Annotated in this window: 42 protein-coding genes; 24 read left to right on the top strand and 18 right to left on the bottom strand. The window is 45.9% G+C overall.

Annotated features, from left to right (window positions below):
- Positions 1–147: 147 nt before the first annotated feature.
- The 3 genes from xseB to F7D47_RS11870 all read left to right on the top strand — a co-directional run bounded on the left by xseB (position 148) and on the right by F7D47_RS11870 (position 2,474).
- On the top strand, positions 148–342 hold the full coding sequence (gene xseB, locus F7D47_RS11880) for an exodeoxyribonuclease VII small subunit (protein WP_118081266.1): 195 nt from the start codon (positions 148–150) through the stop codon (positions 340–342).
- A gap of 1,360 nt (positions 343–1,702) precedes the next feature.
- The gene (locus F7D47_RS11875; protein WP_117588040.1) at positions 1,703–1,897 is read left to right on the top strand and encodes a hypothetical protein; all 195 of its coding nucleotides are present in this window, start codon (positions 1,703–1,705) and stop codon (positions 1,895–1,897) included.
- Entirely contained in the window at positions 1,869–2,474 is a 606-nt protein-coding gene (locus F7D47_RS11870; RefSeq protein WP_153086264.1) for a GNAT family N-acetyltransferase, read from the top strand. The genes F7D47_RS11875 and F7D47_RS11870 overlap by 29 nt, the downstream gene beginning before the upstream one ends.
- 357 nt (positions 2,475–2,831) lie before the next feature.
- On the opposite strand, the gene F7D47_RS11865 is transcribed toward F7D47_RS11870, so the two are convergent.
- The 13 genes from F7D47_RS11865 to F7D47_RS11805 all read right to left on the bottom strand — a co-directional run bounded on the left by F7D47_RS11865 (position 2,832) and on the right by F7D47_RS11805 (position 23,404).
- A complete protein-coding gene (locus F7D47_RS11865) occupies positions 2,832–3,575 on the bottom strand; it encodes a hypothetical protein (RefSeq protein ID WP_022120806.1) in 744 nt (247 codons plus the stop codon).
- Between the two features lie 46 nt (positions 3,576–3,621).
- Positions 3,622–4,233, bottom strand: a complete 612-nt coding sequence (locus F7D47_RS11860; RefSeq protein WP_006847742.1) for a polysaccharide deacetylase family protein — start codon at positions 4,231–4,233, stop codon at positions 3,622–3,624.
- 73 nt (positions 4,234–4,306) lie between these two features.
- Positions 4,307–7,741, bottom strand: coding sequence for a glycosyltransferase family 117 protein (locus F7D47_RS11855; protein ID WP_153086265.1), 3,435 nt, complete (start codon positions 7,739–7,741; stop codon positions 4,307–4,309).
- A 166-nt stretch (positions 7,742–7,907) separates the two neighbouring features.
- A complete protein-coding gene (locus F7D47_RS11850) occupies positions 7,908–8,609 on the bottom strand; it encodes a metal ABC transporter ATP-binding protein (RefSeq protein ID WP_153086266.1) in 702 nt (233 codons plus the stop codon).
- A 13-nt stretch (positions 8,610–8,622) separates the two neighbouring features.
- Complete coding sequence (locus tag F7D47_RS11845) at positions 8,623–9,528, bottom strand: metal ABC transporter solute-binding protein, Zn/Mn family (protein ID WP_153086267.1); 906 nt, start codon at positions 9,526–9,528, stop codon at positions 8,623–8,625.
- 53 nt (positions 9,529–9,581) lie between these two features.
- On the bottom strand, positions 9,582–10,034 hold the full coding sequence (locus F7D47_RS11840; RefSeq protein WP_118080959.1) for a YqaA family protein: 453 nt from the start codon (positions 10,032–10,034) through the stop codon (positions 9,582–9,584).
- Positions 10,031–10,978 carry a hypothetical protein gene (locus F7D47_RS11835; protein ID WP_153086268.1) on the bottom strand — a complete coding sequence of 316 codons (948 nt, stop codon included), beginning with the start codon at positions 10,976–10,978 and terminating at the stop codon, positions 10,031–10,033. The genes F7D47_RS11840 and F7D47_RS11835 overlap by 4 nt, the downstream gene beginning before the upstream one ends.
- A 123-nt stretch (positions 10,979–11,101) precedes the next feature.
- Positions 11,102–12,370 (bottom strand): phosphoribosylamine--glycine ligase, encoded by a 1,269-nt coding sequence (gene purD / locus F7D47_RS11830; RefSeq protein WP_153082968.1) that lies wholly within the window; start codon positions 12,368–12,370, stop codon positions 11,102–11,104.
- Positions 12,371–12,445: 75 nt separating this feature from the next.
- Positions 12,446–14,689: a S9 family peptidase gene (locus F7D47_RS11825; protein ID WP_228113378.1), complete on the bottom strand. Its 2,244-nt coding sequence runs from the start codon at positions 14,687–14,689 to the stop codon at positions 12,446–12,448.
- Positions 14,690–14,814: 125 nt separating this feature from the next.
- The gene (locus F7D47_RS11820) at positions 14,815–16,413 is read right to left on the bottom strand and encodes a THUMP domain-containing class I SAM-dependent RNA methyltransferase (RefSeq protein ID WP_153086270.1); all 1,599 of its coding nucleotides are present in this window, start codon (positions 16,411–16,413) and stop codon (positions 14,815–14,817) included.
- Positions 16,397–17,338, bottom strand: coding sequence for a serine O-acetyltransferase (locus F7D47_RS11815; protein WP_117694464.1), 942 nt, complete (start codon positions 17,336–17,338; stop codon positions 16,397–16,399). The genes F7D47_RS11820 and F7D47_RS11815 overlap by 17 nt, the downstream gene beginning before the upstream one ends.
- Positions 17,339–17,500: 162 nt before the next feature.
- The gene (locus F7D47_RS11810; RefSeq protein ID WP_153086271.1) at positions 17,501–21,988 is read right to left on the bottom strand and encodes an acyl-CoA dehydratase activase-related protein; all 4,488 of its coding nucleotides are present in this window, start codon (positions 21,986–21,988) and stop codon (positions 17,501–17,503) included.
- Between the two features lie 48 nt (positions 21,989–22,036).
- A complete protein-coding gene (locus F7D47_RS11805; RefSeq protein ID WP_153086272.1) occupies positions 22,037–23,404 on the bottom strand; it encodes an MATE family efflux transporter in 1,368 nt (455 codons plus the stop codon).
- A gap of 173 nt (positions 23,405–23,577) precedes the next feature.
- On the opposite strand from F7D47_RS11805, the gene F7D47_RS11800 reads away from it, so the two are divergent.
- On the top strand, positions 23,578–24,729 hold the full coding sequence (locus F7D47_RS11800; RefSeq protein WP_153086273.1) for an N-acetyltransferase: 1,152 nt from the start codon (positions 23,578–23,580) through the stop codon (positions 24,727–24,729).
- Positions 24,730–25,314: 585 nt separating this feature from the next.
- On the opposite strand, the gene F7D47_RS11795 is transcribed toward F7D47_RS11800, so the two are convergent.
- Both F7D47_RS11795 and F7D47_RS11790 read right to left on the bottom strand, forming a co-directional pair.
- Entirely contained in the window at positions 25,315–25,953 is a 639-nt protein-coding gene (locus F7D47_RS11795) for a helix-turn-helix transcriptional regulator (RefSeq protein ID WP_006847727.1), read from the bottom strand.
- A gap of 86 nt (positions 25,954–26,039) precedes the next feature.
- A complete protein-coding gene (locus F7D47_RS11790) occupies positions 26,040–28,643 on the bottom strand; it encodes a DUF5686 and carboxypeptidase-like regulatory domain-containing protein (protein WP_228113377.1) in 2,604 nt (867 codons plus the stop codon).
- A gap of 363 nt (positions 28,644–29,006) precedes the next feature.
- On the opposite strand from F7D47_RS11790, the gene F7D47_RS11785 reads away from it, so the two are divergent.
- The 9 genes from F7D47_RS11785 to F7D47_RS11745 all read left to right on the top strand — a co-directional run bounded on the left by F7D47_RS11785 (position 29,007) and on the right by F7D47_RS11745 (position 44,066).
- The gene (locus tag F7D47_RS11785; protein WP_006847723.1) at positions 29,007–29,549 is read left to right on the top strand and encodes a phosphatidylglycerophosphatase A family protein; all 543 of its coding nucleotides are present in this window, start codon (positions 29,007–29,009) and stop codon (positions 29,547–29,549) included.
- 89 nt (positions 29,550–29,638) lie between these two features.
- Positions 29,639–30,307 carry a CDP-alcohol phosphatidyltransferase family protein gene (locus tag F7D47_RS11780; protein WP_153086274.1) on the top strand — a complete coding sequence of 223 codons (669 nt, stop codon included), beginning with the start codon at positions 29,639–29,641 and terminating at the stop codon, positions 30,305–30,307.
- Between the two features lie 35 nt (positions 30,308–30,342).
- Positions 30,343–31,179, top strand: a complete 837-nt coding sequence (locus F7D47_RS11775; protein ID WP_228113376.1) for a phosphatase PAP2 family protein — start codon at positions 30,343–30,345, stop codon at positions 31,177–31,179.
- Positions 31,152–31,568, top strand: a complete 417-nt coding sequence (locus tag F7D47_RS11770) for a GtrA family protein (RefSeq protein ID WP_119226880.1) — start codon at positions 31,152–31,154, stop codon at positions 31,566–31,568. The genes F7D47_RS11775 and F7D47_RS11770 overlap by 28 nt, the downstream gene beginning before the upstream one ends.
- Before the next feature lie 367 nt (positions 31,569–31,935).
- Positions 31,936–32,958: a LacI family DNA-binding transcriptional regulator gene (locus F7D47_RS11765; protein WP_118416365.1), complete on the top strand. Its 1,023-nt coding sequence runs from the start codon at positions 31,936–31,938 to the stop codon at positions 32,956–32,958.
- A 53-nt stretch (positions 32,959–33,011) separates the two neighbouring features.
- Positions 33,012–37,148: a hybrid sensor histidine kinase/response regulator transcription factor gene (locus F7D47_RS11760; RefSeq protein WP_153086275.1), complete on the top strand. Its 4,137-nt coding sequence runs from the start codon at positions 33,012–33,014 to the stop codon at positions 37,146–37,148.
- Between the two features lie 114 nt (positions 37,149–37,262).
- Entirely contained in the window at positions 37,263–40,217 is a 2,955-nt protein-coding gene (locus F7D47_RS11755; RefSeq protein WP_153095733.1) for a TIM-barrel domain-containing protein, read from the top strand.
- 107 nt (positions 40,218–40,324) lie between these two features.
- Positions 40,325–42,835 carry a glycoside hydrolase family 2 TIM barrel-domain containing protein gene (locus tag F7D47_RS11750; protein WP_153086277.1) on the top strand — a complete coding sequence of 837 codons (2,511 nt, stop codon included), beginning with the start codon at positions 40,325–40,327 and terminating at the stop codon, positions 42,833–42,835.
- A 655-nt stretch (positions 42,836–43,490) separates the two neighbouring features.
- Positions 43,491–44,066 (top strand): GNAT family N-acetyltransferase, encoded by a 576-nt coding sequence (locus F7D47_RS11745; protein WP_022120562.1) that lies wholly within the window; start codon positions 43,491–43,493, stop codon positions 44,064–44,066.
- 246 nt (positions 44,067–44,312) lie between these two features.
- On the opposite strand, the gene F7D47_RS11740 is transcribed toward F7D47_RS11745, so the two are convergent.
- The 3 genes from F7D47_RS11740 to F7D47_RS11730 all read right to left on the bottom strand — a co-directional run bounded on the left by F7D47_RS11740 (position 44,313) and on the right by F7D47_RS11730 (position 47,029).
- Positions 44,313–45,689, bottom strand: coding sequence for an alanine/glycine:cation symporter family protein (locus F7D47_RS11740; RefSeq protein WP_153086278.1), 1,377 nt, complete (start codon positions 45,687–45,689; stop codon positions 44,313–44,315).
- A 78-nt stretch (positions 45,690–45,767) separates the two neighbouring features.
- A complete protein-coding gene (locus tag F7D47_RS11735; protein WP_119230204.1) occupies positions 45,768–46,340 on the bottom strand; it encodes a DUF4230 domain-containing protein in 573 nt (190 codons plus the stop codon).
- 17 nt (positions 46,341–46,357) lie between these two features.
- Complete coding sequence (locus F7D47_RS11730) at positions 46,358–47,029, bottom strand: DUF4230 domain-containing protein (protein ID WP_153086279.1); 672 nt, start codon at positions 47,027–47,029, stop codon at positions 46,358–46,360.
- 371 nt (positions 47,030–47,400) lie between these two features.
- Between F7D47_RS11730 and F7D47_RS11725 the strand changes: the two genes are divergently transcribed.
- The 11 genes from F7D47_RS11725 (at position 47,401) to F7D47_RS11675 (ending at position 56,165) form a co-directional block, all read left to right on the top strand.
- Entirely contained in the window at positions 47,401–47,979 is a 579-nt protein-coding gene (locus F7D47_RS11725; protein ID WP_153083611.1) for a DUF4738 domain-containing protein, read from the top strand.
- 328 nt (positions 47,980–48,307) lie between these two features.
- Positions 48,308–48,463, top strand: coding sequence for a hypothetical protein (locus F7D47_RS11720; protein ID WP_153086280.1), 156 nt, complete (start codon positions 48,308–48,310; stop codon positions 48,461–48,463).
- A gap of 108 nt (positions 48,464–48,571) precedes the next feature.
- A complete protein-coding gene (locus F7D47_RS11715) occupies positions 48,572–48,910 on the top strand; it encodes a GNAT family N-acetyltransferase (RefSeq protein ID WP_153086281.1) in 339 nt (112 codons plus the stop codon).
- A 385-nt stretch (positions 48,911–49,295) separates the two neighbouring features.
- Positions 49,296–50,066, top strand: a complete 771-nt coding sequence (locus F7D47_RS11710; RefSeq protein WP_153108152.1) for a hypothetical protein — start codon at positions 49,296–49,298, stop codon at positions 50,064–50,066.
- A gap of 20 nt (positions 50,067–50,086) precedes the next feature.
- A complete protein-coding gene (locus F7D47_RS11705; RefSeq protein WP_153086283.1) occupies positions 50,087–50,980 on the top strand; it encodes a FimB/Mfa2 family fimbrial subunit in 894 nt (297 codons plus the stop codon).
- 28 nt (positions 50,981–51,008) lie between these two features.
- Positions 51,009–51,902: a fimbrillin family protein gene (locus F7D47_RS11700; protein ID WP_153086284.1), complete on the top strand. Its 894-nt coding sequence runs from the start codon at positions 51,009–51,011 to the stop codon at positions 51,900–51,902.
- A 22-nt stretch (positions 51,903–51,924) separates the two neighbouring features.
- Positions 51,925–52,860, top strand: a complete 936-nt coding sequence (locus F7D47_RS11695) for a fimbrillin family protein (RefSeq protein WP_153086285.1) — start codon at positions 51,925–51,927, stop codon at positions 52,858–52,860.
- Between the two features lie 86 nt (positions 52,861–52,946).
- Positions 52,947–53,840 (top strand): fimbrillin family protein, encoded by an 894-nt coding sequence (locus F7D47_RS11690; RefSeq protein ID WP_153086286.1) that lies wholly within the window; start codon positions 52,947–52,949, stop codon positions 53,838–53,840.
- A gap of 14 nt (positions 53,841–53,854) precedes the next feature.
- Complete coding sequence (locus F7D47_RS11685; RefSeq protein ID WP_153086287.1) at positions 53,855–55,243, top strand: leucine-rich repeat protein; 1,389 nt, start codon at positions 53,855–53,857, stop codon at positions 55,241–55,243.
- Between the two features lie 294 nt (positions 55,244–55,537).
- On the top strand, positions 55,538–55,681 hold the full coding sequence (locus F7D47_RS11680; protein WP_153082491.1) for a hypothetical protein: 144 nt from the start codon (positions 55,538–55,540) through the stop codon (positions 55,679–55,681).
- Entirely contained in the window at positions 55,668–56,165 is a 498-nt protein-coding gene (locus tag F7D47_RS11675; protein ID WP_118117046.1) for a DUF6169 family protein, read from the top strand. The genes F7D47_RS11680 and F7D47_RS11675 overlap by 14 nt, the downstream gene beginning before the upstream one ends.
- The last annotated feature ends 85 nt before the right edge of the window (positions 56,166–56,250 follow it).

The following is a 56,250-nucleotide window of genomic DNA, read 5'->3' as shown; positions in this document are numbered from 1 at the left end:
AAAACAAGCTATGCAACTTAAAATTGGGTACCTTTTTCAGTGCCCTCCCAGGGCATCGCCCTGGGTAATAAAGGACGCAATCTTGTCACCCTGTAAGGGCAAAAGCTTTAAAATATCCACTGTTACTCCAAAACAAAAATAAAAAATATGGAAAAAGAAGAAATGAAATACGAACAAGCCGTAAGAGAGCTTGAAGAAATCGTTGACAGAATGGAGAATGATGAACTCGATATTGATCAGCTCTCTGAGCAGTTGAAACGTGCCAAAACCTTGGTGAAACTCTGTAAAGACAAACTCACCAAGACCGATGAGGAAATCAAGAAACTCCTCAGCGAGGATTGATTTACTGAGTGGCGGGCCGATTTTTCTTTGATTCTTCATTGGATTCATTGAATTTTAAAGGGTTAATGTTTAGTTTTGCACACGGATCTCACGGATTTTGGCTCCTTCGGAGTTTTGGCTGTGAGTCTTAGTGAGTACCGTTGCTTGCAACGAAGAAGATCCGTGAGATCCGTGTGCGACTTAAATACTATCCGTAACCATGATACTTAGGCATCGTAACCATGATACTTAGCGGTCGTAACTATCTTGTTTACGGCCGGGGGGTAACTAGGGTGAGTAGGAAATCGATTTTTCTGGGAGCCTATATATATACTATATCTTTCCTATAGTAAACGAACCTTTACATAAGGAAACTCTTAGAAAGTACCCTCCCCTTACTTACCCTACCCACCCCTAGAAGGGCAGGTCGGGGGCGGTATCCTGCTGCGAATAGTCGTCCTCTGCCCTTGGCGATGAAATCGGTGAAGGGTGAACCCAGATGCCAACCTTTAGCGTTAATAATGTGTTAAAAAACTATATAACCCATTATAATAGAGACTCTTATATTTCTAGCATGCGCTGTATATACAAAGTTCTTTTTATTAGGGTTCACCCCGGAGCCGAAAAGGTGAATGCTTGGGGCAAGTGTTCACCCCGCTGTTCACCAATCGGTAAGTGTCGGCAAAGTTACGACAAAACGGCGATATAGGAAATCGGAATTTACCACATTGTAGTAAAAATTAAAAAAAATAAATAATAAATCTTTTAAAAAAGGGGACGATGAAAAAAAACTTCTTTCTGTCGATGAGAAGTGTTGCTCTCCGAGTTTGTTCGTTTTACCAATTGGATTTTCACCCATTATGCTAGCGAGGAGGTTCGCCTGAAGGTATGGATGGGTATTGGCACGGTGTTGTTCTGTCACACGAAGGAGAACGCCGATTACGGTTGGCATCCTTTTGGGGTACTCCCAAAAGAACTTGCCTGTCGGTGATTTGTTCCTCCGTAGTCGGATAATTAAGATGGAAAGAACATATAAAAAAGCATAAAAAGTTTCTGGTTTTTCTCATAGACAATTTAAATTTTATATTTTTGTGCAAAATTAGAAACAATGACAGAACTATTTCCATGACAGTCCTTTGTTGTCTAAATTTCAGTGACAAAGAGTTATTTGCTTTTAAAAGATTGGTATATTTCTCATCGATCATTTTTCCATAGATGGTTCCCCCAACAGTACGATGCTCATTGTCTATTTCATAATCTGGCTGTATAGTTGATTTTTGGGTAATTGGCTGATAATTTGCAGATTTATTCTGATTTTCTTGGTGGTTTCGAAGAATATGTGTAATTTTGCGACATTATTAAACGTTTAAAATGAAAGGTTATGGCTTTAGAGATAAGAAGTATTCCTGTTTTGACAGGTGAGACTGCTGAACGATTTGTTCGTGAGGCAGAGGAGAATGAACGCAATCCACAAAGAAAGGCATTGCGAATGTCATTTGCTGATGTGGAGAAAATATTGGTTCGTTCAACCGCTAATTTGAAAGCACATGGAGGAAAGAGTCCTTTTGCAAAGTAATTGCTCTCTTTATCGGGTTACGACAAAAGAAGAGCTTGACTCTTTTAGCTGTGGTGATGAAGATCTTGATGATTTCTTTCACCAGGAGGCTTGTCTTTATTATGGGCAATTATTGGGAAAAACATATTTCTTTGCCACGGAAAAAAGTGGTAAGGATGAAATCGTTTGTGCCTTTACATTGGCAAATGATAGTATCAAGGCTGCTTTGATTCCGAATGCTTCAAGAAACAAAATACAGAGAAAAATTCCTAATTCCAAAAGAACAAGAAGTTATCCTGCAGTATTGATAGGAAGACTTGGAGTTGCGAAGAATTTTCAAGGTACTAATGATGGTATTGGCTCACAAGCAATTGACTATATCATATCTTGGTTTTTGTTACCTGATAATAAGACTGGTTGCCGTTTTATTGTGGTTGATGCCTATAACAAGGAAAATGTATTACGTTTTTATGGAAAGAATGGCTTCAAATTCTTGTACTCAACAGAAGAATTAGAGAAAGAAGCAAATCATATTCCTGATGATGAACACTTAGAGTCAAGGATGATGTATCTTGACTTGTTGGGTTATATAAGATAAAAAACAAGAGGTAATCTTTAGAATTCTTCTTAACTCTTTTTTGGCCCACAGATCTCTCAGATTAACACAGATGGGGCAGACGTGAAGTCTGCTTATATCCAAAGAATTGGCTGAACTAAAATATACTTATTGGCATAGCCCAATCAATGGGCTATGCTGATGAGTTTTTCTATCTGAATATATTGGTATCACTGATTACTATTTCAATTAGGCAAGAACGAAATTATGTAATACTTCCTCTGTCGTTTTGTTGAGTAAGACGGCAACTTTGGATTCTGTAATCAAACCACTTGGCAGGGCACGATAGATAAGGTTCTCGAATCTGGTGCTGTGCTCGTCATCAATGATGCTTTTCTCTTATTCTTCTGCCAGTTCTTTCATCGCATCGTTTAATGTGTTGAAAAGAACGTTGATGTTTTCTTCTTCATTCTTGCATGCCTCCTTGAAGAGGGCAACTGGATCTTCGGTGCTGCTCTTGAGCGGAGTCTCGTTGAGCAGGATGTTGACATTGTTCAGTAACATGCCGTGAAGGGTAGGCATGTGGAGCTGGTGCTGCTCGCCCTCCTTGCTGCCACACTTCAAGCCTGCGGCGTATGCCTTTACGATGATGCGGACCAGGAGATGGATGGCCATCGGCTCGTCGGCGAGACTGATGAGAATGCCGTGGGTGTAATCGCGTACATGCTCTTCAAGAGTCGTAAACTTGCCTTGCAGAAGCCAGGTGAAGTTGCGCTTGTATTCTGATTCCATCGCCTTGTAAAGCTGGTTCGATTTGCAGGCTATGCGCAGGTAGTCGAGCATGGTTGGCTCAAAGGTCGGGTCAGCCTGTTTCATGCTGTCGAAGTTCTTCTTCATGCGCTCGTTGGCTTCCTCGGCTGTCTTGTAGTTGAGGCGTACGAGGGTAGAGAACATGATGTCGAAGAAGTATTGGTTTACCTCGCCGTAGTGCTCCAGCATCATCTGCTTGATCTGTTTCGGGTCGTTCTTCTTGCTGAAGTCATTGCCTTCGATGGTAGCATCGATAATGCCACGTGCGTAAGCTTCGAAGAAACCTCTTACAAATGCAGCTACTGCCTGATAACTGTTGATTCTTTTGCTCATTTCTTGTCTGTGTTTATTGGGCTGTTCCTGTTTGGGAATAACAGCTTCATTCAAAAGTCTTAAATTCATAACCCTGTTCCATGAGCCATTCTATGGCCTGAGGGAGCGCTGTCTTCAGCTTTTCAATGCTCTTCAGCGAGTCGTGGAAGGTGATGATGCTGCCATTGCGGGCATACCGCTTGACATTGTTCACCACATCTTCTGCCGTCATCCATTTGGAATAGTCGCGCGTCACCACGTCCCACATGATGACCTTGTAAGTGCGGTGCAGCCACCAATACTCACTTGGTCGCATCCAGCCGTGAGGTGGACGGAAAAGATGGGCATGGATGATGTCGTTCGCCTTATTGGTGTTGAGCACGTAGGAGATGACGCGGTGCTTGAAGGCACCGATATGATTGAATGTATGGTTGCCTACCTGATGACCCTCTGCCACAATCTGGTTGTAGAGGTCATGATGGCGCAATACATTCTCGCCTACCATAAAGAAAGTAGCCTTGATATTGTACTTTCTCAGGGTCTCTAAGATGAATGGAGTTGACTCTGGAATCGGACCGTCATCAAATGTAAGATAGACAGAATGGTCTTTCTTGTCCATTCTCCAGATGGCCTTTGGATATAACCATCTGAGCCATTTGGCTGGTTGCTCTATGAACATGGATAAAACAGGTTTATATGAATAATGAAAAGTTTGGTGTCGTGTTTCGCGACACCAAACTTTTTTCTATTTTTTACTGATTGCCTTCCGGCATTCTGCCACCTCTGCCATGATAGAGACGGTAGAGGTTGTTGAGCTGCTTCTCATACTTCTGCTCCAACTGTGGACTCACCATTCCGGCAGCCTCGCAGATGCTCTGCATGATCATGATCTGACGGATGCAGTCGTGCTCTGACTGGAGGAAACGGTCGTTTGGCAGCGAGAGATAGTAGTTGAGGTATTGTGAGGCATTCTTCCATACTGCTTCTATATATTCCTTACCCTTGGCTTTCTGACCGGTCATCAGCCAGCCGCGAGCCATATCCAAGCCACCGCTCATGTAGTCGAGCGTAACATTGTAGGCAGGAATCTCGGTATCAGCCTTCTTCAGGATGTTGATAGCCTTCTGTTTCTTGCCTTCGGCGATGAGCTGGAGGGCTGTCTGAGCGAGCAGGCGACGGTGTGTATAACACATACGCATGGTTGTCTCGTCGATGTAGAGTCCCTTCTGCTTCAGGTTGCCGAACTTGAATCGGGTCATGATGTTGTGATAAGCCTTCTCTGTATCGAAGTTCTTGGCACCTGGCTTGTTGGTGGTGAACGGAGTGATACGGTTCACAAGTCCCTCCTGTACGAAGTTGTCACCGAGGTTCATATAGTTCTCTTCGCCTACGGTGAGTGCTACGTAGAGTGGACGGGTCCAGTTACACTGTGCCAGCATTTCGAGCATCATGAGGTCGCCCTTGTAGAGTGCGCTCTTGCCGGCAAGAGAGATGACCATCTTGTCTGGAATAGAATCTGATGCCATCATCATGCCGCTCTTCTTTACAGCCTCCTTGTCGATGGTGACATAGAGGGTATCCGTAGGGATGAAGTGCATGTCAGGGTTCTTGCTGCGTACCCAGTTCTTCAGGATGTTCTTGAGCTCGAACGGTTCGGCACCAAACTGCTTCTTGGCATTCTCTGGATTCTGCTTGTAGAAGTCGAGAATCTGCTTCTTTGCTTCAGGCTCAACAGATACATATTCGTTGGTACCTGAACAGAAGTCGAGACGTGGCCAGGTGATTGGCACAGATGGTGAGTTGTATGCAGGACGCATCATCTGGTCGATATACCAGTCGGTCTGCAGGTAGCTCAGGTTACATACGCGGGCATCTGTTCCTACGCCTTCTACCTCCTGATTGTACCAGAGTGGGAAGGTATCGTTATCACCATTGGTAAAGATGATAGGGTTGCCCTTCTCCTGGAGTGACATCAGGTAGTTCTGACCGAAGTCACGGCAGGTGTAACGGTTTGAGCGGTCGTGATCATCCCAGGTCTGTGATGCCATCTGGATAGGTACGAGAAGTGTGATGACAGCTACGATAGCTGTTACAGCAGTACCGCTGAGCTTCATCTTGCGCTTCAGAATGTCGATGATGGCGAGAACGCCGAGACCGCACCAGATAGCGTATGCATAGAATGAACCGGCATAAGCATAGTCACGCTCACGTGGCTGCATCGGTGTCTGATTCAGGTAGATGACGATGGCAAGACCTGTCATGAAGAACAGGAAGAATACAATCCAGAACTGCTGGATTCCGATAGGGAGGAGTACTTCCTCTTCCTTGCCGTTCTTCATTACCTTCTTCTTGCGGGTATACCAAGCCTGCCAGAAAAGTCCGATGAGACCGAGAATCAGCGGCATGCAGTAGAATACATTGTGTCCCTTGTTCTCCTTCAGGTCGTCTGGCAATTTGCTCTGGTCGCCATAGAGTGAATTATCAATGAATGAGAAACCGGTAATCCAGTTTCCGTGCTCTGGCTCACCATTGCCCTGGATGTCGTTCTGACGGCCGGCAAAGTTCCACATGAAGTAGCGCCAGTACATGAAGTTGCACTGGTAAGAGAGGAAGAAGCGGATGTTGTCAAACTGTGACGGCATCTTCACCATCATACTCTCTCCGCAGCGGTCGTAAGGAATCTCTGTGCCTTCTACACCGCCCATCCAGTCTTCGTATGCCTGGGCATGAGCCGAACTGTACATACGAGGGAAGAGCATGTTCTGGGCATAGATATACTTATTCTTGTGACTTACTACGAAGTAAGAGTCCTTCTCATCAGCCGAAGCTTTCTCCTTGCGCTGGTAAACCGGTGCGCCTTCCTTCATGACAGGTTTGCACATGTTGCCGTCTACTTCGAGGGCTACCTGTGATGTATAAGCCTGGCCATAGAACAGAGGGCGGTCGCCATACTGGTCGCGGCTCAGATAACTTCCCAGGGTAAAGATGTCCTCAGGAGAGTTCTGGTCCATAGGAGGGTTGGCAGAAGAACGGATCACGATGAGTGCGTAGCTGGAATAACCAATCATCAGCATCAGCATGCAGAGCAAAGCTGTGTTCTTGACGCGTGCTGAGATGAGAGGCAGGAGCTGCATCTTCTTTTTGGCGATGCCAGTAGATTCGTCAACGCCTGTTACTACTTCCTGCTTGCGCTTGTAGCCGAGTACGAACCAGAGGATAACCAGCACGATGATGCCGGTAATGGCAGCAGTCCAGCCATATCCGTAGAATGGGATGCCGAGCATGCCGAAACCGAGAACGAAGGCGATATTCTGCTTCTTCTCGTTCTTCTCTGATGCATTACAGGTCTCGTAGATGCCCCAAATGACAGAGGCTACAAGACAGATGATGTATACGATTTCACCGGTATTGAACGGACAGCCGAGGGTGTTGACAAAGAACAGCTCGAACCAGCCGCCTACGGTGATGATACCTGGAACCACACCATACAGTACGGCTACCACTACGAGAAATGAAAGGAACAGCGCCAGGAGCGAGCCCTTGAGGTTGGCATGTGGCACCTTCTTGTAGTAATAAACCAATACGATGGCTGGGATACAGAGCAGGTTGAGCAGGTGGACACCGATACTCAAACCGGTCATATAGGCAATGAGCACAAGCCAACGGTCGCTATGAGGCTCGTCAGCATGGTCTTCCCACTTCAATATCAGCCAGAATACCACAGCGGTAAAGGCAGAAGAGAACGCATAAACCTCACCCTCGACAGCAGAGAACCAGAAGGTATCGCTGAAGGTGTAGATGAGTGCGCCCACCATACCGGATGCCTCGATGGCAATCAGCTTACTGGTGGTCAGTTCTTTCCAGTCGCTGATGACGAGTCGGCGAGCCAGGTGGGTGATGGTCCAGAAGAGGAACATGATACAGACGGCGCTCAGCAGGGCGCTCATCGTATTTACCATCTTGGCTACCTGGGTAGTGTCGCTGGCGAAATGTGTGAAGAAATTGCCTAAAAGCATGAAGAATGGTGCCCCAGGTGGGTGACCGATCTCCTGCTTGTAAGCAGTCGTAATAAACTCAGGACAGTCCCAGAAACTGGCTGTCGGTTCAATTGTGGAACAATAAGTGAACGCCGCAATGATGAATGCGACCCATCCGAAGATATTGTCCACTAATCTGTACTGTTTCATTATTGTTTAAACTTTAATGTATTATATTTCTTTCTGAATGCTTTCTCTGTTTCTGAGTGCTTTCTCCGTGCCTTTCAAAAAGGCACATTCCAGTTGCAAAGATAATAAAAAGATGAGATAATATGGATTTTTGCACCTGTTTTTTAGGCATTATTATATAATAAGCCTATACATTTAAGAAATGCTCTTCCAGTTTCTCTCTCGGCATATCTGCCGTATCGTGGTAGTGGAGATGATGATTTACGCAGGCAATGTGCTTTACGTTATTGAGCACTTCGGCTACATCATGGCTTACGATGATAATGGCGCACTCCCGGTTGATCTGTTCCAGCATCTCGTACATCTGCTTCTGGAAACGGCGGTCGATGTAGGTGTTGGGCTCATCCAGTATCACTACATCGGGTTTGGAAACAATGGCGCGGGCGAGGAGTACTCGCTGCAGTTGTCCGCCGCTCAAGGCTGCGATATGGCGGTCTTTCAACTCCGTGAGCTGCATCTGTTCCAGACAGTCGAGAACCTGCTGGTGCTGTGCCTGGGTGTATCTCGAAAAGAGACTTTTGGCCTTACTGAGTCCTGAGAGTACCACTTCATAGACGGAGATAGGGAACTGTTTGTCGAGATGATTGTATTGGGGCAGATATCCCATACTGATTTCCCTTACTTCCTCCCCGTCTTTATAAAAGCGGATGCTGCCGTCTGTGGGTTTCATCAGTCCCAGGATGAGGCGCATGAGAGTTGTCTTGCCACCACCGTTGGGACCGATGATGCCAAGATAATCGTCTTTGCAGACGGTGAGATTGATGTCATTGAGCACCTGCTTGCCGTCATAGCCAGCAGAAAGATGCTCGATTTTTATGATTGGAGTCATATTATTTTAGTTTTTACTTCCCAACAACGATTTTCTTGCCTTGTACCGCTGCTGCCGCTTCCTGCATCGCCCAGTTCCAGTCTCCCTGCAATGGGTTGATATTCATTGCCTTGGTCTGGCTTTCCTTGATGAATGTATTGGTGTTGCGGTTGGCAAACTCTGCTTGTATGAGGCAATATTTGATCTTCTCTTTTCTGGCTCTCTCGATGAGGCTTTTCAGCTGGGCAGCACTCGGCTCCCTGCCTTCTTCCTCAATGGCAAGCTGCTCCAGCTGGTAATCACGGGCAAAGTAGGTGAGGATAGGGTGATAGATCACAAACTTGCGTACCATCTCGGGATGATTCTTGAAACCCTCTCTGATGGTGCTGTCTCGCTTGTCGATGATCTTCAGCAGCGACAGATAGTTCTTCTCAAAGAACGGCTTGTTCTTCGGTTCCAGATTGTAGAGCGCCTTGAGAATGTTGCTGGCTATGATGCGGGCGTTGCTGCAACTCATCCACACATGCGGGTCGATGTTGCCACCCGGAGTCTTGGCAGGCTTGATACCTGCGGATGTATCTATTACCTTCATATCCGGAGCATTGTCCTGCAGCTTCTTCATCCAGGTCTGTTCGAAACCGATGCTTCCCACTTTCAGATAGAGGGCACTCCTGGAGAGTTCCATCATCTGCTGGGCATAAGGCTCGTAAGTTTCAGGATTGTTGCCGTTGGATACCATCACGTTGACATCCACCTTGTTTTCGGCAATCTTATCCACGAAAAACTTGTAGGGAGGGATGGTTACGGTAACAGCAGGTTTGCCATCGCTGTTGGCGACAGATTCCTTTCCGTTACTTTCTGCGGTGTTACCTTTCTGCTGGCTGCCTTTACAGCCCGCGAAAACCACACATAATATAATAAGGTATAAATACTTTCTCATAAGCAGTCAATCTATATGAATCAATTCTTTGTTTTCTTTCTTCTGATGCTGGTTTAAAAGATGAAACTGAGTCCGTAAACCAGCAGTACATATCTCAACACCTTTCCGATGGTGATGCTGATGACAGAAATCACGATGTTGGCTCTGGTCAGTCCCAAAACGATGGTGATGGCACTTCCCAACAGGGGCAGGAAGGCGAAGAATCCCATCCAGGCTCCTCTGTCGGCCATGAAATGCTGAGCCTTGTCAAGACTCTCTTTCTTTACATGCAGATATTTCTCTATCCATTCCAGCTTGCCCATCCGTCCTACGCCATAGTTGAACATAGAACCGAGCACATTGCCGATGCTTCCATACAGTACGAGCTGGATAGGTTCCAGTCCGGCAGCCTGTAAGCCCGACATGACCACCTCGCTGCTGAAGGGAAAGAAACTGCCGGCAAGGAAGGCTGATACCAGCATGCCCCAGTAGCCCCAGCTCATTAAGAAATCTATTATCCAGCTCATAGTAATATGCTCTCTGGTACGAGTATGTTGTAAGCCATGATAAGTACCAGCATGATGAGCAGCAGGATGAAGGAGATGTTGGTAAACTTACCTCTGGTGAATGTGATGAAATGGGCGATAAGCGGTGCTGTATTCACAATCAGGATGCCGCCCAGTTCCTGTATATGTTGAGGCTGGAGGACGATGAAGATGATGCAGGCAACCGATATCATGATAAACGTTTCGTAGATCATGCGGGTGCGTATCTTATCGCCGTAGCTGGTGCGTATGAAGTGGATGGAACCGATGATGGTGAGCAGGGTAACGAAACTCAGGTTCAGAACCTGATGGTCGGTAACCTGCGAATAATCAAAGAGTTCGCTGTAGTTGATGAATTCGCAGAAGTGGTCAGCCAGACCCTGTATGTTGTCGGTATAGAAGAAATAACCGGCTGCAAACCAGTAGGGCACGATGAGACCTACCAGGGATGCAAAGAATGTCTTTACGCTAAACGAGAGGGTAAACACCATCATCATAATCCACAGTATAGGCATGAAATAGCCTATCTGCACGAAAATCATCGATGCCAGACCGATGCAGGCAAAGGCGTAGAAAGTCCAGCCTGTTGAGCGTTTATCCTGATAGCAATTCCAGATAATGAGATAAAAGGCGATGAAACACATCGTCACAATACTGCTTTTTAAAGAGAGGTGGGGGAGTCCTGTCATCGTCAGTAATGCCAGAAAACTGCAGGATACCATTCGGCTGTAGGTACGCATGAGGGCATTACGGTTGTTCAGTTCCACCATCAGCAGGGTAGACATGGCTGTGAAAGTAAATTCTACCCAGATATTGGATACCAATAAACCTACTGCAACCCAAACCAGCGTGGCAAGGGTTGCAGTAATAGGTAAAGAGTAGCGGCTAGCCGCTACTTTATTTTGAAAAGTTTTCTTTCTTAACATCTAATTCAATGTTGAATGCTTAAAACAATGTTGAATGTTAAGTGTTGAATGTTGAATTAGGCTAGCGCCCTTGAGTCCGTTAGGCAATTCAACATTCAACATTCAACATTCAACATTAAAAAACTAAAGGTCCTGTCCGATATCAGAACGGAAGTACTTGTCGGTGAACTGGATCTTCTGTGCCTCGGCAAAGCTCTTCTTCAGGGCTTCTTCCTTGTCCTTGCCGTAGCTGCTTACGCAGATGACACGACCACCGTTGGTTACTACCTGACCATCCTTCATGGCTGTACCGGAGTGGAATACTACAGAGCCTTCCACGTCATCGATGCCATGGATAGGATAACCCTTCTTGTAAGCCTCAGGATAACCGCCGCTTACGAGCATCACGCAGACTGCTGCACGCTCATCAAACTCGATGCTGCGCTTGTCCAAGTCGCCTGCTGCTACACCCTCAAAGAGATCCACGATGTCGCTCTTCAGACGGAGCATCACGCTCTCTGTCTCAGGGTCACCCATACGGCAGTTGTACTCGATGACCATAGGCTCGCCTTCAACGTTGATCAGACCGAAGAAGATGAATCCCTTATAGTCGATATTCTCCTCAGCAAGTCCCTCTACGGTAGGACGGATGATGCGCTCATCTACCTTCTGCATCCACTCCTTGGTAGCGAATGGTACAGGGGTAACGCTACCCATACCGCCGGTATTCAGACCGGTATCGTGCTCGCCGATGCGCTTGTAATCCTTCGCCTCAGGCAGAATCTTGTAGTTCTTGCCGTCGGTCAATACGAATACAGAGCACTCGATGCCGCTCAGGAACTCCTCAATCACTACGCGTGCAGAAGCGTTGCCGAACATACCGCCGAGCATCTCCTTGAACTCTTTCTTAGCCTCTTCCAGGGTAGGGAGGATGAGAACGCCCTTACCGGCGCACAAACCGTCAGCCTTCAATACATAAGGAGCCTTCAGTGTCTCCAGGAATTTCAAGCCTTCCTCTACGTGCTCGCCGTCGAAAGTCTCATACTGGGCAGTAGGGATGTTGTGGCGCTTCATGAACTTCTTGGCGAAGTCCTTGCTGCCTTCCAGTACGGCGCCAGCCTTTGATGGACCGATGACAGGAATGTTCTGGGTGCGAGGATCGTTCTTGAAGTCATCGTAAACACCCTTTACCAATGGGTCTTCCGGACCTACTACCACCATATCAACGCCATTTTCAACTGTGAAGTTCTTGAGCGCCTCAAAGTCGTCTGCCTTGATATCTACGTTCTCGCCGACATTCTGAGTACCGGCATTACCAGGAGCGATGAAGAGTTTCTCACACTTTTCGCTCTGAGCGATTTTCCATGCTAAGGCGTGCTCGCGGCCACCGCCTCCTAACAATAAAATTTTCATTTGCTGTAAGTTATTGTTTGTTATTTGATGTAGAAGTAAACTCCCCTTTTCCGGGGGATGTTTGCTCCTAGATATTTACTTGAGATAATCGAAGAAATAATTGCTGATGCGCTCATGCAGATGAGTGCTCTGATGACCTCTCATGTTGTGAGGCTCGCCAGGATAGACGAAGAAGTCTGGCTGGGTGCCTGCTGCGATGCAAGCCTTGAGGAAGGTGAGGCAGTGCTGTGGCACTACAGTCACATCGTTCAAGCCCTGGATAATCTGCAGCTTGCCCTTCAGGTTCTTTGCCTGATAGAGCAGGGAGGTCTTCTTGTAACCCTCTGGGTTGGTCTGTGGGGTGTCCATATAGCGCTCGCCATACATCACCTCGTACCAGTGCCAGTCGATAACCGGACCGCCTGCTACGCCTACCTTGAACACATCTGGGTGGTTGGTCATCAGCGAGATGGTCATGAATCCGCCGAAGCTCCAGCCGTGAACGCCAATCTTGTCAGCATCTACGTAAGGAAGCGTCTTCAGATATTCTACGCCCTTCATCTGGTCTTGCATCTCAATCTGTCCGAGCTGGCGGAAGGTAGCCTGCTCGAAAGCCTTGCCACGGTTCTCGCTTCCACGGTTGTCGAGGATGAAGAGCAGATAGCCCTTTTCTGCCATGTAGGTTTCCCAACCACGGCTAGAGTAGTTCCAGCGGGCATCTACGTTGTGGGCATGAGGTCCACCATATACATATATAATGGTAGGATACTTCTTGTTTGGATCGAAGTTTACCGGCTTCACCATTCTCCAGTAGAGGTCTGTTTCGCCATCGGCAGCCTTGATGGTACCGCAGCTGTACTCAGGCACATTGTAGCCCTTCCAAGGGTTCTCGGCAGTGAAGTAAGCGGTGCGCTTGCCGTTCTCGGTATTCACGAGGGCAATCTTGCGAGGCACGGTAGGAGTAGAGTAGTTGTCGAAGACATACTGTCCGTTCTCGCTCAAAGTGGCGCTGTGCCATCCCTTGCCGCAATCATCTACCAGCGTACGTTTGCCGGTTTTTGTGTCTACGGCAAAGATGTTTCTCTGGATAGGCGATTTCTCGTTGGATGCGATGATGATACTCTTGCGCTTGGTGTTGAAGCCGAGTACTTCCATCACTTTCCATTTGCCGGAAGTCAACTGCTTGATTTCGAGCGATTCCGTGTTGCTGGCCATGCGACTTCCGTGCTTGCCCAGGGTGCAGAGATAGAGGTGGTTGTAGCCATCCTTGCGGCTCTGCATGATAAAGCTGTTGCTGTCCCAAGGCAGGAACTGGATAGGATGACATGGTTCTACATATTTCTCATCGGTCTCGCGATAGAGTTCGCCTGTCTTCTCGCCAGTTTCTGCATTGTAGGCAGTCAGACGGCAGTCGTTCTGGTCGCGGTTCAGTTCGAACATATAGATGGTCTTGCTGTCCGGACTCCATGCGATGTTGGTGAAGTAGCGGTCGGTTGGATCGCCAGCCTTCAGATAGACGGTCTTGCCGGTCATGCAGTCGAACACGCCTACGGTTACCTTGTGTGATGTCTCGCCAGTCATCGGATACTTGTCTGGTGCAGGAGTAGCAATGCAACTCTGTGTTTCAGGATGATTGAAACCGATTTCCGGGATGTCGACCTGCGGATAGTCGGTTACCATACTCTGGTCCATGCGATAGAAGGCGAGCAGTTCGCCGTTAGGACTCCAGAAGGTTCCCTTGCTGATGCCGAACTCATCGCGGTGAACACTCTGTCCATAAACAATTTCGCGGCTTCCGTCCTTTGAGAGTTGGAAATCGTGAGATTTCTTCTCTTTTGTCAGGGCGTTGCTGGTTACATCGAAGGTACGCACATAGAGGTTGCTGCCCTTCAGATAGGCGAAGGCGTTCTGCTGGGCGTTGGCCTCCAGGAGGTTCTCGCCGTCAGCAAAATCCATCTCGCTCAGCAGCTTATGCTTCTTGAAGTCTACGGTATAAGTCTTGCTGCCGTTGCTTACCATCACGATACTCTTGCCTGCAAAAGGGAAGAGAGCATTGTATAGGGCTCTTACCTTGATGTCCTTGGTAGGAGCAATCCACTGGTTGATGTCGTTGATGCCGAAGAGCTTGGTCTCCTTGCCTGTCGTCTTGTTGACGAGATAGCAGGCATCCACATCCTGGCGAACGAGCTCATTGCCCCACCAGGTGCACCAGCGGTTCTTAGCCACCATGTTACGATAGTTGTTGCCGCCGAAGTTCAGGTCTTCCAGCGTAAAGGTTTTCTTGCCTTTCTGGGCAGGAACCACGCCCTGAGCCTGTAAGTCGGTTGCATTCATAGCCATCATAATCATAGCAGCAAAAGATAATTTATAAATTGAATTCTTCAGATTCATTATATTCTTTACTTTACTTTATCGGGTTTACCACCCATGCGTCGTGAAACACGACGTATGGGTAGTATGTCTCTTTAATCCTCGTCGTCGAAGTCAACGCTGAAGTTCTTCTTGCCTCCGCGCTTGCCTCCGAAATCACGGCCACCACGCTTGTCGCCCTTGAAGCCACCACGCTTGTCGCCTTTCTCGAAACGCTTTCCGTCGCGCTTGCCACCGAAGTCGCGCTTGCCACCGAAGTCACGGTCACCCTTGCGGTCGCCCTTGAAGCTACGGCTGCCACGCTTGTCATCGTCGTCATCATTGCGTCGACCGCCACCGATACGTGAACGGCCGCCCTTATGGAACTCAGCACGCTTCTTCTCGAAATCTTCCAGACGGTGAGTATGGAACTTGAAAGAACGGATATCGTCCTCCTCGTTTTCAGTCTCCTCGCTTACACGCTTCTTGAATTCACGCTCCTTCTTGAAACGGTGCTTCTGAGCCATCTCGCTCTTCTCACGCTCAGTCTTCACAATACCGCCTTCAGAACGGAAGTCCTTCATCTTGCCGTCGAACATCACGTACTTGCGGAATTCGCACTCCAAGCTTCCGTTGAATACAGGAATCTTGATAGATGGTTTCAGACCAATCTGCTCGAAGCACTCCTCGCGGTAGCTCAATACCCAAGCCTCGTTGCCGGCAAAAGCCTTCTTGAAGCGCTCGCCTATCATCTTGTAGGTGTTCAGGAGGTTAGGGGTAGAGATGCGCTCACCGTATGGAGGGTTCATCACGATGATGCTCTTCTCGGCAGGCTGGGTGAAGTCCTTGAAGTCCTGCTGGGCGATGGTGATATCCTTGCTCAGTCCGGCAGCACGAACGTTGAGATTAGCTGTGTTGACAGCCTTCATGTCAACATCGTAACCATAGATATGGTGCTCGAACTCGCGCTCCTGAGAGTCGTCGTTATAAATCGCATCGAAGAGATCCTGGTCGAAATCGTTCCACTTCTCGAAGGCAAACTCCTTGCGGAATACACCTGGAGAGATGTTGCGGGCGATGAGGGCAGCTTCGATGGCGATGGTACCTGAACCACACATCGGGTCGATGAAATCGCATTCGCCCTTCCAGCCAGTCATCAGAATCATACCTGCAGCGAGAACCTCGTTCAGAGGAGCCTCTACCTGCTCCTGGCGGTAGCCACGGCGGTGCAGACTCTCACCACTCGAATCGAGACTCAAGGTGGCATTGTCTTCTGCAATGTGGATGTTGAGGCGGATATCCGGGTTAGATACGCTGATATTTGGACGTGTACCCTGCTTCTCGCGGAACCAGTCAACAATCGCATCCTTTACCTTGTAGGTTACAAAGCGTGAGTTGCGGAACTCCTCTGAGTAGACTACTGAGTCAACAGAGAAAGTCTTCTTCACGTCTAAGATGTCATCCCACTTGATCTTCTGTATCTGATCATACACCTCTTCAGCGCTTCTAGCCTTGAAGTGCTTGATAGGCTTTAAGATACGGATGGCTGTGTGCAACTGGAAGTTAGCACGATACATCATTTCCTTGTCGCCTGTGAAAGACACCATGCGGCGACCGATCTGTACATTATTGGCACCCAACTGGGTGAGCTCTTCAGCCAAGACAGGCTCGAGGCCCATGAAGGTCTTGGCAATGAGTTCAAATTCCTGTTCCATTATTGAATTCTATATCTAATAAACTTTGTTTTTCTTTTTTATATTTCTTTGTTTTCGGTTTCATATCCTTGGTAACCCATACATTGGCTCCCACTACGCAGCCTTCTCCGATGGTGATGCGACCGAGGATGGTGGCATTGGCGTAGACGATGACATCATTCTCGAGGATAGGGTGGCGAGGGATTCCCTTGATAGGGTTGCCGTCCTTATCGAGAGGGAAACTCTTGGCTCCGAGGGTTACACCCTGGTAGAGTTTCACATTGTCGCCGATGATGCAGGTTGCTCCAATCACCACACCCGTACCGTGGTCGATGGTGAAGTGCTTGCCGATGGTAGCCTCCGGGTTAATATCAATACCGGTTTCCGAATGCGCCAGCTCAGTCATCATTCTCGGAATGAGCGGCACTCCCAGTTCGTGCAGCACGTGAGCGATGCGGTAGTTGGTAATCGCCTTGATGACCGGGTAGCAGGAGATGATTTCTCCGTGGCTCATGGCAGCCGGGTCGCCCTCGTAGGCAGCCTCTACATCGGTAGCCAGAATCTTGCGCAGTCTCGGAAATTCCATGATTGCCTTGGCTGCAATCACGCCTGCCTTGGCACGCTGGTGCTGCAGTTCAGCCTGGGTTTCCGTTTCGCAGTCGTTGGCGAAGCAGAGACCGGCGAGAATCTGCTCTGATAGCATCTCATAGAGTTTCTCTACTCTTACTCCAATATGATATTTGATGGTTGAGATATTTACCGAAGAATTGCCGAAATATCCCGGAAAGAGGATAGAACGGGACAAACTGATGATTTCTTCGAGCGCCTTGCCCGAAGGAAGTGGATTCCCGTCTCGATGCTGATGGAAGAGCCCCTTCAAAGATTCAGCGCTCGAAAGCTCCTCGATGGTCTCTGTCAGCTGATGAGTTAATGTATCTTTACTCATTTTCTTAATGTCTCAATAAAATTTGAGTGCAAAGATACGATTATTTTCTTGAATGACAAAGAAATAGCCACGGTTTTTTGTATTTTTTTTAGTGATTCTTTGAGGGATGAAAGACGGAGAGACCCATGTACGGTGTTTTACCGTACATGGGTCTGGCGTGTCTTATTTTGCGATACTGTCCAGGAAGAGGAGCAGTCGGTTGGTGACATTTACCTCTGAAACTCCGGAATCGAAGTCGAGCGATACGAGGTTGAGCATTGGGAACCGGTCGTGAAGACGTTTCTCGATGCCCTTGGAAATCACGTGGTTAGCGATGCAACCGAAAGGCTGGAGCGAGATGATGTTGTTCACGCCATCACGGATGTAACCTACGATGTCGGCAGGCAGAAGCCAGCCTTCGCCAAATTGGGCTGCGAGCGAAACCAGTCCCTGTACGTCCTTCGCATCATCATAGATATTGGTGAACGGACGGAAGTAGCGGAACTTGCCGGCTGCCTTGTTTACCTGGCGCAATCTTCTGCCTATCAGCGCCTGATAAGCGCCCTTGATGATGAAATCGGGCACTTTGGTGCAACTCAGCCGCATGTGTTTCTGTATCTCCACGTTCACAAATTCCTGCAGGAAGAAAGGGGCAAGCAGAGGCGGAACTACCTCTATGCCGCGCGAGATGATGTTCTGCTCCAGGAACTGGTGGGCGAAAGGATTGAACTTCAGGAAGATTTCGCCTACGATTCCTACCTTCGGCAGTTCTCTGTCGAGGGTCATCTGGTTGAATTCTTCGGCTGCCTGTTCCAGGAGTCGGATGAGTCCTTTGGCTGAATTCTGGGCGATAGGTCCGTCTATCAGCTGCATGTATTTATCGCGCAACTCTCTGGCAATGCCCGGTTTACGCTCTCTTACGATGCAGGCGTTGTACATCTCGTTGATTGCATCGCCATAGAAAATGGCGGTAACGATAATCTGACTGTATTTCAGCCAAGGCACATTGAAGCCGTCCTGCTCGTTGTAGTCTTGCTTGTCGTCTGTTGAGCCTGATGCTTCGCCTGTTGAGGCTGTTACACCGAGCGTGAGCAGCGGAATGTCCTGGAATCCATTGGAAATCATCGCACGCTTGATGAGACCGGCGTAGTTGGTTGCGCGACACTGGCCGCCCGTCTGACTCATCACTACTGCCGTATTGTTCAGGTCGTATCTGCCTGATTTCAAGGCTTTGATGATGTCGCCGACGATGAGGGTTGCCGGATAACAGACTTCGTTGTTGGCAAACTTCAAGCCGAGTTCAGCGCTTACCTCATTGCTCATTGGAAGTACCTCTACATCATAGCCTATCAGTTTCAGGATAGGCGGAATGATAGGGGTGAGGTATTCGGTCATGAAAGGAGCGAGAATCTTGCGATGAATATCCTGCTTGGTGAATACCTTGGTCTGCTGTAAATGTTGAATGTTGAGTGTTGAATGTTGAATTTCTTCTGCTGTTGAATTTTTCACTCTTCGTTCTTCACTCTTCACTTCCTTTACTCCCTTCAGGCTTTCTATCAGCGAGCGGACACGGAGCTTCAGGGAGCCGATATTGCTCACATCATCTATCTTCAGCAGCGTGAACGGCTTGTTGTGGCGCTTCATGATGTCGCGGATCTCGTCCTGGATAAAACTGTCAGGACCGCAGCCGAAGCTGGTCATCTGGACGAAATGAACCTCATCGCCCTGTTCGGCTGCCCATTGCGCTGCCTTCAGAATGCGGTTCATATACGCCCATTGCTTCACGAGATAAGTCTCTGGCTGACAGTTGTATGCTTCGTTGTTGTCTTGGCTGGCTAATGCTGCCTCATTTCTTTCTGCCGCCAGGTTCTCCAGATTGAATTCTTTGAAATCTGCAAAGAGATTACCCCGGGCGATATCTTCGCTGATGACGTTGACTCCCAGATTGGCTATCATCTCGCTCAGCTTGTGCTGAATCAGCGGGTCAGTATGATAAGGACGGCCAGCCAGCAGAATCGTAAGTCCCTTGTTTGGCTTTAGAATCTTGTCTTCGTTCGTTTTCTGAGCCTCTGTTTCTTCATTTTTCAGAATCTCCCAGCCCTGTTTCTTAATCTCAGCTGCATATACTGCCTGAGCATAGAGGGCCTCTCTCAGCGCTTTATGGGCAGTCTTCTTGCTTACTCCCAGTTGCTTGAGATAATCGGTAATCTGCTTTTCCAGCGCCTTAGGCTGGGCAAAGTTGATGACGGGCGTATCGATTGGTTTCTTCAGATTGATGACCGACTTGATGACATCGCTGTAGCCCGAAACGACCGGACAGTTGAAACTGTTCAGCGTATTCTTCGGGTCGTCATTATGTTCATAAACCACGTATGGCATGAGGATGCGGTCAACCTTCGGGTTCTCGTTGAGTTCCTTCAGATGGCTGTGAGCCAGTTTAGCCGGGAAGCAGATATTGTCGCTCATCACCGTATTCAAGGCTCCTTCATACTGGCTGAAAGTGGAATCGGAAGAGAGAATCACGTCCAATCCGGCTGCCCGGAGCAACGCATTCCAGAACGGATATTCCTCGTACATGTTGAGGATACGAGGAATGCCTACCCATCTACCTCGAAACGCGGTAGCAGGTGGGTTAACTGTCTCTCTATCAAACAGTAAACTGTATTTATATTCGTAAATATTTTTGCCTTTTATCCCGTTTGCTCCCTTGTTGTTGAACACACGCTCACACTTGTTTCCGGAGTAGAATCGGTTGCCGCCGGCAAAGGTGTAGCGGGAAACATAACAATGGTTTTCGCAGCCTTTGCATTGCAGCTGTTTGGTTTCATAATGAGCCAGATTCTGGAGATCATCGATGGATCTTGATAGGGCAGGGCGCTCGTCTTCTGCAGATGTGCGATGCTTGTAATCTGCCGCCGCATGAAGGGCACAGCCGTAGGCGCCCATCAGTTCCGGCATGTTGCTTCGTGCCACTTCGGTATGGGTGAGCAACTCAAATGCTCTTACCACCGCATCGTTTCTCATCGTACCACCCTGTACAACGATTTTGCCTCCAAGGTTCTCATTACCATGGAGTTTCAATACCTTATAAAGACAGTTCTTGATGACCGAATAAGAGATTCCGGCAGAAATATCAGCTACAGATGCGCCCTCTCTGAGCACCTGCTTCACCTTCGAGTTCATGAAGACTGTGCAGCGGGTTCCCAGGTCGCAGGGAGCCTTCGACTGGCAGGCGAGTTGGGCAAAATCGCCTACAGAATAACCCATGTTGTTGGCAAAGGTCTGGATAAATGTTCCGCAGCCCGAACTGCACGCCTCGTTGAGTTCCATGCGCACCACAGCCCCTTTCTCCACGAAGATTGCCTTCATGTCCTGTCCGCCGATGTCCAGGATAAAACTCACGTCGGGCATGAGTGAGGCAGCCGCTCTTTCGTGCGCCATTGTTTCGATAATGCCGCTGTCGAGGCCGAAAGCCGCCTTGATGAGTTCTTCGCCGTAACCTGTAGAGCAGGAGCCTACGATTTCCAGTTCAGCGCCTCGCAATGCAGCTTCCTGCTTCAGGGCGTTCAGTCCATCCGCTACTGCCTTGATCGGATTTCCCAGATTCAGGCGGTAATTGGTAAAGACAATATCTCCCGTAGGCGTCTCCGCATTCACCCTTACCGCAACAATCTTCGTCGTAGTAGAGCCTGAGTCAATACCAATCACAACCTGCTGTTTTCCTTTATTCAGCGGTTGGGTTTCGGTAGCGAATTTCGCCTTAGATTTGAGCCATTCCTGGTGCTCTTTTTCGTTCTTGAACAGAGGCAGCAGACTGCTGGTCCATTCCGTTTGTATTTCTTTTTTCATCCGGCTTCTGAGAACAGAAACTGAGGCTGCAGAATCTGCCGTTTTAGCCCGGTAAGCACAGCCCAGAGCCGGAATGAGATTGCTGTTTCCGGATACGATGAAGTCGTTTGGAGAGAGATGGAGATAATCGCAGAAAGCCTTGCGGAGAGCCGGAAGAAAGGTAAGCGGACCGCCGCAGAGCAGGATAGGAGCCTCGAAACTGATGCCGTGAGAAAGCGTTACCACCGTCTGTACGGCGATGGAATGGAAGATGCTGGCAGCAATATCGGCTTCGGGCAGATTGCGCGCCATCAGGTTCTGGATGTCGGTCTTGGCAAACACGCCGCAGCGGGCAGCCATCGGATAAACGTGCTCTGCCTTCATCGCCAACTCGCTCATCTTCTGGTTCTCTACGCCCATCAGCACACTCATCTGGTCGATGAAAGCGCCCGTTCCGCCGGCACAGTTGCCGTTCATGCGCAGTTCCATATTTCCGTTTTCCTTGAAGAAGATAACCTTCGCGTCCTCGCCGCCGATATCAATGAGCGCCTTCGCTTCAGGATGGGCCGTACGGGCATAGACCGATGCAGCCACCACCTCCTGTACAAACTCCGCCTGGAGCTGTTCGGCAGTAGCCATTCCTACGCTTCCCGTTACGCAGATTCTTGCCTCTGCATCGCCGGTAAGGGCTAAAATCTCATCGAAATATTGCGACACAAGTTCGTTGACACGAGCGTTGTGGCGTTCGTATTTTGAGTAAATTACCCGGTTATCGCTGTCGATAACGGCTATTTTGGCTGTCGTAGAGCCAACGTCCAATCCTATGTAATATGTCTTCTCCATTTCTCTTATCTCAAGTATTTCTCTTATCTTCTAGTATCTTCTTATCTTCTAGTGGCTTTTCCCAAGTTCCATCTGCTCTCTTCTCATATCCCTGAAAGCGCTCCAGGCTATCGGAACCGCAACGGCAAACGAGCAGCAATCTGCCCACATCTGACACATCTCCACGCCCAGCAGTCCGAAGAAATAGGGGAGGATGAAGATGAGCGGAATGAAGAAAAGTCCGCTTCGTGCTGCCGCTACGATGTTGGCTCTCACCGGTTTACGGATGGTCTGCATCAGCATGTTGGTGAGTACGATGCTGGCTACGAGCGGAAAACTGAGCACCTGCCATCGCAAAGCCACCGAACCTACGGCTACAACCGCTGCATCATCGCGGAAAATGCTGATGATGGAAGTTGAGAAGATGAAGCCGAGAAGGGCACAGACGCTGAGGAAAACCGTGCCGCATTTGATGCAGAAAAAGAAGGCTTCCTTTACGCGCCCATAGAGTTTGGCGCCGTAGCAGAATCCGCAGAGCGGCTGGAATCCCTGTCCCAGACCGATGACCATCGCATAGGTGAAGAAGGAGATGCGGGTAACGATGCTCATGCCCGCAATGGCTGCATCGCCAAACGCACCTGCTGCCACATTGAGCATCAGCGTAGCGATACTTCCCAGTCCCTGTCTTGACAGCGAAGGGGTTCCGCCGAAGATAATCTCCTTGGCAAAGGCGCGGGTAGGGGTGAAATTGCTGAGACGGATGCGGATGTTCTCGCCTTTATGCGTCATCCAGAACAGCATGGCGCAGCCGAAACACTGGCTGGTGAGGGTGGCTACGGCGGCTCCGGTAATGCCCAACTGAAAGTAGATGATGAGCAGAGGAGCCAGAATCAGATTGAGCAGCACACCCGACATGATGCCCTTCATCGCATACATCGTATTGCCCTGAAATCGCATCAGATTATTCAGCGTAAGCGAGGTGGTCATAAAGGGAGCACCCAGCAGGATAATGCCCAGATAGCGCTCTGTATAAGGAAGAATGGTGGGCGTAGAACCCATCAGAAGACAGAGCGGTGTGAGGAAAAGATGACCCAGAATGGCGATGAGGAGACCGGTAAGAAAACTCAGCACAAAGCCCGTGGTTGCCATCTTCTGTGCCTCTTCCGTATGCTTGGCGCCCAACTGTCGCGAAACATAATTGCCCGCTCCGTGACCGAAGAAGAAACCAATCGCCTGGATAACAGCCATTGCTGCAAAGGAAACGCCTACCGCTGCCACACTCTGCGTGTTGATGCTGCCCACGAAATAGGTGTCGGCGAGGTTGTACATGCTCGTCGACAGCATACTGATAATCGTTGGTATGGCCATCGTAAAAATCACATGATGCACAGGGGCATGAGTGAGGAACGTATAGTTGTCTCTTTTCTCTTTCTTCATAACTTTATGATGCTCTTTTGGGGCATTTCAACCTGCAAAGGTACATAAATATCCACAAAGTTGGACAATTATGAACAAACTTTTATAAATTTATAAGAAAAGAGTTGCATTATTCATAAAATTATTGTATTTTTGCACCGCAATTGAATATATATACATAAAACAATAGACTAATGAATGATGAGATAAGAATCATACCGATAACGACTAAAAAAGGGCTGAAAACCTTCATTCAGTTTCATTATGATCTCTACAGAGGCCATAAGTTTGCCATTCCTTTTTTGCGTTTCGACGAGATGAATACGCTGGACCCAAAGAAGAATCCTGCCTTCGAATTCTGCGAGGCTCAATACTTCCTGGCGGTTGACAGCGAGGCTCGTATCGTAGGTAGAATTGCTGCCATTATCAACCATCGTGCCAACGAAGAGTGGAACAAGAAGCAGGTTCGCTTCGGCTGGTTCGATTTCGTGGATAATGTTGCGGTTTCCTGTGCCTTGTTGCGCGCGGTAGAAAACTGGGGCAAGAGCAAGGGAATGAACGAATGCGTAGGTCCGCTCGGATTTACGGATATGGACCGTGAAGGCTTGCTCATCGAGGGCTTCGACCGGAAGTCTACGATGTATATCAATTACAATTATCCTTATTACAAGACGCATCTGGAGAGTTATCCGCTCTATGAGAAGGATAACGACTGGCTGGAGTACCGCATCAGGATTCCGGAAGTGACGCCGGCTAAGTTTGCCAAGACTGCCCAGATGATAGAGAGCCGATATAATCTGCATGTTCATAAGTTCACCCGCCGGGAACTGACCTCGGGAGGAATGGGCAGGAAGGTGTTCGAAATCGTGAACGAGACTTACAAAAATCTCTATGATTTCCAGCAGCTTACGGAGAAGCAGATAGATGAATATGTAAATACTTATATCAAGAAGGCTGACTTGAACCTGGTAACGGGTGTGGTAGATGGCAACGCTGGCAACAAGCTGGTTGCCTTTGGTGTTTCCTTCCCTTCGTTTACCGATGCGCTGCGCGAGATAGGCGATGGAAAGCTTTTCCCTACGGGTTGGCTGAAGGTGCTGAAGGTTCTGAAGTGGCACAAGACGGATACGGTAGATTTGCTCTTGATTGGTGTTCTTCCGGAATATCGCAAGAAGGGAGCCAACGCGCTTATTTTTGCCGATCTGATAAAGCAGTATCGCCGTTATGGCTTTAAATGGGCTGAGGCAATGCCGCAGATGGAGACCAATACCGGTGTTCAGAGCCAGTGGCAGTATCTGGAGAGCGAACAGCATCGCCGTCATCGCTGCTATAAGAAGAAGATTTAAAAGTCTCTGTTTTGAGCCGTTTAGTGGTAAATAAGATAGAAAATGGGCTAAAAAGTTAAAAAAACTAACTCATAGTATTGTGGTTCTCAACTCATAGCTTTCCGGTTAGCAACTCATAGCTTTCCGGTTGAGATAATTAAGAATGCATCGCAATAGGATGAAAAATGGCTGTAAAATGGCTGTTTTTTTCCATCGCGATGCATTATTTTTTGCGTCGTGACGCAATATTTTTTTCATCGCGACGCACCAATTCTTCCGTCGCGACGCATTAATTGCCCCCTCGTGAAGCATCATTGAAGCCTCCCGCTGGTCATCATTTAAGCCTCTTATCTGTCTTAATATAAGGCACTTCTCCGTCTTAATATAAGACGCTTGCCAAGAAAAAAGATGCGCTCTGGAAAGAGAAAATTAAGATGGGGGTTAACAGGTTAACAGTTAACACCCCAAAAATGCATACTTCCATCCACACACTTATATAAAAATAAGTATATATATATTATTATATAATAAGGTACGCGAGGGGGACCATGCAAAAAACAGCTGTTAACTGTTAACCCTGTTAACCCCCCAATGAAAAGTTGATAGTTAAATATAATATTCTGCCGAATCAACCAAACCGGCTCTCAGCGCATATTTCGTAGCCTCGTGAACGTTGTTTACGCCCAACTTGCGGAAGATGTTCTTGCGGTGGGTATTGACCGTATGGAAGCTGGAAAAGCGCTTCTCGGCTATTTCTTTCGTCGTCATTCCCAGCGCAATGTCTTTCAGAATCTCTGTCTCAGTCTTGGTGAGGTTGATTTTCTCCTGCTCCTCCTGTTTCGGAGCCAGAAGTACCTCCATCATGCGCTGGCAGACAAAACGGTTGCTTGCCACACAGAAACGGATCGCCTCCTTGATTTCCATTAGCGAACACTCCTTCAGCAATACGCTGAACTGCGTACTGCTGGCGATGAGAATCTTCACGAAATCGGCGCTCAGATCCTCACTGAACAGTAGCCAGCGCGTATAGGGGAAACGCTGGTTTAAAATAAGTAACTCGGCAGCATCATTGATGTCGAAAAGGGTATAATCGAGTATAACGACCGTATCCTCATTCTCCTTTAAGGCAAGCATCAGGTCTGCCTTGTCTTCGATGGTCCGGGTTTCCAAACCCTCTATCTTACTGATCACATAGCTCAATCCGGCTCTTGTGATGTCCTGTTTGTCTGCTAATAGAATCTTCATTGTGTTTACTCTCTTATATGTTGTTTATATATGTACGCAGATGCCTTGATGCAGTAAAATACTGCATCAAGGCATCTTTTTTCTTATTAGAATGACATGAGGAAACCCATACGGATGCCCCATTTTGAAATGTTTGCATGGTCATAATAGTTGAGGCGGCGAACATAATCTATTCCGAAGAACTTGAAGATGTTGTGCACGCCGGCTACAAACTCCCAGTATGGCGTCTTGCCAAAGGTATAGGAGTTGGTAGGGAACTTGAAGAGCTTCTCATCATTGATGTTCTTGCTCGGGTCGTTCTTGCTGGTCAAATCGCCCCAAACTCCCTTGATGGCTACATATTCACGCCACTTCAGCTTCTTGATGAGCGGAATGCGGTTGAGCAGCTTGCCGTTCATATCCCAGGCTACTGACCAGAACAGCTGGCGGTCGCTCAGGAACTCCCAGTCCTTCATCATGCTGATGGTTGCCTCCTGCTCGAAGAGAGAGAGGTTGACCGGTGGCTGGATGAGCATGGTGAAAGGCACTTTGCTCCACTGCGCCTTGCCCACGATGTTGAAATCCATATAGCCGAAACTTCCCAGCCACTGGCGCTTGTAAATGCCCAGCGTGGTGAGGTTGCTCTGATACTGGCCGCCCATGAATCCGTCTAAGCCCATGGTGTGGCGAAGCGAGATTTCAGGACTGTCGAGGTTGATAGGCAGGCGCTGCTGCTTGGTGTTGACATAGGTGACACCCGGGTTGTAATCTAAGCCTACACTCGCCTCAGTGGTGCGTATCTTGCGTATTTCCTCGCCGTCGCTCACCCTGTAGTAGTGGAGATTGCCCACGGTGCGGTTGCTCTGCCAGCGGAGGCTGGTGTCGAAGCGGAAACCCCAGTCGGTTTCGTAGGTGAAAGTCACCTTCTGGCGGTGATACTGATACATCTGGTCCTGCGTGGTGGCACGGAGGGTCATGAAGAAGTTGTCCTTGTTGTGCAGCAGGTTATCATCGGATGGAGATGTAATATCATGCCCCAGCTCGAAGGTAAGCTTGCGCATCGGGAACTCGAACGGACTGTTCTTCTTCTTGTTGAACGAATAGGTGAGCACATGGCCGTAATACCACTTGTTGCTCTTCAGACCGTAGGCGCCGTAACCATCCCAGAAGAAGTGAGGGTTGAGGGCTGCCATCGTTCTGCCCGCCAGACGCAGGCGCACGCCGTCTACGTAGTTGTTGGAGAGGAACGTGTTGATAGGTCCGAGGTCGAAGAGGCTGCGGCGGTCGTTGATGATGCTGTCTCTTTCAACACCCAGACTGTCTTTCACCGTTACCTTTTTGCCCTTGGTATGAGCCACTTCCACATAGTTCTCCATCAGGGCTCTCACACCGAAGATGATGTATTTGAATCCCTTGGAGTTCTCCATGCGGTGGATAAAGCTGTCCATCGAAGATTCGCTCTTCGTGAGGTCCACTTGTCGGTATTTGTTCCAGTAAGCCTCATCGCGGTTCATCGCATCCATATCGTGCCTGATCTTCGCCTTGCCCTTGAAGAGCTGCTTCGGCAAGGCATCGAAGGCATAATCGGTGATTCGCGTGTTTCGCACCACCAGCAGGTCCTGAAGGAGCTTGTTGACGTGCAGTTCGGCTATCATATCGTCTTTAGAGAGCACCCACTCGCCGTTGTCGAGCTTGGTGTACTCCTGTTCAATCTTCATGTCAGTAACCCAGTTTACATCGCTGTTGTGAGGCATGTAGAGGTTACATTTCTTCACGTGCAGGCTGCTGTCGGCAAGCACATAGAGCTCGCCTCGGAATCCGAAGTCCTGGCTGTTGGCTGGGATAAACTGCAGATGGTAGCAGAGGTCTCTTTCTACATACACCGTATCTTCGATGTAATAATGGTAGAAGCTGATGGCAGTTCTGCCGATAGGAGATGGGAATGGATACTGCAGCAGGCGCACGTAATCATCGTAGATGTCTACATCGGTGAACACCTCTTTCAGGGCGGTGTTGAGAATCTCTCCGGTCTGGATTACCTGTCCGATTCCATTGCTCTGCTGACCCTTGATGATGTCCTTTTCGGTCTTCGGATCTTTGCGGTAAATATGCTGTGAAACAGTTTCGTCGATGCTGACAGGCAGGGTGAGCTTTCCGTTGTATGGAGAGGTTTCTACCTGGTCGAGGAGATACTGGCGGCGCTGGAAGAACTTGCTTTCGAGCTGTTCCTTCTTCAGGTCGTTGAGCGCGAGTGTAATCTTCTGATACTTATCATATTGCACATAGTCGTGGTTGCTCAGATCGCTCTTTTTCTTGGCTGCAATCACGCGGCGCATCAGTTCTACGGCAGGATTATCCTTACGCTTGTAGCGGCCTTTTTTCGATTTTACCACCACTTCGGTAAGTTTGTGCGTATCGTCTTTCAGTTTGATTTCCAGGAAGTTGGTCTTTTCGTCAACCTTCACCGATGTACTCTTGTAGCTCAGTGCGCTTACGGTGAGCATGAGTCCCGGCTTCTTATCAATGGTAAACTTACCTTCTCCGTTGCTGGAAACCGCGATTTTATGTCCTTTGTATTGCACGCTTGCATACGGTACGGCAAAACCGTCGTCATCGATGACACGGCCTGTTATCTTCTGCTGAGCCATCATCTGAAGTGTAGAAATCATCAGAAGGATGACTGTAAAATACAACTTTTTAATACCTTTCATTTTTTATACCTTATTATATATAGGGGCTTCAAGCCCATGATTTAATCTTTCAGGATGCAAAGTTATAACATTATTCGTAAATAGACGCAAAAACCTATTCATTATTTCAGTTTTTTATGAGATTTTCAGAAAAAGGCTTCCATGCAGTTCCTTCTGCTGCCTGTTCTTGCTCTTCGCCGTGCGAGCCTGAGTGGTATAAAACCCCTTCATATTGCTCTATTTCACCTGTTTATCTGTCAATATATGATGAAATTCCGAAAAATATAAGAAAACTATTTGGTTAATTTAATTTTTTAGCGTAATTTTGCACACTGAAATTTAAAGAAGAAACGCCCTTCTGCGGGCTTATTAAACATTAAGAGAATGAATAACAAGGGAAATCTTACTGACGAGCGGCCTCCACTGCTGCCCGTCATCATAGGCACCGGTTTCGGCAGTGGCTTCTGGCCTTGGGGACCGGGAACGGCTGGCTCTGTATTGGCAACCCTCATCTGGGCAGCCCTGGCTTACGGACTCGGTATTACGGGCGAGAGTCTGCAGAGTATCACCTTCTTTCTCGTCATTGTTTCTACTATTCTGGGCACTTGGGCAACAGCGCAGTTGCAGCCTTACTGGGGCGAGGATCCCAGCCGTGTGGTCATCGACGAGATGGCTGGCGTGTGGATTCCCCTGTCGTTGCTGACCCCGCTTACGGCACAGGGCGAAGTGAAAGATGCCTGGTGGTGGGCATTGGTGGCACTTGTCCTCTTCCGCTTCTTTGATATGGTGAAACCGCTGGGCATTAAGAAACTGGATAACAGGCAGGGCGCCTTCTATGTGATGGCAGATGATCTGCTGGGCGGCTTCTATGCTGCCGTTTCTTTAATCATCATCAAAATCATACTGGTTTCGGCTGGAATCATCTAGTCTGGCATTTCTTAAAGCAGACAAATTCTTAAGCAAGCGTTTTCTTAAGCATACATTTCTTAAACAGACAATAAAAAATAGATAAAAATATGAATTATAGAGATTTCTTACAAAAAGTTATCTATGCCATCATCAATCCACTTATCAAGGGGATGATAGCAGTAGGTATTACTCCTAACATTGTTACCTTCGTAGGATTCCTGGGCAATATTGTGGCAGCCGGTTTCTTCCTCGATGCTGCATGGAAGCTCGGAACTGAGCAGGCTGACTATGCATCTTGCATGGTTACTGTAGGATGGGGTGGATTCATCATCCTGGCAGCCGGTCTCTTCGATATGATGGATGGCCGATTGGCACGTATGAGCGGCAAGAGCAGTCTCTTCGGTGCACTCTGGGATTCTACACTCGACCGCTACAGCGAACTGGTAAGTCTCTTTGGCATCTGCCTCATCTTCGTACGTATGCAGGGCGATATGACCTGGTTCTGGATGGGCGTAGTCACCTTTGCAGCGATGATCGGTTCTGTGATGGTAAGTTATGTCCGTGCCCGTGCTGAGGGCTTGGATATTGAGTGCAAGGTAGGTTTCATGCAGCGTCCTGAGCGCGTTGTCGTTACTGCCGTTACTGCGATGATTACCGGCTTTACAGGCAATATCTGGTGGCTGGCTGGCGGCATGATTCTGATTGCCGTTCTGGCAAACATCACCGCTTTCTGGCGCATCTGGCATTGTTATGTTGTGATGAACGCTCATAAATAATAAACTCAAGTTCTATCAATAAAAAGTAGAAAAAAGTGTTTAGTATCTATCTGATTATCCTCCTGGCGGTACTCGCAGCCTGGAAGAAGACACGCCGTTTTGCCTTCTATTTTCTGCCTTGGTTCCTCTTTGGAATCATCTACGATTCGATGCGCCTTTATCCTAACTATATGGTGAACGATATTGACGTGGCGAATCTCTATCATGCAGAAAAGTCGCTCTTCGGCATTGCTGCTTCATCCAGCGCAGAACTGCAAGCCGTAGCCGACCATAGCCAGCTGATGATTCCGGGCGAATACTTCAAGGTTCACCATTGCGGTTTTGCCGATTTCTGGGCAGGCATCTTCTATCTCTGCTGGGTTCCGGTGCCTATCGCCTTTGCCCTTTATCTGTATCTTACGAAACAGCTTAAATGGTTCAGACGTTTCTCCTGGGCTTTCCTGCTGGTGAATATCATCGGCTTTATCGGCTACTACATCTATCCGGCTGCTCCGCCCTGGTATGCGATGAACTATGGCTTCAAGGCTGTGCTCAATACACCGGGCAATGTGGCTGGCCTGGGCAGATGGGACGAAATGACCGGACTGCACGTGTTCCACGGACTCTATGGCAAGAATGCCAATGTCTTTGCTGCCGTGCCTAGTCTGCATGCTGCCTATATGTTCCTCACCACGATTTATGCAGTGATGAGCCGTAAACGCTGGTATACGGTGGTGCTCTTCGCCTGCATCTGTCTGGGAATCTGGTGGACGGCAGTCTATTCCGGTCATCATTATATCATCGATGTCATGTTGGGTATTCTTACTACGATAGTAGGCGTACTGCTAATGGAATCCAAGAGAATATGGGCAAGATTAAAGAAGAACTCGTAACCTTCGGCAAGGCAGAACTGACTGCCTCCTGCGCCTCTGTGATAGACTTCGGACTGGCATTCTTCCTCTCAGATATCATTGGCATTTATTATGGACTTGCCAATGCGCTGGGAGTGATAAGTGGCGGCATTACCAACTGCATTCTGAATTACCGCTATGTGTTCGGCGATTCCAAGAGCAAGAAAAAGAGTGTAGCCTGGCGCTATTTTATCATCTGGGGCATCAGCTGGATGCTCAATTCAGGCGGCACCATTGCTCTGACCGAATTTCTGAATGCGCACGAGCATATTCAGTTGCATTACATGATTCCGAAGAGTATTGTGTCTCTGCTGGTAGCGATATTCGTAAACTATCCGGGGCAGAAGAAATTTGTTTTTAAGCAGAAATAACCATATCAGATGGGGGCAGTATTCAGTATTTGCCCTCATCTTTTTTTGTATCCTGTTTTTGTATCCTGGCAGGTAATCTGTTGGCATCGGGACATAAAAAAAAGAGTTTGGATTGTCTCCCGACATTCCAAACCCACGCTTGTTTCTAACTAACTTATTATCAACTATTCATTACTTTTCAGTTTGCAAAAATACGAGTTTTTTTCTTATAAAATAAATTTTTTCAGAAAAATAATAACGTAAACGTTTGCGTTTTCGAAAGAAATTGTTATCTTTGCAAAGAATTCACTAACTTTGCAGTCGGAAAGACAAAATATGCAGAATTTGTGGATACAAAAATGTATGTCTATAAAGCGTAAACTAACAAATGAAACAACGAAGAACATCTTTGAAAGACCTCGCCGACCGACTTGGCGTCAGCATCGCAACCGTATCAAGAGCCTTGCGCAACAGCCATGAAGTGGGAGAGGAGATGACTCAAAAGGTGAAAAGCCTTGCCAAGGAGCTCAATTATCGCCCAAACCCCTTTGCGCAGAGCCTCAGAAAAGAAGCACCAAGGGTGATTGGCGTGATTGTGCCAAACTTGGTGACCCATTATTATGCTGCCGTGCTGGATGGTATAGAAGATTATGCCGTAAGGAATGGTTATTCGGTGATCAGCGCCAATAGCCACGAGAATACAGAACACGAGAAGAGAGCGGTAGAAAACTTCCTGAATATGCATGTAGAAGGCATCATCGCCTGCCTGGCACAGGATACGGTCGACTATTCTCACTTCGAGCAGTTGCATAAGATGGGAGTTCCACTGGTGTTCTTTGCCCGTTGTTGCTTAGAAGATAAGTTCTCCCAGGTAGTAGGCAATGGTGATGTTGCTGCCCAGGAGGCTACCCAGCATATGATAGATACCGGTTCGCGCCGCATCGCCTTCATCGGCGGTCCAAACCATCTTGATATGGTGCGCCGCAGAAAACACGGTTATCTGGAGGCGCTGAGAGAGAACCGCATCCCTATCGACCGCGACCTCGTTGTCTGCGACAGAATCGATTTCGATGTGGCCCGAAACGCTACCCTCCGTCTCCTCGAAAAGGAGGACAGACCTGATGCCATCCTCGCCTTTAACGACATAATCACCTATGCCGCCTTCGATGCTATCAAGGAAAAAGGGCTCCGCATACCAGAGGATGTTGCTATCATCGGTTTTACCGATGGTGATACTGCTGCCTTCGTTACGCCGAAACTCTCGGCTATCATGGACAAGGCGCACGAACAGGGAACCACAGCCTGCGATCTTCTCATGAGAAGTATCAATGGTGATGAGAAAATCTATAAGAAAGTGGTTCCGATGATTCTGAAAATACGTGAAAGCTCTGAGAAGAACGACGTGAAATAATTCCTATTTACTGAAAAAAATCTTTTTAGATAATACATAATAAACCTACAATTATGATGAATAAAAAACAAAACTACTTCAAACATGCCATCGTGCTGTTTCTGCTCTTGCTGCTCATGCAGCCGGGTAGGGCGTGGGCTGCCTATGAAAACGTAGAATTCAGCAGCCTCACCAATCACGATGGACTTACGAACAGTCAGGTGCGGGCTATCCTCAAGGACACCAGAGGCTACATCTGGTTCGGTACCCAGTCAGGACTGTGCCGCTTTGACGGCTTCCGTATGAAAACTTTCTATTATAGCAATACTGATGATAAGTCGCTGCCTAACAATACGGTAGACGAACTCCAGCAAGACTATGATGGAAATATCTGGGTGCACACCTCTGTGGGCTACAGCATTTACAAATACGATGAGGAGCAGTTTGACCGTAAACCGGAAGAATGGCTCAAAAACATCCATGTGCAGGGATCTCCTTATAAACTCCTGATTGATAAGGATAAGAACATGTGGATAGCTGTCTACGGACAGGGACTCTACTATCATAATGCCAAAACAAAAAATACCTACCTTTTTAAATTTACCAAAAAGGCTCAGCTTGGTTGTCTGAAAGAGGGAAACATCAGTAAAATTACCGAGGTTGATGGCGATGCGCTCATTACCTATGATGATGGTACAATCTGCCGTGTCAACGGACAGAAGCAGAAGGTTCTCTGGTACAATTCCTTCCTTGCTACCCATAAGGCTGCCGGTGATAATGGCGCCTATACTTTCTATGATGGTATAGGAGGTTTCTGGGTTTCAGTAAGCAATGCCAATTATGTGTATCAGTCTAAGACCGGAAAATGGACCGATGCCCGTTCTTATCTTACCAACATGGGCATTGCTATTCCTTCTCCAAACCGTATTCTGATGCGTGATATTGCTCGCGATAAGGCAGGCAATCTTTGGGTGGCTTCCGACCATAACGGTCTTTTCTTTGTTGATTTCAAACGCAAAATCTGCCGTCAGTATCTTCATACCGAGGCAAAGGGAAGTATTGTTGACAATTCCCTGCAGAAGGTTTATGTGGACGATGAGGGAGCTATCTGGGTAGGTAGTTACAAGAACGGCGTGGCTTATTATTCGCCTGCTGCTCAGAAATTCACTACCATTCCACTTGGTGATATCTGTACTATTACACAGGATCTGAATGGTAATCTCTGGTGCGGAACCAATGATAGCGGTATTGTATGCTACAGTCCGCTGACTGGACAGAGCTGGCGATTCGGACAGACTGAAACCGGTCTGGCTTCGGATATTATCGTCAGCAGCGTAACCATGGCTGATGGTACGATGTATTTCGGAACCTTCAATGGTGGACTTGCCCAATATAAAAACGGCAGATGGAAGAGTTTTCAGGCAGCTCCTGGCGGACTTGCCAATAACAGCGTCTGGTGTCTTGCCGAAGATCCGTATCATCGCCTGATTATCGGAACCTTGGGCTCAGGCTTCCAGATTTATAATCCTGAAAGTGGTAAGTTTACAACCTACAATGTTCAGAATTCAGGTATTACCAGCGATTTTATCAACTCGCTCTTCCTGCCGGATAAAGATGAAATCCTGATAGGTCATTCGCAGAACTATTCTATCTTTAATTTCGGAACCCGAAAGGTAACCAATGTGAATACAACCAAGGACGGACAGCCTTTCCCGAGTCCTTCCCTGAATTACATGATGAAGGATAGTCGAGGCATCTTGTGGATGGCTTCGCCTGCGGGTGTCACCATGTATGATGAGGCTTCAGGACAGTTGGAGTCAATCAATGACCTCAATGGTACGCAGGGCACGGTAGGCTGTATGGTGCTCGAAGATAAGCAGCATAACATCTGGCTGGTTTCTGAATTTATCGTTACCCGTGTTACGCTGACCAAGAACAATCAGGGCAAATGGGACATTACGATGATCAGCTTCAATTCGCTCGATGGCTTGCAGAGCCGCCAGTTTAACCAACGTTCTGCCTGTCTGATGAGAAATGGAGCCATCGCCATCGGTGGACAGGATGGTATTAATATCATCAATCCTGCCAAGATTCTTCCTGCCCAGAAACATGCACATGTCTTGTTCAGCGGTTTCGTACTCTTCGATCATCCGCTGAAGGCAGGTGAGGAGTTTGAGGGAAGAGTGCCTCTGGAAAAATCGCTCGATACTCATCCTGAACTGGATCTCAGTTATAAGGACAAGGCGTTTACCATACAGTTTGCTTCCGACCAGGTAAGTATTCCTGCCCGTTGCCGTTTCCTCTATCGCATGAAGGGACTTGATGACAAATGGATGCTGACTCCTGAGGGACGTCCGGAGGCTACCTTTACCAATCTCTCTTCAGGCAGCTATGTCCTGGAGGCAAAGGTGGTGAATGCTGATGGTAGTGTGAGCGAAGAGGTGAGCACGCTGAAGATTCATATTCAGCCACCTTTCTATCTCTCTATATGGGCGATTATCGTATATATTATATTAATAGGTGTAGCTTTCTATCTCTACCGTAAACGTATGCTCGAAAAGCAACGTGTAAAATTCGAACTCCAGAGCAAGGAAGACAGTATCAAGAAGACTAAGGAGTTGAATGAACTCAAACTCAACTTCTTCACCAATGTGAGCCACGAACTCCGTACTCCGCTCACCTTGATTATCTCGCCGCTGGTCAATATGATTAGAGAAGAAAGAGATGAAAGTAAACGCAGAAAGCTGGAGATGATTCATCGCAATGCTACCCGTTTGCTCAATCTGGTAAACCAGATTCTCGACTTCCGCAAGATAGACCAGAATAAGGAAAAACTTACCCTGTCGCATATCGACATCGTGAGCTTCGTTGACAATATCTGTACTTCGTTCCGTACTTTGGCAAACAGCAAAGTAACGCTTGCCTTCGATTCTACGGTGCCTAGTCTGCAGATGTCGTTTGATGCTGATAAGGTAGGAAAAATCGTGAATAACCTCTTGAGCAATGCCTACAAGTTTACGCCAGATGGCGGATTTATCACCGTTTCTCTGAGTGTTGCACTCCGCCAGCGTGTAGGAGACAAGGATTCGGATATGCTCCGCATCTCAGTATCTGATACTGGCAAGGGCATCAGCGATAAGGAGAAGGAACATGTGTTTGAGCGTTTCTATCAGGTCAATGGTACTGAAATGCAACCACAGGGTGGTAGCGGAATCGGTTTGAACCTGGTAAAGAAGTTTGCCGAACTGCATGGCGGTAAAGTAGATGTTACTGATAATCCAAGCGGAGAAACCATCTTTATGGTTGACCTTCCGATAGAGAGCAGTACCACCTCTAATTCTACGGCACATCTCGGTTCGCTGCGTGCAGCACCTATCATAACAACGGTGCATCAGGCTACTGATGAGGATCCGGATGCAGGTAAGAACGTTCTCTACGGAATGAGTAAACATGCGCATCAGCCTGGAGAATCGATGATCAAGAAGCCGGTAGTGCTCCTCGTTGACGACAGTGAGGACTTCCGTGAGTTTATGAACGAAGTATTGACAGACTATACGGTTGTTGAGGCTGTCAATGGTCAGGATGCTTGGAACAAGATCATCGACCGTCGTCCTGATATCATCCTGAGCGATGTGATGATGCCTGTGATGGATGGTAACGAACTCTGCCGGATGTGTAAGGACAATGACGAAACAACAGCCATACCTTTCATCATGCTCTCAGCCCGTATGGGAGATGAGCAGCGCAAGGAAAGTCTGAAGTGTGGTGCTGACGAGTATATTGCCAAACCATTCGATATTGATATGTTGAATCTCTGTATTCTGAACCTCTTGAAGAAACGCAAGAATGTGAGCACAGAATATGTAATAACAGAGGCCGACCGCAAATTTATAGATGAGGTGAATGCTTATATCCGCGATCATATGAGCAATCCTGAAACATCGGTAGAATCGCTCAGTACTCATCTTTGCATTTCACGCGTACAATTATATAAGCGCATGATTTCGCTGACGGGTATTACACCTTCTGAGTATCTCAGAACCAAGCGTATCAAATTTGCAGAGCATCTGCTGCGCTCGGGCGACTTGAACATCAGTGAAATAGCCTATAAGGTGGGATTCAATAATCCACGTTATTTCACTAAATACTTCCAAGACGCGTATGGCGTTACGCCGTCTCAATATCGTAAGAATCTATCAGAATCAGAGTAATTTACGCATCTGATTAACATTTTATACACATACATAAAACATTTGCGCACAAAGATACGGGAATTTTCTCGTATCTTTGCCGCAGATTTTTAAACTTTCCTTTAAACGTATAAAATGAGACTAACTAAAACATTATTGATTTCAGCAGTGCTGCTGATGAGTGCCACAGGCATGCAGGCAGCAGGTTTCAACCAGAATGGTAATTATCTCACTGTTCAGTTGAAGCAACACCAGAATTTTGGTCCTAGTCAGATTCGCCTCCAGGTGGTGAGCGATAAGATTATCCGTGTTCAGGCTACAGCCGAACAGAGTTTCCGTAACAAACAGAGTCTGATTATTGTGCCTCAAAACAGCAAGGCAAACTATAAGGTGGAAGAGCAGGGAGACAATCTCATCATTACCACTGCAGCCATGCGTGCTGTCATGAACGAGGCTACGGGTCAGATTACTTTCTATGACTTGAAAGACAATGTCCTTCTCAATGAGGTGGCTCAGGGCGGAAAGACTTTCAAGCCTTTCACTGTGCCTGACCGTGAAATCGGTGTAGACATTGCCAAGGTTCCTGAAGCACAGAAGCATGGATGGTCATGGCGTGCGCTCTTCAACTCTCCTGATAACGAGGCGTTCTATGGTCTCGGTCAGCATCAGAGTGAGGAACTCAACATGAAGGGTAAGAACGAAGACCTCTTCCAGTATAATACCAAGGTGAGTGTGCCTTTCGTCATCTCTAATAAAAACTATGGTATCCTCTGGGATTCTTATTCTTATTGCCGTTGGGGTAATCCGGAAGATTATCTCCAGCTGAACCGTGCCTTCAAACTCTATGATAAAGATGGTAAGGAAGGTCAGTTGACAGGTACTTATGTGGATAAGAACGGTCAGAAGATTGTTCGAGGCGAAGATAGCATTTACTTTGAGTATGCAATGCCTGAGGCTTCTGAGGTTTGCAACCAGACCGACAAGGGTGGTATTCAGAACCTGCCAAAGGGTTTCGCCCTGAATGGCTCCAAGGTGGTGTACGAGGGTTATGTGGAAGCTCCAACCAACAGCTTCTATCAGTTTATCCTCTATTATGCCGGCTACATGAAGATTTATATCGACGGCAAACTGGTAGTGCCTGAGCGCTGGCGTACAGCCTGGAATCCGAACTCTTATAAGTTTGAAACTCCTATCACGAAGGGCGTAAAGACTCCTATCCGTATCGAGTGGCAGCCTGATGGTGATGTTTCTTACTGCGGTCTTCGCGTAGCAGCTCCTCGTTCTGAGGCAGAGAAGAACCAGTTGAGCATCTGGAGTGAGATGTCACCGGATATGGACTATTACTTCATCGCAGGTCAGAATCTCGATGAGGTAATCTCAGGCTACCGTACTTTGACAGGTAAGGCTTCGCTCTATCCTAAGTGGACACTCGGTTTCTGGCAGAGTCGTGAGCGCTATCAGAGCAGCAAGGACATCGAAGAGAACCTGAAGAAGTTCCGCGATCTGAAGATTCCTGTAGACAATATCGTTCAGGACTGGAACTACTGGAAGCTCGATTCATGGGGAAGCCATGAGTTTGAGGCGGCACGTTATCCTAATCCACAGGCGATGCTCGACAGCGTACACGCGATGAACGGAAGATTCATGATTTCAGTATGGCCTAAGTTCTATGATACTGTCAAGAACTATAAGGAACTCGACAGCAAGGGCTGGATGTATCATCAGGCTATCAAGGATGATATTCACGACTGGCTCGGCTTCCGCGGTTCATTCTATGATGCTTATTCAGATGGTGCCCGCAAGATGTTCTGGCGCCAGATGGACGAGAATCTTTATACCAAGTATAAGTTCGGAATCGATGCCTGGTGGATGGATGCATCTGAGCCAAACGTTCGCGACTGTACTCCGATGTGGTACCGCAAGGCACTTTCAGGTCCTACAGCTCTGGGTACATCTACCGAATATTTCAATGCTTACAGCATCGTGAATGCTGATGCTATCTATAACGGACAGCGCAGCGTGAACCCTAACCAACGTGTCTTCCTCCTGACCCGTTCCGGTTTTGCCGGTGAGCAGCGCTACAGTACAGCTACCTGGTCGGGCGACATCGCTACCCGTTGGGAAGATATGCGTGCCCAGATGACAGCCGGCTTGAACTATTCTATGGCAGGTCTTCCTTTCTGGGGAATGGACCAGGGCGGTTTCTGTGTAGAAAACCGTTATGTTGCTGCCCAGCAGGAATTTGATAAGACCGGTAAGGAGAATGCAGACTTGAAGGAATGGCGCGAGTTGCAGGCGCGTTGGAACCAGTTCGGTTGCTTCGTACCTCTTTATCGTACTCATGGCCAGTGGCCTACCCGTGAGGTCTGGAACATTGCTCCGGCAGATCATCCGGCTTATAAGACCATTGTTGCATACGATAAACTCCGTTACCGTCTGATGCCTTACCTCTACAGTATGGCGGGTATGGTTCACTTCAAGGATTATACCATGATGCGTGGATTGGTAATGGACTTCAACGGCGATGACAATGTTTACGACATCAAAGACCAGTGGATGTTCGGTTCTGCCTTGATGGCTTGTCCTGTAGGTGAGTATCAGAAGTACAGCCGCAATGTTTATCTTCCTAAGCAGAAGGGCTGGTATGATTTCTATACAGGTAAGCACTATGCCGGTGGACAGACTATCGTAGCCGATGCGCCTTTCGATAAGATTCCAGTCTTTGTTCCAGAGGGTTCTATTCTTCCTGTGGGTCCAGAGATGGAGTGGAGCGATCAGAAGAAGGCTGAACTCATCGATCTCTATGTCTATGCAGGCAAGGACGGTTCTTATACACTCTATGAGGATGAGGGAACCAACTACAACTACGAGAAGGGTAAGTATGCTATGATCGACTTCAAGTATAATGATGCTCAGAAGACCATTACTATCGCTGCCCGTAAGGGTGCTTTTGATGGTATGCTCCAGAAGCGTCGCTTCAATATCGTACTTGTTAGTGATAACAACCAGCAGGGTATCAGCCTCGCCAAGGCGCCTAAGGGCAAGATGGTGAAGTATGCTGGTAAGGCAGTTACTGTAAAACTGAAGTAGTCTAATCTCCCACAGATGACACAGATTTCACAGATTTTTTTTATATTCTCAGAAAAGATTAATCTGTGTAACTCTGTGCTATCTGTGGGATTTCTTATATGATAGGAATGAACAAGAAAACATTATTGGGCGTAGTTTTGATGAGTGGGCTTTTAGCTCATCAGTTGAACGCCCGCGAACATCAGTCTTTTGATAAAGACTGGCTTTTCGTTTTAGCCGATAGTGCCGGTATGCAGAAATCGGAGTATGCTGACGGACATTGGCGCCGTTTGAATCTTCCTCACGATTGGGCGATAGAGGGCGATTTCTCTCCTTCGAATCCTTCGGGAGCCGGTGGTGGTGCACTGCCGGGCGGCATCGGGTGGTACCGTAAGCATTTCTCGGTAAATCCGAAGGAAAAGTATGACCGCTTTACCATCACCTTTGATGGCGTATATATGAACTCTACCGTGTATATCAATGGTCATAAACTCGGAACCCGCCCTTATGGATACAGTACATTCGAGTATGATCTTACACCTTATATTAATAAGAAGGGTGATAATGTCATTGCGGTGAAGGTAGACAACAGCGACCAGCCTAACAGCCGCTGGTATTCCGGTTGCGGTATTTACCGTCATGTTTGGCTCACCAAAACCATGAAATCTGCTTATATTCCCCAATGGGGGCAGTATGTAGCAACTTCTCCACAGGGTGATGTCAGGGTGAAGGTGGATTTCGCTGCTTCCGGTAATAAGATGAAACTCTCTGTCCGTAATACAATCTATGATGCTGCCGGAAAGCTCGTAGCCAAGAGTCAGGGTGTTCAGGAACAGAAACTCCGGGTGAAGAATCCGCATCTCTGGGACATCGGAAAGGGATATCTCTATACCGTGAAGAGTGAGCTGGTAGTAAACGGGAAGGTAGTGGATGTAGCTACGACTACTGCCGGTTTCCGTGATGTAAAGTTTGATGCAAAGAAGGGTTTCTTCCTGAATGGCAAGAATATCAAGATCAATGGCGTCTGTGAGCATCATGATTTCGGTTGCCTGGGTGCTGCTGTCAATGAAGATGCAATGCACCGTAAGCTTACCATCCTTCGCGATATGGGCGTGAACGCTATCCGAAGCAGCCATAATCCTCCGGTACCTGAACTCCTGAACATGTGCGATTCGATGGGTATCCTCGTGATGGATGAGAGTTTCGACATGTGGCGCCGCAAGAAATCTAATGGCGACTATGCCCGTTTCTTCGATGAATGGCATAAGAAAGACCTTTCTGATCTCATCAAGCGAGATAGAAATCATCCAAGCATCATCATGTGGAGTATCGGTAATGAGGTACTCGAACAATGGTCGGATGCGGCTGCTGATACGCTCAGCTTAGAGCAGGCTAACCTGATTCTGAATGCCGGTCATGATGCTTCTACCTTGGCACATAGCGATGAACTGAGTGTCAATTCACTTCTTACCCAGCATCTTGCCAAAATTGTGAAAGAGTACGATCCTTGGGGCACACGCCCTGTTACTGCTGGCTGTAATGAGCCTGATCCGAAGAATCACCTCTTTAAGAGTGGGGCTATTGATGTTATAGGTTTCAATTATCACCATCAGTGGGTGAAGGATGTGCCGAAGAATTTCCCTGGCAAGCCTTTCATTCTGTCGGAGAGTGTTTCTGCCTTGCAGACTCGTGGCTACTATATGATGCCTAGCGACAGCATTTATACTGCGCCAAAGGAATGGTGGTTGCCTTATACCGATCCATCGTTTATGTGTTCGGCTTATGATAATTTCCACGCCTCATGGAGTAGTACCCACGAAGAAACCTGGGATGTGGTGAAGCACAACGACTTTGTGGGCGGACAGTTTATCTGGACCGGTTTCGACTATATCGGTGAACCTACTCCTTATGCTTATCCTGCCCGTAGCAGTTATTTTGGCATTATCGATTTGGCGGGTCTTCCAAAAGACAGCTATTATATGTATCAGAGTGAGTGGACTCAGAAAGATGTGCTTCATCTCTTCCCTCATTGGAACTGGCTGCCGGGACAGACCATCGACATGTGGTGTTATTATAATCATGCCGATGAGGTAGAACTCTTTATCAATGGCAAGAGTCAGGGCATCCGTAAGAAGACAGTCTACGGTGCAAAGAACGAAGGCGATGCTTTCAGAAAGAGTACTGAATATCATGTGATGTGGCGCGTAAACTTTGAACCGGGAGAAGTAAAGGTTGTAGCCAGAAAGAATGGTAAAGTTCTTAGAGAGCAGGTCATAAAAACAGCAGGAGCTCCTCATCATCTTGTGTTGAAGAAGACTTATCAGGGCTGTCAGGCTTTTGGCACTTCAGATCCGACCACCTTTGTCGAGGTGAATGTGGTAGATAAAGACGGCAATCTCTGTCCAAACGCAGATAACCAGATTTTCTTCTCTGTTTCAGGAGAACAGGAGGCAAGTGACCAAGACAACAAGAAAACGCCAAAGATTCTGGGAACAGATAATGGATGTCAGACTTCTTTGGAGCGTTTCACCGATTCACATCGCAAGGCATTCTTCGGAAAATGTGTCGTTGTGATAAAAGGAAAGGGAACCCTCAAGGCTCAGGCAGTAGACTTAAAGGATGCTTCTGTAGCTTTGTGATTATAGTAATATTCTGAAAAACAAAACATTAAGGATTTATATTGCGAAGAAGAGGATGTGTCATAAGTTTATGATTCACCCTCTTCTTGTCGTTGGTAAATATGGGTTATGTTGCTGGAAGAGATAGGATATGTTGCTGAAAGAGATAGGATATGTTGTTGAAAGAGATAGAATAAGTTGTTGAAAGAGATAGGATATGTTGTTGAGACAGTCAGTATCTTCGGTCGCACAACAGCTGTTGTGCGCTTGCATAACAGCTGATATGCGCATGCACAACACCTGTTGTGCATGCGGTAGTCAACTGTTATACACCTACTATTATCCTGATTTATGACACACCCTCTTTTTTCGCTCTTAAAAACGAAAAAGGTTTTGAAGCATTGGGACCCAAGGGATTTGGGTATCTCTATTATACTAGTAATAGAAATTTAGCTTCAAAACCTGCGGCAAAGATACATCTTTTTTTCGAATAAAAAAACTTTTTCGAATAAAAAATATAAAAAACTTGCTCTTATCAAAAAATATACGTAACTTTGTAAACGATAAGGCATCAAAGCCAATCAGCAATCATGAAAAAAGTAATTGTAGAATTTCCTCACGATGCTGGAACATGAAAGAAATAACAATAATAAAACAATAAAATAAAAACAATATAATGAAAATTCAAATAGAACAGGCTACGCCTGACAAGGCTTCGCATATCGCATCGCTTATCATGGAGGCGATGAATGCGCAGTGTTGCCAAAATTTTGCTGGTCCTCAGCATACATTGGTTGATTTTCACCGTATGATGACTAAACTTGTAGAGATGGAGGACAGTCAGTATAGTTATAAGAATACATTGGTTGCTATGTCTACTGATGGCATTCTTGTTGGCATCTTGGTTGCATACGATGGTGCTGACGTCAAAAGATTACGTAAGCGCTTTATTGAGGCTGCGATCGTGGCTTTTGGAATAGACTATTCGGCTATGGAGCTTGAAACAGAGGAAGGTGAGTTCTATTTGGATAGTTTGGCAGTTTCTAACCAATACCGTGGAAAAGGTATTGCATCTAAACTGTTGGATGCTGCTATCTCTCGCGCAAGAGAATTAGGACTTCCTGCTGTAGGTTTGCTTTGTGATAAAGGCAATCCGAAAGCGGAGCGTCTCTATACGAAGGTTGGTTTCCAATATGTCAATGATACCACTTGGGGTGGTCATGCAATGAAACATCTTCAGTATAAATTGTAATCTGATAGGGCAAACTGTGCAAACGTTTGCCCAATAAAAAGTATAGAAATCAACAGAAAATGTGCTGTTTATTGCGCAAATGGTAGTATCTTTGCACCATAAGTTCATAACGAATAGGTTTTTTGGTTTTTAGAAAAGATATTTTATTAGTTTTTGTTGATTTAATAATAAAAGCTCGGTCTGCAGTGATGCAATACCGAGCTTTTGTATTTTTACTCCCATTCTGGGTATTTCCTTTCTGTGTCTTTATTCTAATTCCTCTATTTCTTTTTCGTCCATGTCTTTATCTAGCTGGTCTCTCCACAGATACTTTCTGGTTTCATGCACTATGATACCACTCAGGCAGAGCAGGGAGATAAGGTTTGGTATGGCCATTAAAGCATTCATGCAGTCGGCAATGTTCCAAACCAGTCCCAGACTGATGACACTACCCAGGAAGATAGTAGCAATATAGACTATGCGGAAACAGAGCATCCACTTTTTGCCTTTCAGATATTCTACACACCGTTCTCCATAATAACTCCATCCCAATGTAGTACTGAATGCAAATGTTGCCAGTCCGATGGTCAATATCGGAGCTCCGATATATGGAATCTTACTGAAGGCAGCCTTGGTGAGTGCTGCTCCGTTATGGTAGTCAATGTCTGGATATGCTATGATACTTGAGGTGATGACGAGACCTGTAAGGGCACAGATGATGACAGTATCCCAAAAGGTACCGGTAGATGAAACCAATGCCTGGCGCACTGGGTTACGGGTTTGGGCTGCTGCAGCAACGATGGGTGCCGAACCCAGACCACTTTCGTTAGAGAACAATCCGCGGGCTATACCATAGCGGGCTGCAATCATCATGGTACTTCCAGCGAAGCCGCCACCTGCAGCCTTTGTTGTGAATGCAGAGTCAAAGATTACGTGGATGGCAGGCAATAAATAAGCATGATTTACACAGAGAATGTAGATGCAGCCTAATACATAAAAGAGTGCCATGAAAGGTACCAGCATGCCACAAACCTTGGAGATACTTTTCACGCCTCCAAGAATCACAGCTGCTCCTAAAGCCGTAACGATGGCACCAGTAATGTATGGAGAAATGCCGTATTGGTTTTCTACCAGGGTAGAGATGGCATTTGCCTGTACCGTGCTGCCGATTCCAAATGATGCCAATGCGGCAAAGAGGGCAAACAGAACTGCAAGCCATTTCCAGCCCAATCCTTTTTCCAGGGCATACATAGGACCACCCAACATCGTGCCTCGCTTGGTCTTTACGCGATATTTTACGGCGAGTAATCCTTCGGCATATTTGGTAGAAATACCAAAGACACCGGTTAACCAGCACCAGAGTACGGCTCCTGGTCCGCCAAGAGCGATAGCTGTAGCCACACCGATGATGTTACCGGTACCAATTGTAGCTGCCAATGCTGTTGCCAGTGCTCTGAACTGTGAAACATCTCCTGTGGCATTCTTGTCTTTCTTTACAGACAGTTTGATTGCCTTGAAAATCTTGCGTTGTGGAAAGCGCAAGCGGATGGTCAGAAAGATGTGGGTTCCCAACAGCAGGATAATCATAGGCCATCCCCACAGGAATGAACTAAATGCGGTGAAAAAATCGTTTATTGCATCCATCTCTTAAAAATTTTATGTTTATCTTATATCTATATTTTTTATACCTGATAACGCAGTTACTTATGTATTATAACCTTGTTATTTCTCAAATTCTATCTTTACGTTTTTGAATCCCATTGCTTTCAGCATCTCTCTAAACTGAGTTTTGGCATTCGCCTGTGCAGTATAGATGTTGGTGCGGTTTAAGCAACGTTTCTTCATGGCTTGATAAGCACGCTCATACATAGCCTGTCTGTCGCTGCCTGTCCATTTGCCTTCTTCAAAGAAACTCTTGGTCTTCGCTTCGTCTATGAAGTTATGGTCCAGCAGTTTGATAGGAGGTAAAGTGCATACGATGCTGTCCTGGCTGGTTTGTAGCCATCCTTTTTTTACATCCTTCATATCGATACCCAAGCGCAACGTTCCGTAATAGATACGTACCAGTTGGTCGTCGCCCCAAAAGCCACGGCGTATAGTATCTATCAGTTCTTCATCACTTACAGATAGAAATTCCCATTGACCGATATTCTCGATGCTTTCTACCTGAGTGGGTGAGAGGGTTGTCTTATCTTCCTGTACCACGCTGACCTCGTTGTCTTTGGTGAGCCAATAGAAGGCTCCACCCAGAATAAGGATCAGTGCTAATAGTACGATGATTTGTATTCTTTTCATATCATTGTTCTCCTCGCTTAGTGATTCTTTTCGATAGTTGTCTTATCCAGAAGAGTCTTCAGATCGTTGAAAGTGAATTTCTTCCTGAAACTGATTTTGATATTCTCTTCTGCGAATCCCATGTCCTGTAGCATCGGAATCAGGGTGTTTGCTGCACTTTGGCGTGCCTGTTCAAGAATATCTAGGTTCGGTATATCGCGAATGATACTTTCCCTGCCTTGTTGTTCGAATTGTGACAGTTCTGCATCACTGTAGTTCTTTCTGGTGAGTGAAACGAATTGTCTTACACCTTCGTGATTGATTTTACTGCTGGTGAGCATCACTTTTGGGTCTGGTAAGATGATTTCTATCTTGTCGCCTTGTCGGTTAATGTTCTTAGCAGAGAATTCTGAAAAGTCTACATAAGCTTTTAATGTCGCATCCATCGGAATGGCCACCTTGCGGTTTGAGCCGGGAACATGAATATTAAAGTCTTTCTTGAACAGTGAGCCCTTCAGATTAAGCTGGTCATCATGTGTTATAATCTTATGAACATGAGCTTCTGCTGTATATAAGCGATTGCATTTCTGTATCTGCATCACCATCACAGGTATTGTGTCGATGACTTGCTCCTTCTTTTCTGTTTGCTGATGCGAACATGAAATGAAGGCAAAAAATACAGAAATGATAAATATTAACCTCTTTTTCATACTTAATGTCTTTATTATGCTGCAAAGGTACGGCAAATTGTTCGAAAAACAAAACAAAATCGTTTTTTTTGATGTTCTTTTGCTAAGAAATGAAAAAAAAAGCAGAAAAAGCACTTTTTTTTATATCTTGATTAAACCTTTTCATTTTCTTTTCGTCAAAGTTACGATTAGAATTCATAAACTGAACTTTTATTATATCGTGTAAGATTCAATAGGAAATTTATTAGTTAGTATTTAGGTATGTTAAGGCGTCTGCTTGTGAAAGTAGGCGCCTTTTTGCGTCTGATTTTGTGTAAGAATGTAGATTTCGGTTCTTTTCTTTGGCTATTTCAAAAGAAAAATGTACTTTTGCAGTAAGAAAAAATAACGGAATGAAACGAATTGATTATATATTAATAGGTCTTTTGGCTATTTCTAGCTTGACGGCTTGTACAGAAAAGAAGAAGAGTAATATCATTATTGCTCCTAAACCGGTGGCTAAGGTTGTGAACAAAGCTACTCAGAAAATGAGTGATTATGAGCAGACCAGGGAGGCTGACTGGGTTGGTTCCCATTATAAAGTGGTGGTGAAGCGTAGTTCTGACAAGGAACTTCCGGTTCTCCAGTTGGACGAAAACACCAAGTATTATGATAACAGAATTTCGGTTAAGGTATTGAGAAGTGATGGCTCAGAATTCTTTAGCCGTACTTTCACAAAGAAAGATTTCACATCCTATATTGACAAACATACACAGGACATGGGTGCTTTGCTTGGTATTGTGTATGTGAAAGCAGAAGGTGATTATCTTTACTTCGCAGCAAGTGTTGGGTCGCCTGATGTTACCAGCGATGAATATGTACCTCTGGTACTTAAGATTTCCCGAATGGGTAGTATCTCTATATCAAAGGATGAGAAGTTGGATACCAACGCTTCTGCTGAAGATGAAGAAGAGGAAGAAGATGGGGTATAAAGCGGTTCTTCCGTTGATTCATAATGAGAAATTTATGGCAATTAGAACTTTTTGGATTAAATTCCATGCTTGATAAGCAGATTTCTTAGAAAACATTTGGAGATTCCGACAAATATAGACAGAACTTTCGCATGTGGTTTAAGTACGGGCTGAAGGCCCAAAAGCTTTTAATATGCGTTTTAATACTAAAAAGAACAAAATAACCTGCTAAATATTTGGAAGTTACAGAAATATTGCTTAATTTTGCAAAAGAAAAGCTGCCCTCGGCAATTTGAAAGCAAGCTTTCATTGCGCTCGTTTGCATCACAAACATTTAAATGATATAATTATGTTAGGAATAAATGCACCAAAAGTTTTAGCTAAAGGCAAATACGCACAAGCCGTTCGTAAAGCCGCTCTTGCATCCATCGGTGCAAAAGCAAAGAAAGATGATGCCACAAAGACATCAAATTATCCATATAAATTTGAGTGGAATATAGAATGAATTTAGAAGAATACAAAATGTGTACGCTTAAAAGCGAATAACACGATTGTTGCTATTTTCGCCTTAGCATTCGACTCCGTTGACATAGATTCAGATGATTTTGATGATATGCGTATAGGTGCAGCAGGAACCGATTTACCTGCGGTAAAAGAAACTTTCCGAGAACAATTCGAACAAAAATATACTTATCCCGCTTTAGAAATTGCCTACTTAGCTATTGATAAAAAATTTCAAAGCTTACATCTAGGTTCAGCCTTAATTGAAGAAATAGCTTCGATGGCTAGAAACCAAAGATATGCTGGTTGCGTTTTCTTGACAGTAAGAGCTTGGCATACCTCTAATTATAGCGCAGTAGGTTTCTATGAAAAGAATCAATTTGCAAAATTGACTCCTGTTCCACAAATGGATGTTTGGCCAATGTACAAAACAATTTGGCCGAAAGAATGATCCCCCTATGCCCTTTACCTTTGCTTTACCCTTCGGCCAGCGATTTTCAATTCCGTTACGCGCTGGTGCCGGCTAAAGATTTACACAGATTCTGGGCTTGAATAGAGTCTGGAAACGTTAAAGAATACTAACAAGGTGTCGCATTGCTCACGAATGAGACACCTAAAACCAAAAAATCATACCTGAAAAAACAAATATTACCCCCCCCACTTTCATATAAAACCCTTAACTTTGCACCAGGATTTTTACAATCTGTATCATGAAGGATTTAAAATATTGTAAATTATAATCAAAACATGATAGATATGAATGAAGTTTTAACTAAGAAAAAAGTATGTTGCTCTTTGGAAAAAGACAGTATATTTTCTATAAAAAAAAGATCAATATGAGAAATTACTTAACTGGAAAAGAAAGATTGCTGGTCGCATTGCTTGCTTTTATTCTTCCTTTTTCTTTTGCGAAAGCAGAAGTAAAAGAAGATGGAAAGACGGGGCAGCAAGGCTGGTACGTCGGAGTAGAGGGTGGAATGCCTTTCGGTTTCTCTACCTTCTCAGGCTTCGGACATGACAAGACGCACCTCGGTTGGGCTGCTGGCTTATATGGGGGCTATCGTTTCAACTCCATCTTCTCGGCTGAGTTATCTGCCAAGTATGGAGAAATGAACTTGTCTGCACAAGACTGCTGCGTAGAACGTAACTATTGGTTGGGTAGCGACGGTGTGCTTTACAACGCAGGTGTTCTGGGCATGGACTGTTGGGAATATGCCAATCTGAAAAGCCATGTCAGAATGGGCAGATATGGGGCAAGAGTGAACGTTAACCTCCTTGGGTTGTTCCATAAGACAGCTAACAGCCGATGGGATTTGGCTGTTTCACCTCATATATATGCAGTAACGACCAAGGCTGATATTCAGACTATAGCCGATGATGCCAAGGTGATGAAAGGTTCTACCAACTGGCATTTGGGTTATGGTGCAGACTTGCAGGTGGGTTATCAACTGACCTCATGCCTGAAATTGGGTATCTATTCCGGTCTGACTCGTCTTACTGGCGAACGTATGGACGGAATGCCTGAGCATCTGCATAAAAACAACTTCTTGTGGGAAAGTGGCATAAGATTAGGAATCAACTTGCCTTTTACCCATCATCATCAGTAACCCATAAAACAAGATAGAGAATGAAAGCAAAAAGAAGATTTAATATTTGGTTATGGGTGCTGTTATGCGTCCCATGCCTGTTGGCAAGCTGCGACCATGATGTTCATGATGGTGAGGATGAGGGTGGCTTGTCGGTATCGCTCACTTGGGCGGATGAAGCCGACCAAGGTACGGATGTGAATGACGTGAAGCTCTGGATATTCAATGCCGATGACGGTTCATTAGTAGAGGAAAAACATGGTGGTAGTGCACAGGAGTTGGCAAGCCAACGCTTCGCTCTTCCTGAAGGGCATTATCAGATATTGGCTATTACCAATCTTATAGAGCCATTCTTCACCACTGACCAGACCAGGGCTTTGACCAACTGGAACAATATCCAGATAGGTTTGACCAATCCTAAGGATGTAAGGAACAATGCCTATTTCGGAGTTGCCGATGTGAAGATAGATAACAAGGAAGGCAGCTATGTGGTGCAAAACCCTATGAAGAGCGTGCTTCCGGAACTGACCGTCATCATTGAGAATGTGCCGAAAGGTACAGAGATGAGTGGCAAGGCATTAGATGCAGCCTGGTGTCTGTTCCCTACACAGAAGAACAGTGATGGAGAATACGGTTTGCCGAGCATAGAGCCAACGGAAGTGGAACTCCCTACTATCTTGGCTACGGAATCAACCCTGAAATCGGAAGTCATCCGACTGATGCCGACCATACAGGGAAGTTCCGCCTCTCATGTTTATCTCCGCCTCTTGCTTCCTAACGGGACCTTGCAAGAGTATGACATCACCGCCCCTGCGATGAAGGTTGGAGGAAAGTATGAGTTGCGACTCAACTACAACCAAATGCAGCCAAAGATGAATCTGGAAGCTACCATCAACGGTTGGACGAACCTCAACAATGAAGTAGAAATCAAATAATAATAATAACATTTAAAATATTGATAAGATGAAAAAGATGACTAAGTTCTTCGCCCTTGCACTCTTGGCTGGTGCAATGGTTTCATGCAGTACAGAAGACACCGCACCTTCTACCCAGAACGATAAGGTAGCCGTGCAGTTTACTGGTGGTATCAGCGTAAACACCCGTGCTGCCGGTTTAGCTTGGGCTGAAGGTGACATGATCGGTATCTTCATGACAGGTACCAAACAGCCTCTCTCGGCAGATGCTATCCAAGAGGGTGTTGACAATATTTGCTATCAGACAAGTGGAAGTATAGGCTTTTCACCTGTTTCTGGAGGTAAGACTGTTTTCTTCCCGATAGATGGAGATGTGGACTTCTATTCTTACTATCCACAGACCACTGTCAATGATTACAAGGTAGCACTTGATGTAACAGACCAAGGGAAACAAGAAGCTATCGACTTCATGTATGCCAAGACAGAAGGCTGCAACAAAGCTACGCCACAGGTATTCTTGAAGTTCTACCATAAGTTAAGCAATCTTGTTTTGGATGTTCAACCAGGTAACGGTCTCACGCAAGAAGACCTTAAGAAAATGACTGTGACAGTGAAAGGTCAGAATACTAAAGCCACTTTCAATCTTGCGGATGGGACCATCTCTGGTGAAGGAAATCCTACGGACATCAAGATGAAAACTACCCAAGCTGGCAAGCTGTATGAGGCAATCCTGCTCCCTACAGAAGAAGCAAGCCGAGTGATAGAGTTTGACCTCAACAATGGTTACGACGCTCCTTTCGTATGGACAATGCCTGCAAAACTTGAGGGTGGCAACAGATACCACTATACAGTAGTAAAATTGAGTCGTTCTGCCGTAGATATTTCTGGAAACATTGAGCCTTGGATAAAGGCTGGAGACGATAATGAACATATAGCACAATAACAACACTTAAAATATAACGTTTATGAAGAAATTTAGATTCTTATACATCGCTGCCGCAGCATTGCTGTTTGCAGCTTGCGCTAACGAAGAAGACGGTATCGGCAACAATGGTCCTGTTGCTGCTACCGTACAGGCGGACATTGTTAAAAACATCACACGTGCCACCACTGACGATACATGGTCTAAGAATGATGCCATTGGCGTATATGCCACATCTTCTGGCAATACAACAGGAGACAACAAAAAGTATGTAACAACAAATGGGGATGGTACTTTTGAAGCTGCTGACAATAACAACATCATCTATTTCAAGGACAACAAAGAGACAACATTTAGTGCATACTATCCTTATAGCGAATTCTTAACTGATGGTAAAATGAATTGGAATATAGCTGAGGTAGAAGCAAACCAACCTTGTAAGGCTGATGTACTTTTTGCCTCAGGAGCTACTGCAAGTAAAGCATCTCCAACTGTGAATTTTACAGATGCAGAACATCGCTTTAAGCATTGTATGAGTTTGGTTGAATTCAAAATTAAGCCAGGGCAGGGTGTCAAATATAACAATTATAAATTCAATAGCTTGGATATGAAAGGAATATTTACAAGCGGTAAATTTGACACAAGAACAGGTTCGGTTGAAACTGCTGGTGACAGAGCTACTCTTACTCGTGTTTTTAATGATGTACCTTTTGAAAGCGAAGAAAGTTTTGCTTATATCATGTTGCCGCAAAGCCTTGAAAGCAATAAAATGGATATAGAGATTTACTTGTTGTTGAATGATAGCGAAGTAAAATACACAACCCCTATAACACCATCCACCAATGGACAATTTGAAGGTGGCAAAAAATATACATACAACATAACTGTTAAAAATACTGGGATTACTATAGAAAAAGCTAATATAGTTCCTTGGGAAAATGGTGATTCAAGTGATTTAGACGCAGATATAGCTTTGTAATGATAAATAAGGTACTGAAAATAGGGAATACAGGGTTAGTGAGCTTGGCAGCTCACTAACTCACTAACAATAAAAAACTGAAGATTATGAAGACGATAAAACAAAGAATTTCCTATGCGGTAATGGGCCTTATGGCTATGGGCTTTACAGCATGTACGCAAAATGAAGATATGGCTCCTACGCTGAAAGGGCAGGAAATCAATGCCACTTTCTCTGTTGGAGGCATGCAGACTCGTGTCAATACATTGGGACACGGTAACAATTGGGAGAATGAGGACCTAATAAGTGTACTGCAAATTTTCGGTGATGAAGATACTAGAACTGGTGAATATAAATATGTGGAAGAAAATGGGTTATACCGTTGGGAACCTATCAGAAGACTTCGCTGGGAAAAAGTGGGAAGATGCGAATTGATTGCTTGGTATCCTTCTGATATGGCCAATTTTCCTATCTATAATTTGCATACAGACCAAAGTGATGAGACTCAGTTGAAAGCTGCAGATTTAATAACCGGATGTTGGTACGATGTCCCTAAAGATTATGTAGATATTCCTATGAAGCATCGCATGTCGCTGGTCACGATAGTATATCATGTTGGAACTGCGGATTATCCTGATATGGATATTAGTGAACCACAAGTGTATTCAAAAAACAACAGTGTTAGATTTTTTGGAGCCCCAGACCATGGGCAATTAGTAATGGGTACACCTTCAGGTAATCCTGATTGGGTACAAGCCTGTAAGCATGACGATGGTATGTTTTCTGCAATCGTTATCCCTGGTTCCTACAAAGTTGGCGAGATTTTCGTGAAATTCAAGATAGGCGACCAAAACTTCCATGCAAAAATGAGGTCAAATACGGAGTTTCAAGAGGGCCATCGCTACACCTACAAACTCGATGTAGGAAAAGACAAAGTGGAACTAACCCGAATCAGCATAGATGATATGACTGGTTGGACAAACGAAGATGAACTCAAATAATTGGAGGAAAGAATATGAAAAAGATATTTCAATACATCATGCTGGCAGTCGTTACTATAGTAATGGCGTCATGCACAAGTGATATAGAAGAACCAACCGCAACAACAGGCAAGAGCAACGTACAGTTGGTTGTTGGTGAATTTCCGGCATTCGGAGATTCGCAGACTCGTGCTATAGGTACACCTGATGAAGGCAAGACTTCATGGGCTGAAGGAGATGAGTTGCTTCTGGAGATGACCAGTAAGACTTTCGGGACTAAGTATGCTGCTTTTACATATAATGGCAGTAATTGGGAATTGGCAAGTGGCGAGCTGTCTTATAAAGAAGACGAAGTGCCAACCTTTCCTCATGTATATTATGCCCCTAATTACAAATGGGAAGCAGGCAAATTAGTTTTGAAAGAAGGCAAGGTTGCTGGAACAGATGAATATATTGAGGGAACAGCACAAATAACCCATAATGGTCAGAGTATAACCGTAAATTTTTCCGGAGCAACACGCAACTATTCCCGCTTGCGCATTGCAACGAATCCTGCTATGAATCAAGGAAAGCCAATTACTGTGACAGTAAAGGACTTTGCTCCAGCTAACATATTAGACAATATAAACTGCACCTATACCCTTACGCCTGATGCTAAAGGGAATGTGTATTTATATGGTCTTTTCACTTACTACTCAACTGTTTCTGTAAAATCTGGAGAGTACTCTTTAGTGGATTATGAGTTTTACCCAGGAACCAAAGATGGCATAAGCTATGCGCTGAATGCCTATGCTATTGATGCCAATAACATGACTGCTACAGAAATAGAAAACGTTATTAAGAAAGAATTGACAGAAGGAAAAACTGACATTAAGCTCATTCTTGCACCTAATGCAGGCAAAGAAGTTTTTGATGCTATTCGTGAAGCCTTGAATGGTGGAACAGATGGTAGCATTGACCTTTCCTTGATAGGATGCAAGGAAATTCCTGCAAATGGTTTGAACAATGAAGCAGGAGAATTAGAGCCTTTAAAGTCTATTTTTTTACCAGATGTGACAACGTTAGGTAAAAAGGCTTTGTATTTCTGTATAAATTTAGAAACAGTAAATGCTCCAAAAGTTACAACTATATATCAACAAGCATTTTACGGATGCATACATCTTAAAAAAGTTATATTGGGAACACTTACCGATGTACGAGGAGAAGCAAATTCTGAAGATGGTATTTTTGATGGTATTAACTATTCGAGTCCATATATAGATTTGTATTTGCCTGAAAATCAAGAAATTATGAATGGTAAATTTGACAAGAATAGCAATCAGTATATTTGGAAGCCTTCAGGTGTAAAATACGTTGACAGCTTTGACAGTGATGATAGTATATTCCTCGGCTATCAATTTAGGTCAGTAAGGAGTTGGAAATAAAGGGCAGTACTATCAAGTTTAACTCCTAAGCTGGGCAAGGAGTATAAGTTGCTCAGCAACATATATTCACCCGCACCTCACGGAAAACAACAAGGGTCTATATGCCACGATGAGAGGTGGGCGTATAGACCCTTCATCGTGTCTTGATACCTGTTGGGTGGATGATATGGCTGTGTGGGCAGTGGTTTTGAAATCCAAACTTTTCCCGAAACTTTTCTCCCGTTTTCTTTGCACTTTCAAAATAAAAGCTTATCTTTGCAACCAACAAGAAGTAGAACTTTAAAATGAATAAGTATGGCTTTAAAAATTAAAACTCGTGAAGAAGCAATTGCTGTATTACGAGATATGGTTAGACGTAAAAAAGAAATGGAAGCAAAGGCTCAAATAGACTTTGCTAAAGCACGAGAGGAGGCTGCAGACTGTTATGCATGCCTTTAACTTAACTCGCCTCAATTTTCATTCTCCTTATAAGGTCTGGATAGATAATGGATCATATAAGTTCTTAACAGATTATGGTGTTCAGTATCGAATAGAATTTGTAGAAAACAATAATATTTGGGAGGATGAAAAAGCGTATGAATTCGGCATTCTCAATGAAAACAAGAAGAATTCTCCTAACGATTCTAAAGTTAAAGCAACTATACAATGTATTATAGAGGAATTCTTTCTTACGAATCCCGATATACTTCTATATCAATGTGAAACGGGTGATAGCAGACAGGCTATGCGAGCTCGCCTTTTTACCAGATGGTTTAACGAATTCGATAAACGAGATCGTTTTTGTGTCAAGGTTTCTATTCTTAGGGATGAAGAAGTTGACAATTACATAGCCATTATAGTTCAAAAGAGTAATCCTAAGTTGAATGACATTCTTCGAGATTTTGATGAGTTTATCGGTTTCTTTGATACAAAGCCCGAATAATATAGTAAATCTGCAATTAACTTGGTTGGCAAGGGTCTATATGCCACGATGAACAGGTGGCGTATAGACCCTTGATTATATGGTG

The sequence above is a fragment of the Segatella copri genome, assembly GCF_009494835.1.
Lineage (GTDB): Bacteria > Bacteroidota > Bacteroidia > Bacteroidales > Bacteroidaceae > Prevotella > Prevotella copri_F.
The sequence above is the reverse complement of the archived record's forward strand: the minus strand, read 5'-3'. Positions and strand labels throughout refer to the sequence as shown.

What these genes read in the sequence shown, in the direction of transcription:
- xseB (WP_118081266.1), top strand. Translation starts at nt 148, where the DNA reads ATGGAAAAAGAAGAAATGAAATACGAACAAGCCGTAAGAGAGCTTGAA.
- F7D47_RS11875 (WP_117588040.1), top strand. Translation starts at nt 1,703, where the DNA reads ATGGCTTTAGAGATAAGAAGTATTCCTGTTTTGACAGGTGAGACTGCT.
- F7D47_RS11870 (WP_153086264.1), top strand. Translation starts at nt 1,869, where the DNA reads ATGGAGGAAAGAGTCCTTTTGCAAAGTAATTGCTCTCTTTATCGGGTT.
- F7D47_RS11865 (WP_022120806.1), bottom strand. Translation starts at nt 3,575, where the DNA reads ATGAGCAAAAGAATCAACAGTTATCAGGCAGTAGCTGCATTTGTAAGA.
- F7D47_RS11860 (WP_006847742.1), bottom strand. Translation starts at nt 4,233, where the DNA reads ATGTTCATAGAGCAACCAGCCAAATGGCTCAGATGGTTATATCCAAAG.
- F7D47_RS11855 (WP_153086265.1), bottom strand. Translation starts at nt 7,741, where the DNA reads ATGAAACAGTACAGATTAGTGGACAATATCTTCGGATGGGTCGCATTC.
- F7D47_RS11850 (WP_153086266.1), bottom strand. Translation starts at nt 8,609, where the DNA reads ATGACTCCAATCATAAAAATCGAGCATCTTTCTGCTGGCTATGACGGC.
- F7D47_RS11845 (WP_153086267.1), bottom strand. Translation starts at nt 9,528, where the DNA reads ATGAGAAAGTATTTATACCTTATTATATTATGTGTGGTTTTCGCGGGC.
- F7D47_RS11840 (WP_118080959.1), bottom strand. Translation starts at nt 10,034, where the DNA reads ATGAGCTGGATAATAGATTTCTTAATGAGCTGGGGCTACTGGGGCATG.
- F7D47_RS11835 (WP_153086268.1), bottom strand. Translation starts at nt 10,978, where the DNA reads ATGTTAAGAAAGAAAACTTTTCAAAATAAAGTAGCGGCTAGCCGCTAC.
- purD (WP_153082968.1), bottom strand. Translation starts at nt 12,370, where the DNA reads ATGAAAATTTTATTGTTAGGAGGCGGTGGCCGCGAGCACGCCTTAGCA.
- F7D47_RS11825 (WP_228113378.1), bottom strand. Translation starts at nt 14,689, where the DNA reads ATGGCTATGAATGCAACCGACTTACAGGCTCAGGGCGTGGTTCCTGCC.
- F7D47_RS11820 (WP_153086270.1), bottom strand. Translation starts at nt 16,413, where the DNA reads ATGGAACAGGAATTTGAACTCATTGCCAAGACCTTCATGGGCCTCGAG.
- F7D47_RS11815 (WP_117694464.1), bottom strand. Translation starts at nt 17,338, where the DNA reads ATGAGTAAAGATACATTAACTCATCAGCTGACAGAGACCATCGAGGAG.
- F7D47_RS11810 (WP_153086271.1), bottom strand. Translation starts at nt 21,988, where the DNA reads ATGGAGAAGACATATTACATAGGATTGGACGTTGGCTCTACGACAGCC.
- F7D47_RS11805 (WP_153086272.1), bottom strand. Translation starts at nt 23,404, where the DNA reads ATGAAGAAAGAGAAAAGAGACAACTATACGTTCCTCACTCATGCCCCT.
- F7D47_RS11800 (WP_153086273.1), top strand. Translation starts at nt 23,578, where the DNA reads ATGAATGATGAGATAAGAATCATACCGATAACGACTAAAAAAGGGCTG.
- F7D47_RS11795 (WP_006847727.1), bottom strand. Translation starts at nt 25,953, where the DNA reads ATGAAGATTCTATTAGCAGACAAACAGGACATCACAAGAGCCGGATTG.
- F7D47_RS11790 (WP_228113377.1), bottom strand. Translation starts at nt 28,643, where the DNA reads ATGAAAGGTATTAAAAAGTTGTATTTTACAGTCATCCTTCTGATGATT.
- F7D47_RS11785 (WP_006847723.1), top strand. Translation starts at nt 29,007, where the DNA reads ATGAATAACAAGGGAAATCTTACTGACGAGCGGCCTCCACTGCTGCCC.
- F7D47_RS11780 (WP_153086274.1), top strand. Translation starts at nt 29,639, where the DNA reads ATGAATTATAGAGATTTCTTACAAAAAGTTATCTATGCCATCATCAAT.
- F7D47_RS11770 (WP_119226880.1), top strand. Translation starts at nt 31,152, where the DNA reads ATGGGCAAGATTAAAGAAGAACTCGTAACCTTCGGCAAGGCAGAACTG.
- F7D47_RS11765 (WP_118416365.1), top strand. Translation starts at nt 31,936, where the DNA reads ATGAAACAACGAAGAACATCTTTGAAAGACCTCGCCGACCGACTTGGC.
- F7D47_RS11760 (WP_153086275.1), top strand. Translation starts at nt 33,012, where the DNA reads ATGATGAATAAAAAACAAAACTACTTCAAACATGCCATCGTGCTGTTT.
- F7D47_RS11755 (WP_153095733.1), top strand. Translation starts at nt 37,263, where the DNA reads ATGAGACTAACTAAAACATTATTGATTTCAGCAGTGCTGCTGATGAGT.
- F7D47_RS11750 (WP_153086277.1), top strand. Translation starts at nt 40,325, where the DNA reads ATGAACAAGAAAACATTATTGGGCGTAGTTTTGATGAGTGGGCTTTTA.
- F7D47_RS11745 (WP_022120562.1), top strand. Translation starts at nt 43,491, where the DNA reads ATGAAAATTCAAATAGAACAGGCTACGCCTGACAAGGCTTCGCATATC.
- F7D47_RS11740 (WP_153086278.1), bottom strand. Translation starts at nt 45,689, where the DNA reads ATGGATGCAATAAACGATTTTTTCACCGCATTTAGTTCATTCCTGTGG.
- F7D47_RS11735 (WP_119230204.1), bottom strand. Translation starts at nt 46,340, where the DNA reads ATGAAAAGAATACAAATCATCGTACTATTAGCACTGATCCTTATTCTG.
- F7D47_RS11730 (WP_153086279.1), bottom strand. Translation starts at nt 47,029, where the DNA reads ATGAAAAAGAGGTTAATATTTATCATTTCTGTATTTTTTGCCTTCATT.
- F7D47_RS11725 (WP_153083611.1), top strand. Translation starts at nt 47,401, where the DNA reads ATGAAACGAATTGATTATATATTAATAGGTCTTTTGGCTATTTCTAGC.
- F7D47_RS11720 (WP_153086280.1), top strand. Translation starts at nt 48,308, where the DNA reads ATGTTAGGAATAAATGCACCAAAAGTTTTAGCTAAAGGCAAATACGCA.
- F7D47_RS11715 (WP_153086281.1), top strand. Translation starts at nt 48,572, where the DNA reads ATGCGTATAGGTGCAGCAGGAACCGATTTACCTGCGGTAAAAGAAACT.
- F7D47_RS11710 (WP_153108152.1), top strand. Translation starts at nt 49,296, where the DNA reads ATGAGAAATTACTTAACTGGAAAAGAAAGATTGCTGGTCGCATTGCTT.
- F7D47_RS11705 (WP_153086283.1), top strand. Translation starts at nt 50,087, where the DNA reads ATGAAAGCAAAAAGAAGATTTAATATTTGGTTATGGGTGCTGTTATGC.
- F7D47_RS11700 (WP_153086284.1), top strand. Translation starts at nt 51,009, where the DNA reads ATGAAAAAGATGACTAAGTTCTTCGCCCTTGCACTCTTGGCTGGTGCA.
- F7D47_RS11695 (WP_153086285.1), top strand. Translation starts at nt 51,925, where the DNA reads ATGAAGAAATTTAGATTCTTATACATCGCTGCCGCAGCATTGCTGTTT.
- F7D47_RS11690 (WP_153086286.1), top strand. Translation starts at nt 52,947, where the DNA reads ATGAAGACGATAAAACAAAGAATTTCCTATGCGGTAATGGGCCTTATG.
- F7D47_RS11685 (WP_153086287.1), top strand. Translation starts at nt 53,855, where the DNA reads ATGAAAAAGATATTTCAATACATCATGCTGGCAGTCGTTACTATAGTA.
- F7D47_RS11680 (WP_153082491.1), top strand. Translation starts at nt 55,538, where the DNA reads ATGGCTTTAAAAATTAAAACTCGTGAAGAAGCAATTGCTGTATTACGA.
- F7D47_RS11675 (WP_118117046.1), top strand. Translation starts at nt 55,668, where the DNA reads ATGCATGCCTTTAACTTAACTCGCCTCAATTTTCATTCTCCTTATAAG.